The following is a 57,671-nucleotide window of genomic DNA, read 5'->3' as shown; positions in this document are numbered from 1 at the left end:
GACCTTGCCCGATCATTTCAAGAACATAGCTAAAGCTGCCTCTCTCTGCCCCCAGAGTCTTTTCCATTACATAGGTAAAGGCTAACGCTTTCTGCATCCATTCCTCGGGCGACCAATCGAAAATTCCTTCGTCAAATAAAAATTGGGAAGACACAAGCAGAAATTCTACCGTTTCCTTCGGATAAGGAGTCCGGAAGGCGCCTTCCGCTATTCCTTGTTCAATCACCTCCGTCAACACAGGGGTTAGCTGGAGGATCGTCTCCACCAAGCTTTTCTGATGCATTTCCGCATTGTTGACTTCATGCAGCTGCTCGATCATTTGTTCCTTGCGGCCGGCGTCAGGCTTCTGGGCCATCAGGATCTGAAAGATTTTCTCATGGGCCTGCAAATCAGGATTTGCGGCAATCTGCTTGGCTGCCTGCACCCCCAGGTCTATGAATCGCATAACAATGGCGTCCATCACTTCTTCCTTGGATTGAAAATAGTAATAGAACGTCCCTTTGGCGATCCCGACCTTGTTCAGAATGTCATTAACGGTCGTGTTGGAGTATCCTTGGGTCGTAAACAGCATCTCCGCAGCGTCCAATATTTCGTTTCTTCGTTCTTCAGGTTTTTTGGAAATTCTCATTGTTCATTCCTCCACCATTATCGACCGACCGTCGGTCTACAATGACTGTAACATTATTCCATACAGGAAGTCAATGGGTAAAAAAGAGCCCTTTAGGAAATGAGCCCCTAATGAGTTCCGGGTAAATTTTGTGCTAATACATTTCTTTCTTCATCTTCCTTCGCGTAATCATGCTTCCCAGCAGCCACAATCCAATAATCCAAGCCAGCAAATAGATAAACTGCCCCTTGTGCTCCAGCATGGCGCTCCCGTTTTCTATTCCCTGAATCAGTGTCATATAGGCCTTCTGGGAGTCCTACCAGTTCCAAGGCTTCCTTCACCTGATTTTCCAACTGTTTTCCTTTAAGATGGTACAGTCCCGCAAAGAAACGCACGTTTTGCCAGGCGGTCATTTCTTCATAGATGGCCAAATCCTGAGGGACGATTCCAATCCCCTGTTTGACCTGCTTGGCGTCCCGGGGTAGAGAATGGCCCAGAATCGTCACTTCCCCTTGATCAGCCGTTAATATAGTGGCCAATATATGGATCGTCGTACTCTTCCCCGCCCCGTTAGAACCAACAATTTCCCCTTGTCGGACTACGAAACTGATACCGTCCACGGCTTTTTTGGCAGCATAACTTTTCTCCAAGTTTCTAACGGTCACAATGTTATTCATTGGATCTCCTCTTCATTTCAGATTCCGTTCTCAGTCTTGCAAATTCTTTCATGGCTCTCGATTGAACTTCCGTCAGATTGTCCCGTTCGAATTCGATCTCCTCTTCAAAACCGCTCTGCTCCTCACCGTCAAAACGATACAGCTTCTTCAACAAGCTCCACAAGATTTCCATCTCTTCCGTAGTGAAATGTTTAAAAGCTTCGGCGAAAAAGTAAATCGACTTTTCACTGCACTCCATGAGCACTTGCTTGCCGGATTCTGTAATTCCAACATTGACTGCGCGCTTATCCTGCTTGCTGGGGACAACATTGACATAGCCCTTTTTCTCCAAAATGTCGATCAGCTGCTTGACGCTCTGTTTGGTGGTGCCCAGTTTCCTCGCAATATTATTGAGCGTCGCTCCGCCTTCCGGCAAATGGACGATGGCCACCATAGCCATACACTGTCTTGACGTCAAGCTCTGCAGGTACTGATCCCCTTGCACCTGAAGCTTGTTGGTCACCGAGAAAAGTGTAGAGTAAGTTTGCTGCATTAAAAATAAATCCTTGTAGAAGTCCATTGGTATCTCCCTCGTTTTAGACAATATAATGACTAAATTCATCATAACAGAACCATTTTGAATTTGTCAATATACTGTCTAATTTTCGAGTCAAAAAAACGGGGCTCTCTCATTCCATGGATATGAGTACAGAGAAAGCCCCGTTGCTTCTATAAGATATTCACTTTTCGGGCAGCAGATGAAATAGAAAAATCCCTTCAACAATAGAGAACAAGTCGTTGTAATAGTGATTAGGGAATCTTGTCTTGTTTGTAAGCTTCGCATATTCTGGCGGATGAACATGATATGGTTCCGTCACCGTTTGATACCTTCTATCCTCATGCGGCTCGCCATGATACTTTCCCCAGACAGTTTTCTCATCTGGTGCAATCCAGTCGTACCAGTATTCTACGATTATCTGTTGTTTATTCAGCTTTTCGGTCACATACAATTTAGAATTGTCAGAAAAAATTATGGTTGCTCGTTGGGCGTAAATCGAGCTTGACATGCCCGTACTGTCAGTGTCTCTTATGGAATGTATAGCATGTCCAAAAGCTTTTATTAACACATCCAAATTTGTAGCAGGTTTGCCAATCATAAGTCCTTTATCTCTTTAAGTAATGACTTCCATTCTTTCCCTTCCCTCGCCCAAATCCAATCCTCAGAATCATCAGGATTCCCTTTTTCTACAATTACTTCTGAATATGGCTTTCCATATCGTTTCTCGAAATAGTTAATGGTTTCAATAATGTATCGGATACGGTTAAGATTCCCTCCATCGTCAGAGATGGATGAATTCCCTCTTCTCTGTTTTTGTTCATAAATTTCTACAATATCACGAACAGGTATTCTTTCTTCGGTAGGCGAAATCCAGATTGTATTTTCCGAAATACGTGCTTGCTTATTGCGTTCCATTCGTTCGACCCCTATAAACCGTCTACCGGTTATCCAGTTATTGATCGTCGTAATACTAACCCCGAAAAACTTTGCCAACTGCCCTGTGGAATAAGTTCTTCCTACTTCTTCTTCCTGAGCAACGCACATCAAAATTTCTCCGAGTTTTTGCAAATCTTCCTGCACTAACGCATGATTCGCCTGGTATGGGTATTGATCAAGAAGCTTCTTCACTTCGCTTTGAAGATCAATAGTTATTGAAGTGGTTTTTTTTATTACATTAAATAGCACTTTTAGTGTGACTCCAGCTTTCTCCGGATCACTTCCCACCTCAGCAATTACCCGTTCAAATGTCTTTCTTTCGGCTTCACTTATGGCCATGTACTTCACCTCACTTACCCCCTATTCTAAGAAAACTGAAAGTTAACTGCAAGCGAAAACTAAAACAAAACTACAACTTCTAACTACATATATAGTCAAAAGTTAACCGAAATATCCCTGGATGAGTCTAAAGGATTTACCGAAAAAAGACTCAACGGATTTGACCATTGAGTCGGATCGTAAGGCTTATGGGCAAGGGGCAAGATACGCTGGATTCCATATGACCTATATCATATTTTTCATGCCTGCAAAGCACAACTGAAGCATAGGCGCGGTATAGGAATCAAATTTCTTATCATCGTCCAAGCGGACCCAGGCAATTTCAACAATATCCCGATTGGATTCATTCTCAGTGTCCAAATAAAGTTCACCGCCCACAAGCTCCGCCAGAAAAGTAAATTTCCCGTTCTTTTCGTGCAGTCGTTTCGTGATCCGGATATCGTATCCGGTCTCCTCCTTTACTTCGCGGATACAAGCTTGCTCCGGGGTTTCGTTCCCCTCTATTTTTCCGCCCGGAAAGTTCCATACGATATCCCCTCGTTGAACAAACTGCTTGACCATCAGCACTCGGTTATTTTGAATAACGATACCTTGTGAAATCATTGGCGGCCTCCTCTAATATCTGGTTTTAATTAAATCGATAAAATTTTGAGCGGCCTTGGACAAGTAATGATTCTTCAACCAGATTAAACCGACGGAGGCAGACAGGTTGGCCCCCGATATCTGGTGAGCCTGGATAGCATACCCCGGATGGCGTTTAAGCATCGTTTCCGGGACAATAGAAGCGCAAAAGCCGGATGAAATTAAATCCATCAGCAGAGTAATATCCGAGCACTCGCCTACGATGTTCGGTTGCAGATGGAACCGTGAGAACGCCTCCAAAATCAAATAATGGACCCCCAATCCCTCCGTACTTGGCAGTATGAGCGGATAATGCTGAAGCTCCTCCAGCGAGACTTCGCGATCGAGCGGTTCCTGTTGCGAGGCAACGAAATAAAAGTGCTCTGTATGAAGATGGAGCACGGAAAAGTCGTCCAGCTCCAGCGGCAAGCGGGTAATCGCCAGCTCTACGACCCGGTCTCTCACCAATTTGCAGAGATGGGCGGATTCATTTTGCTGGATTTTATAGGTCACCTTGGGGTATTGTTCTTTGAATTGACGGAGGATTTCCGGCAACTTCGCTTCCGAAAACGTATTGATGCCTATCGTCAGCCTTCCTTTTGCCCCATTCCCGACTTCCCGAACCTCCAACTTGGCTTCTTCCATTAGCTGAGTCATCTGTAAAGCATATTTATATAGGGCTTTGCCCGCCTCCGTTATCTCGAGAAATTTCCCGCTTCTTTCGACTAGTTTGGAGCCTAGCTCCTCCTCCATAGCCTTCAGTTGTTGGCTTAACGGCGGTTGGGAGATATGAAGTCTCTCCGCAGCGGCGGAAATTTTCCTCTCTTCTACTATCGCTATAAAATACCGCAGCTGTCTTATGTCCATCGAAGGAAGACACTCCTTTTAATATATGAAAAACTTAAGCAAAACTAATTTTAATAATATTTTTCATATAACCCTCCTCATGTTAGCATATTTGTAAATAAAGAAAAAGGAGCGATGATTATGTATCGTCTCTGCACGGTTTTATTGGTTGTTTGGCTTGCCGGATGTCAAGCTATTCCTGATACCTCACAAGATGTTATGAAAGAAACTCAACCAACCGAAAAGAAGGTGGAAATTATGAACCAGCAATTGATTCACTACGCAGAGCAAGGAGACACAGAAAATGTTCTGAAGCTGCTTGAAGACGGAGCAGATATCAACGCAACGGATGCTCACGGAAGAACGGCCGTACTGGCGGCAACCTACAACAATAAAACAGACACGGTCAGGGCACTGATCGATAAGGGTGCGGACATTAACCTACGGGATGAGCGCTTAAATAATGTCCTTCTATATGCGGGGGCCGAAGGGCTTCTCGACATCGTCAAGCTCGCCATCGAGGCCGGAGCCGATACGAAGCTGACGAACCGGTTTGGAGGGACGGCTCTAATCCCCGCTTCGGAGCGCGGACATGTCGATGTGGTTAAAGAGCTGCTTGCTCATTCGGATATTGATGTTAATCATATTAATAATTTACACTGGACAGCATTATTGGAAGCGGTCATTCTTGGCAACGGCGGAGAAAAGCATCAGCAAATCGTGCAGCTGTTAGTGGATCATGGAGCTGATGTCCACATCGGGGACGGAGACGGAATCACCCCTCTGGAGCATGCGCAGCAGCGCGGATTTGAGGAAATCGCAGCTATATTGATAAATGCCGGGGCATAAATAACGTTGAAATTATTGAAAGCCATCGGGCTGATTATGATGTGAGAGGAGACAACCGAAATGACGAATAAAGCCTATTGGTTAACGAACGTCCGCTTGGAAGCCGGTTACCTCCGCCAAGACGGTATCGTCGCGGGTACGGAAACGGAGCTATGTGATGTATGTATTGAAGATGGAAAAATGAAAGAAATCATTCCTGCCGGCCAGCCTTTGGAAACGGATTTGCCTGTGCGGGATGCGAAAAATTATTTAATGCTCCCCTCCTTCAGGGATATGCACATCCATTTGGATAAAACATACTACGGAGGCCCTTGGAAAGCGCCGACGATCCCTGCTAAAGGGATTTGGACAAGACTGGAGGAAGAGCAGGAGTTACTTCCCCGCTTGCTGCCTGTAGCAGAAGAAAGAGCAAAGAAATTGCTCGAATTGCTCCTAAATTCAGGCACGACTCATATTCGCACACATTGCAACGTGGATCTCGTCGTCGGGTTGAAAAATCTGGAGGCCACCTTGCGGGCCGTTGAAGCCTATCAAGGGAAAGCTTCCGTCGAAATTGTCGCTTTTCCGCAGCGAGGTTTATTACGCAGCCAGTCCGTTTCGCTGGTTCGGGAAGCACTGCGAAGCGGAGCTTCATTAGTGGGCGGGGTCGATCCTGCAACCATTGACGTCGATCCTGCAACCATTGACGGGGATATTGAGAAGTCCCTTCAGACGATCATGGAGCTTGCGGTGGAAGCCAATGCGAACATTGACCTTCATTTGCACGATCCGGGCCATCTGGGCCTGTTTACGATTCAGCGATTGGCTCATCTGACGGAGGAAGCCGGCTGGCAAGGAAGAGTGACCATAAGCCATGCCTTGGCCCTGGCCGATATTCCCCTTCAAGAAGCCTGCGAAGCCGCCAAGCTGCTGGCCCGCCATGGAATTTCGATTACCTCCTCGGTTCCTCTGACCAGGACGATTCCGATTCCTCTCCTAAGGGATCATGGAGTGGACGTATCCCTTGGCGATGACAGCATTACGGATCATTGGTCCCCCTTCGGGAAGGGAGATAGCTTGGAGAAGGCCGGGACGTTGGCGGAGCGCTTCAGCTTACGCGATGAACGTTCGCTTGGACAAGCCCTTGGATTTATTACAGGAGGGGTCACTCCTTTAAATAAAGAAGGGGAGCGCGTATGGCCCAAAGCCGGCGACAATGCCGATATCGTGCTGGTGGAAGCCTCCTGCTCGGCCGAAGCTGTGGCAAGAAGATCGAGACGGGTAGCTACCCTGTTCCGGGGAGAAGTCATCTCTGGTTCCATATGAAAACAACCGCCGATTGACGGTACCGGTGAAGCGTTTCCGACAGGGACGTTCTACTGGAGTTTCTGCAGCTAGTTCCACCTGTAGGGCGCGTCTTACTGGAGTTTCCGCAGCTAGTTTCCCTGGAGGGCGCGTCTTACTGGCGTTTCTGCGGCTAATTTCTCCTGGAGGGCGCGTCTTACTGGAGTTTCCGCAGGTAGTTCCCCTATAGGGTGCGTCTAACTGGCGTTTCTGCAGCTAGTTTCTCCTGTAGGGCGCGTCTAACTGGAGTTTCCGCAGGTAGTTCCCCTATAGGGCGCGTCTAACTGGAGTTTCCGCAGGTAGTTCCCCTATAGGGTGCGTCTAACTGGATTTCATACAGTTAGTTTGCCCCTCTGGAGCAAAAGACGGGGAACTACCTTGAAAATCCGTCTATTTTACCGTCTGCAGGCATCGTTGCAAGCGGAGCGGCACGTCTAACTGTATTTTGTACAGGTAGATTCAAGCGAATGGGCGAAAATGATCAAACTAACTGGATAAACTACAGTTAAAATGGGCAACTGTGGGCGAAACGGCTGTTTTGGCGCAAACTAACTGTAGGTTTTCCAGTTAGTTTCCATATTTCTTCCGAATATAGAAATCTAACTGTATGAAATCCATTTAGTTTTCAAATTTCACACTATTGAAGCAATTCAACTCTATTCTACCTTGAAAACCCATCCATTTTCATCATCTGATGGTGTCGCGGTCAGCGGCATGGGGCACGACATGAAATGTAAGTAATGTCCGTAACCCATACTTTGTTCGGGGCTGTTGTCTTGAAGTTTTGATTCAGCAGGTTCGGTGCAATGGGACTGGTGTGATTGGAGTCTGTTGTCGTGACTTTAAATTTCTTCGACACGCATGAGCGCATATTGTTCTTCCGCATGAGAATCCCCACCGTACGCTCGGACACCTTCCAACCTTCCGCCCGAAGGAGCATTGTGATTTTGGGGCTGCCATAGCAACACCTGTTGTCAAAAAAATGCCAAGAAATCCGGGACAGCAAAACCTGTCGGCGCTTCTGGTAACTGTTCTCGTTGTCTTTTCCCTGCACCATTTGTAATAACCGCTCCGTGAAACTTCGAGTACAGCGCACATCTTCTCCAATCTAAACTCGGAGCGATGATCTTCGATGAACTGGAACCTTAGTTCCTTTCTTTGCCGAAGATGTGCAGCGCCTTTTTTAGAATGGCGAGTTCTTCCTGGAGATCTTGATTCTGACGTTCTTTCTCCTGATTCTCCCGTTCTTTTTCAAGCAGTTGTTGCTCAAGCTGACGCAATCTTTCCAGCGTGACTAAAGACTCTAATTGAATCTCATCACGGTATTGAGCTTTCCAACTGTGCAGAACACCTGCAGATATCCCAACCTCCTCAGCGATCTGAGGCATCGACTTATTTTGCTCTAAAATGTACTTTACCATCTGTCTCTTGAAATCTTCACTGTAACTGTTTCTTTCCATTCGGACACCCTCTCCCTTATACGGCTATTATCTATTTTCACTTAAGGGATGTCCACTTTTTATTCTAGCTGCAATTTTCCATATACTTTAATCACTTTCCACCTTTCGCTTGAATTTACCTACATAAAACACAGTTAGACGCGCCATTCCGCTTGCACGGTACCGGCAGAAAATGAAATTAACTAATTTTCAAGGTAGATGTTGGTTATAATCGTGGCAAAACAGGGGGCGCCGGCTCCCTTTTCACTCTTTGGAATTAAACTCCATTTGATATAAACGCTGATACAGCCCCTGTTTGGCTAGCAGTTCATCGTGGGTCCCCGACTCCACCACACGTCCGTTATCCATGACCAGGATGCAATCCGCCCGCTGGATCGTAGACAACCGATGGGCGATGACGAAGGAAGTGCGCCCGGCCATCAATGTCACCATAGCATTTTGAATAAGCTGTTCCGTTTCATTGTCCAGAGCCGCAGTCGCTTCATCAAGCAATAAAATCGGGGAATCCCGGCCCTCCACAACAAATTGATTATACGAGGTCTGCCTCCTTCAGGTAGTCTTCTACGATCGAGCGCAGAATCTCTGATACCGAATAGTCTCCCCTTTCGCACTGCCGATCAATTTCGGCCCAGTACTTCTCCGGCAAGGTAAGAGAGATTTTCCGGGTCACGCCAATCGCTTTCCGGCCGGCTCCCGTACGCTGCCCTCCCCTGGTGTATGGCCTATTCGGGGCATTTTTCCCGTCAAGCTCCTTCTGGTTATTATCCATGGTATCACCTACCGCTTATTTTTACATGATCAGGTTTCGCAGTCAATTTTTGCTACCTTTTTCAAGATGGTGATTTCGTTTGTTTTGAACTTCCTCTGCCTTTTGTAACCATTTACAATATTTTAAGGCCAAGGGATTGACAAGAAAAGGGAGAAGACTTATGATGGAATTGTCTTTAATGTTCTTATGTCATTACATTTGATGCAGCAGGAGTGAGGAGCCCCATCATGTCCACTTTATTTGAAAAGACATTGAATAAAGAGATTCCAACTCCCCTTTACTATCAGTTAAAGGAAATTTTGCTGGAATATATTTCGAACAACCATGAGGACTTGGAGGCACCGATTCCGACGGAGCAAGAGCTTAGCGCTCATTTCAAGATCAGTCGGCCGACCGTCAGGCAGGCCATCAATGAACTGGTTTATGAAGGCTTTCTCTATCGGATTAAAGCCAAGGGCACGTTCGTGTCCCGCCCGAAGATTCAGCAGGAATTTCTTCAAGTCTTGGACAGTTTTAATAATGAAATTAAGAAGAAGGGCATGGTTCCGTCAACAAGGGTTCTGAACATCGAAACGGTCAGAAGCGATAAATCCATCAGTGAAGCGTTACATATGATGGAAGGCTCCAAAGTGATCAAGCTGCAAAGATTGCGTTTTGCCAACGAGGACCCTATTGTTATTGTGGATACCTTCTTGCCCTACAATGATTGCCGCTTCCTGCTGGACAGTAATTTAGAGCAAGAGTCGTTGTATGAACTGATTGAAGCCCGATTATCCTTAAAAATTACAAGGGCTGTCCGCAAATTGGAAGCTGTTCTGGCGGGCGACTACGAATCCCAAATGCTCAATGTTTCACAAGGGGCGCCTATCCAATTCATCAAGAGCACAACCTTCTTATCCAACGGAAAGCCCATTGAATATTCCCTAGCCAAATATAGAGGGGACCGCAATACCTTTACTTTTGAAATGAATCGTTAAATTTTTTTGCTCTTAAATGTAAAGACATAACGACATTGGTATGTAGACACTCAATTAAGCATGTTACTCTTAAACATTTGAGGAAGCCTATTTCGATCTAAGCAAACGATATTGCTGCATTACAGCGCCTTTCCGCAAATTTACTTAATATACAAAACTTTAAAATGGGGATGAGGATGCATGGCAGAAAAAATTTTAATCACGCCTAAATCATTCAAAAATTACAAAGAAAAGGCACACCGGCTGCTGCAGGAACGCGGCTACGAAATCATCGAGAATAACTTAGGCAGAACGATGACCGAGCAAGAAATCATCGATGCCGCTCAGGACAATGTGGTCGGAATTATTATCGGGATCGACCCGCTACCGGCTAACGTCCTTGAGCAATGCAAAAGCTTGCGGGCCATCTCCAAATATGGGGTCGGAATGGATAATATCGACCTCAAGAGAGCCGAGGAATTGGGAATTCTCGTCAAGAATGCCGTCGGAACCAACTCCATTTCGGTTGCCGAGCATGCGATTGCCCTCATGTTCGCTAGCGCCAGGAATCTCCCGGCCATTGCAGCCGGCGTCAAATCCTATGGCTGGGACCGCACCATCGGCTTCGAGTTAACGAACAAGAAGCTAGGCGTCATCGGCGGAGGACAAATTGGAAAAGAGGTAGCGAAGCGCGCGGTTGGTATTGGAATGAATGTCACTATCTATGATCCCTTCTTCAAGGATCTGGCATTCCTCGAACAATATAACGTCCAGAGACAAGAGCAGCTCGACGAAGTATTGAAGGAGTCGGATATTATTTCGCTCCACCTGCCGGCAACGGAGGATACCAAAGGGCTGATCAATGCGGAAGCTCTAAAACGGATGAAGCCGACGGCTATCTTGATTAACACGTCGCGCGGAGAGCTTGTGGACGAAGCAGCCTTATATGATGCCCTAGTCAATAACCAAATTGCGGCGGCCGCGCAGGATGTCTATTCGTCCGAGCCCCCACAGCAAGGAGATCCGTTAGTGGCGCTGCCAAATTTTATCTTGACCCCGCACATTGGCGCTTTCACTCATGAAGCGGTAGAGCGAATGGCGATGGTGTCCACCGAAAACCTCATCCATATGCTCGACCAGAAGGAAGATTCCAAATGAGCAAGGCGGACCAAAATTTGCGCTCCGACCAAGTCATCACTACCGTAACCGGAGCTATTTCGCCGGAGCAAATGGGCTTCTGTCACAGCCACGAGCACCTTTTCTTGAAAAAGGGCCAGTCCGCCAAAATCGATCCGGCCTTGCAAATCGATGACTATGACAAAACGATCCAGGAACTGAATTTGTTTAAAGAGGTTGGCGGGGCCACGATTGTCGAAGCACAGCCGGTAGGAAGCGGACGTCACGGCAGATGGCTGGAAGCCGCATCACAGCAGACCGGAGTGCAAATCGTCGCCTCCACCGGCTTCCACAAGCTTGTTTTTTATCCGGGGGACCATTGGATTCATACGGCCGACGCCGACAAGCTCACGGAATTATTTATCGATGAGCTGCAGAACGGGATGTATGCCGATGGCGAGGAAGCTTGGCCCGAGGAACAAATCTCGGCCAGAGCCGGTATCATCAAAACAGCCTCCGATTTCCAAGGGGTGGGCGGCCGATATTACAGGCTGTTCAAAGCGGCGGCCCAGGCCGCTCTCGCGACCAAGGCACCGATCATGAGTCACACGGAAATGGGACGCGCAGCTCTTGATCAGATCAAGCTCTATACCGATTTCGGCCTTAAGCCCGACCAACTGATCATCTGTCATCTGGACCGGGAAATGGAAAATGCCGATTATATGCTCCATGTGGCGAGCACGGGAGTTTATTTGGAGCTCGATACGATTGGCCGGTTTAAATATCATTCGGATGAAGAAGAGGTCGAGCTCATCATCAAGCTGATTGAGGCCGGCTATGAGAATCAAATCTTACTTTCGCTGGATACGACGCGCAAACGGTTAAAGAGCTATGGCGGCGAGCTCGGGTTGGACTATTTGGCCACAACCTTCCTGCCGAAGCTAGAAAGAGGCGGAGTGCCGAAAGCCTTGATTCACAAAATAATGCACGACAATCCGGCCAAAGCATTTAGTAAAGGCGTTTAGAACTATATTTATTAGTTGACAAGATCAGAAACAGAGAGGAGCCATTTCCCATGAAATTACCTGAAAAAGCAACCCAACCTACCATGTATTTCATCGGCGTCACCACCACGAAATCCTCCATCATGAAGCTGTTCCCTCTGTGGGCGGAAGCATTGGGACTGGAAAACGCGGTTCTGAAAGGGATTGATATCGACATTCATGCCGATCCCCAGGTTTATCGGGATGTCGTGGAATTTATTAAAAATGATGAATTATCGTTAGGGGCTCTTGTTACTACCCACAAGATCGATCTGTACCATGCGGCCAAGGATTTGTTTGATTACCTTGATCCTTATGCCACCATGTTCGGCGAACTCTCTTCGATTTCCAAGAAGGATGGCAAGCTTGAAGGATATGCGAAAGACCCTATTTCCAGCGGTCTGGCCATGGAAGCTTTCATTCCGGCAAACTATTGGAAGGATCATGGCGGAGAGCTGTTCGTCATCGGAGCCGGCGGCAGCGCCATTGCGATCTGCTCCTACCTGCTCGATCCCAAGAACGGTGAGAACATCCCTTCTAAAGTGGTCATCGCCAACCGCAGCCAGCCCCGTCTGGACGAGATCGAGCGGATTGTCAAAGAAATTAATCCCGATGTTAAAGCCGAATATCATTTGACACCGGAGCCGACCCAGAACGATGCCCTGCTTGCCCAGATCAAACCGCATTCCCTGATCATCAATGCAACCGGGTTAGGCAAAGACCGCCCAGGGTCACCTTTAACGGATAATGGCAGCTTCCCGGACAAGAGCCTTGTATGGGAATTGAATTACCGCGGAGAGCTGGATTTCATGCATCAGGCCCTTCGTCAGAAGGAATTAAAAGACCTTCACGTGGAAGACGGCTGGATTTACTTCATCCATGGTTGGACCCAGGTCGTTTCCGAAGTGTTCCATATCGATATTACCGGAGCCGTATTCGACCGAATTGAACAAATTTCCAATGAAACGAGATAAGGAGAGACTGCAGCATGAGTGAAAACACAGTAAAACCATTTGCCCTTGACTTCGATCTGATCACAGGTTTGTCCCAAACGAAGGAATCGACCAAGCGCCCGCTGTCCAAAATGAAGGGGATGTACGCGGATGACGCTGCCTTCGAGGCCGCCGTACAAAATAACGACCCGCTCGTTTATGAATATTATGAGCTTGATTTGCCAGAAACACCCGGCAATCTGTTATTCGGAACGAGCATTCTCTACCCCGGCAAAGTAGGAAACGAATATTACATGACCAAAGGCCATTTCCATACCATACTGGAAACCGGAGAAGTTTACTACTGCTTAAGCGGTAATGGCGCCATGCTTATGGAAAATCCGGAAGGAGATTGGGATATCCAATATTTCACCCCGGGACAGGCTGTTTATGTGCCGCCGCGCTATGCCCATCGCAGCATCAATCTTGGCAACGAGCCTCTGGTGACGTTCTATGCTTACCGGGCCGATGCCGGTCATGACTATGGAACGATTGAAACTAAAGGGTATCGGAAGCTTGTCGTAGAGAAGGACGGAAAACCCGAAATCATCGATAATCCGAAATGGAAAGAGTAGGAGAAGCGACGATGAGCAAAAAATGGGAAGTCATTAAAAAGATTACGGACTCCGGCCTAGTCGTCGTTGTCCGGGCGGAAAATGCGGATGAGGCGAAAAAAATTACCGAGGCTTGTTTAAAAGGCGGCGCCGCGGCGATTGAAATTACCTATACCGTTCCGGGCGCTACTCAAGTTATTGAAGAACTGGCTAAAGAATTTATGAATGAAATCATTATTGGCGCGGGTACCGTGTTAGACTCCGAGACGGCGCGGATTGCGCTGCTTTCCGGGGCGGAATACGTAGTAAGCCCTTATCTCAGCGAAGAAGTCCTTAGACTGTGCAATCGTTACCAGGTGCCCTGTATGCCTGGCGCTATGACCGTCGAAGGTGTGGTACGAGCTATGGAGTTGGGGGCGGACATTATCAAGCTGTTCCCTGGGGAAGCCTTCGGGCCGAAAATGATCAAAGCGATCAAAGGTCCGCTGCCGCAAGCCAACATTATGCCGACAGGCGGTGTGAGCCTGGATAATGTCAGTGACTGGATCCAAGCAGGAGCCGTTGCTGTCGGTTCGGGAGGCAGCCTCACGGCCAGCTCCAAGACAGGAGATTATCAGACGATCACCAGCTTAGCCCGTCAGTTCGTGGAAAAAATTAAAGAGGCCAGATCATCCTAAGCTTGGCATCTAACTTTCCATCGTGCCCGATCGTTCGCTACATGTGAATGATCGGGCACTTTCTGCTCTGACATGGCTGTCTCAACAACAAAGAGCGAGGTTAGTGGGGTTTGCCCCAACTTACCTCGCTCTTTCTCTGTCCGGATTCAGTCACGCTAACGAATCTGAGAAACGCTATTGCCGCTTAATCGACACCATTTCGAATATAACGAAACACAGAATCGTTATCTGGGCAAATTATTGCTCGATGCCCTACTATTTTCGTGAATAACGATTTCCCGTTTCGTTAGAAAAAGTTGGGAGCTTCTTTGGGCCGAATAACGTTCCTGTGTTTCGTAAGGTGGAGCGTTCCACTCCTTTTGAGACGGTTTATTCCATTTCAATCATGACTTTCATGGCCTTGTCTTTCTGCTGATCGATAATGTCGTATGCTTCGGAATAGTCTCTGAATTTCACCCGATGGGTAATCAGAGTATCAAATTCAATCAAGCCTTCATTGACAAGCTCAATCGCTTTGATAAAATCTTCTTCTCTATACATGGCGCTGCCAAGCAATGATAATTCATGGTCCTGCACATATCCCATATTGACCGTTGCCAAATCGCCAAATACGCCGACAACGACGATCGTGCTGCCCTTGCGTGCATATTCGATCGCTTGATTGATCGTAACATTAATGCCGATGCACTCGAAGATATAATCGGCCCGATCCTTGCCGAAATTCGCTATGATCGACTCCAATATATTCTCGTTCTTGGCATCGATCGTTTTAATTCCGCATTTCTGCGCTACCTCCAAGCGGTACGGGCTTAGCTCCGAGATAAGGACATCCGCCGCTCCCATAGCTTTGGCCGTCTGAGCGACCAGATTGCCGATCGGGCCTCCGCCCAGCACTACAATCTTTTTCCCGGCAATATCGCCTGCGCGTCTTACAGCATGCACAGCAACCGCAAGCGGTTCGATCAACGCTCCATGCTCCCAGCTCATATCGGCCGGCAGTGCCAGTGCTTTGTCGGCATCCACTACAAAATATTCGCTCGCCATTCCCGTTGTCTGAAAGCCCATCACTTTAAGTTCTTCGCAATCATTATACAGCCCGTGGGTGCATGGATAACATTCTCCGCATACGACCTGAGGCTGGATCGTAACCTTATCGCCGACTTTAACATTCGTTACTTCAGAGCCCACTTCGACTACCTCAGCCGACACCTCATGCCCTTGAACGACCGGGTAACTCGTATAGGGATGCTTCCCATGATTGACATGAATATCCGAACCGCAAACTCCGATGCTTTTCATTTTAATTTTAATTTGGTTCGGTTTAACCTCTGGAACGGGCACATTGTTAAACTCTATTTTACCGGGTTCGGTCATAATGGCTTGGATCATTTTCGTTTCTCCTCTCTCCACTCCGGAATTCGTCTTATGATCTTCCAATATTAATAAGTAATGATAGCTTTCTTGGGAATCTGATGGTTGTTATACTTCTCAAAAGCCTCCACAATGTTTTCAAACTTGAAGTAATCCGAAATAAAATCCTTCAGGTTAAGCTTGCCTGCTCTTATCCATTCTAAAATCTGATCGTAGGCTTCCGCCTCCTCAAGCTTGGACGGCATTTGCTGAAAATTAATTTTCCAGTTATAGGGAGCCTTACTCCAATCGAGCTGCATTTGATTGTTTCTCGGGACACCATAACACAGAATTTCTCCCCGATCCGCAATCAATTCCATCGCATGATTCATAATATCCGTAGACCCGACCGCATCCAAAACATATTTAACGCCATCCGGATATAGCTTTCGGATCTCTTGAGTAACGTCACATTCCTTGCTGTTCAATGCAATCGTTGCCCCATTTTCCAGAAGAAGATTTTTCTTGGCTTCGCTTCTGGCAATTCCGATAATCGACTTGATTCCCATCAAGCTCATCAGCTTGATGAAAGTGACCGCCACAGGACCACTGCCGAACACTACGATATTATCGTTCTCTCCCACTCCGAAATATTTAATGTTGCTGAATACTTCCCGCAGGGTGACAAGCATCGCCGCATCTACCGGATCAATATCCTCGGGGACAATCTGCTGGGCATAGGCGACTTCGGGAACTTCTCCCTCCGGATAGGCCGCCTTATCGTTAACTACGCCATATTCGCTGAAGGCGCCCCAAGCCGAGCCTAATGAGCCGTAAAGCTCTTCGTCCGGATCATTAAACGGCAGCAATACAACATCTCCAACTTTGAAGCTCGTTACTTCAGAACCTACTTCAACCACCCGGCCTACCCCCTCATGCCCGAGCATGAGAGGGTATTTTTCCTTCGGAAATCCTTTGAAGCCGAATTTTATAAGGGTAGAATCCGTGCCGCAAATTCCGCAGCTTATCATTTTAACCAGCGCTTGTTTGGAGTTGTATTTCGGGACCGGTATTTCTTTAACTTGCAGCTGACCAGTAGAATCCACCACTAAGGTTTTCATCAAATCCAACCTTTCAAAATTCAAGATTAGTTAACGATTAAACCGTTTTTTCCGATTTGTTGGTAAGAATTTGCAGGAACACGGCAGCAATAATAATGAAACCTTTAATAATATCCTGCGGATACGACGGAACGGCCATCAGATTCATAATGTTTCCGATGATTCCCAGAATCAGTCCGCCCGCAACGGCTTTAACGACAAAGCCCTTACCCCCTGCAAGGCTTGCTCCCCCGATAACACAGGCAGCAATGGCATCGAGCTCTTGTCCCATTCCAACGGTCGCGCTACCGGTTGAAGATCTTGCCGCGATAAATACGCCCGCTAATGCGGCCAACGCAGCAGATACGGCATAAGTGGACATGACATATCTTTTGGTTCGGATACCGGCAAGCTGCACTGCCGTTTGGTTACTTCCGATAGCAATAACAATCCGGCCCCAAGCCGTATATTTTTGGACCAAAGCGCAAACAATGATCAATACAATCGCAATGATAATTATTGGAAACATGTAAGTTTTGCTAACAATCGTATCCAACGTTCCCGGCGCCAATTTAACCGGTTTGCCCTCGGTTATGACGAAGGAAACCCCTCTTGCTATAGTCATCGTCGCCAATGACGCCACAAAGCCTTGTATACCCGCATAGGCCACTAATGCGCCCGTGAAAATTCCGAATACCATTCCGATAAGTACAGCCAGCACCATGGCAGGAGCATAGTTCATTCCAAAATCACTGATCAAAATAGCAGAGACGGTTGCTCCGACGGCCATGACCGAACCGACGGACAAATCAATTCCGCCCGTCAGGATGACGAAAAGCATCCCAACCGCAACCAGAATGGGTCCTGCCTGTTGAAGAAGGATGTTACGTATATTCATAGATGTGAAGAAAGTATCTGAAAGTAATGCACTGATAATAATTAAAATGGCTAATATAATATACGTATTATTATCTATGATAAATTGCTTTAAATTAAATCTCTTTGCAGCACTAGTCATGATGTCCTATACCCCCATTGCCAGTTTGATAAGATTGTTTTCCGTCAGTTCCGATTTACCGACTTCTCCAACGACAGAGCCTTGCCGCATCACAAGGGCCCGGTCGCACAAGCCAATGATTTCAGCCATTTCCGAAGAGATGACAATCACGCCGACACCTTCTTCTGCAAGCTTGTTTATGATCTTGTAAATTTCGGTCTTCGCACCTACGTCAACACCTCGCGTAGGCTCATCAAAAACAACACATTTGCAGTCCGCGGATAACCATTTGGCCAGGGCAATCTTCTGCTGATTCCCCCCGCTTAGGCTGTTGGCATTATCCTCCATCGACCCGTACTTTGTGGCAATGCTGGCCAATAAGTCCTTTACATATGCTTTCTCTTTTTTATGGTTGATAATACCGGCTTTTTGTATTTTGAACATGGACGCTAGTGTTGTGTTTATCCTGATAGATTGCTCCAACAACAAGCCCTGTTTTTTTCTATCCTCGGGGAGAAGTCCAAATCCGTTATTAATGGCTTCTTTCGGATCTTTAAAGTTAACTTCTTTTCCAAAAAAGATGACTTTTCCTGATTTCTTCTTATCCGCTCCAAAAATAGCACGCATTGCTTCGGTTCTTCCTGATCCTACTAATCCGCTAAATCCTACCACTTCACCGCTTCTAACCGTAAAGCTTACATCTTTCACCATATCCCCTGCGTTCAAGTTTTCAACCCTAAGTATCTCTTCGCCTATTTCCGCGTTCCGTTCCGGGAACAATTGGGTAATCTCCCGGCCTACCATCATTTCGACCAATTCTTCCTTGTTGATAGATGAAGTAGGAACCGTGCCTACATATCCTCCATCCTTCAGTACGGTGATATGATCACTTATTTCTAACAACTCTTCAAGACGGTGGGAAATATAAATGATACTGACACCGTTTTCTTTCAGATTACGAATAATCGAAAGTAATTTTCGGGTCTCGGAGAAGGTTAACACAGCCGTCGGCTCATCAAAAACCAAGACCTTGGAGTTTCTCGCCAAACATTTGGCAATCTCAACGATTTGTTGATAAGCAACACTCAAGCTGCCTACCTTGGCCTCCGGGTCAATATCCTCGAAGCCCAGCTTCACTAATTGCTCCTTGGCCCTCTTTTTCAGGTCCTTCCAATTAATAAACATTCCGGACTCGGCCAGTCTGTCGATAAAAATGTTCTCCGCCACGGTTAAATCGGGCGCCAGCATGAATTCCTGGTAAATAACGGAGACTCCAAGACTAATCATGCTTTTGGGCGATGCAATTTTGGCTTCTTCCCCATCGATCAAAATCTGGCCAGTATCTTTCTGATAGGCACCGGCCAGAATTTTCATCAACGTGGATTTTCCTGCACCGTTTTCCCCTATTAGAGCATGGATTTCCCCCTTCTTGACTTTAAGGGAAACATCCGTCAGTGCTTTAACGCCGCCAAAATGTTTCGATATGTTATTCATTTGAATGATGTATTCATCCTGCATATTCTGGTCTCCCCTTTCTTTCACCAGCTATGATGAGGAAAAGTCCTATCGGAGTATTTCGTTCGATGTGCGACCGTGTCCAAGAAGAAAAAATCCTCCTCTTTCGTCAAAAGGAGGATTCTTCATAAGCTGACTTTTTAGTTTTTCACAATAAATTTGGCTTAGAAACCAAACTCGTAGTATTCGTCAACGTTTTCTTTCGTAACGGCAGCCGGCTCGGTTAATGTAATGTCATCGTAGCTCCACATATCTTTGCCATCTACCAGGATTTCTTTCGCAATTTTCACACCCAGTTGTGCAACTTTATATGGGCTGTTCTCACCAGTGGCAAAGTATTTTCCTTCTTTGATCAAATCATACGCTGCTTTGGCTCCGTCGGCTGCGGCAACAATGTCGACACCTTGGATACCGGCATTCTCAAGTGCTGTCATCGCGCCGAACAGCATTTGGTCGTTCTCACCCAATACCGTTGTCAAATCGCGGTTCGCAGTGATCAGATCCTCTGCAGCCGTAAGACCTTGTTCCTCAGTCCAAGCGCCCCAGCCTTGTCCAGCAACGGTGAACTTGGCTTCAGCATTGGTTGCCTTACCTTTGGAGAGCAATTCGCTATCGAAGGCTTCTGCCAATTCCCAAGCTTTCTCTTCCGAAACGCCGGTTTTTCCTTCAATAATTCCTGCGAAGAGACCTGTTCTTCTTTCGGCACCGGCTACGTTCCCCTTCGCACCGCTCAGAATGATCGCTTTGATTTCTTGATCACCCATTTTTTTCGCATATGCCAAACCAACCAATCGGCCGTTTTGCTTGTTGTCGGAATAAACCGTTGTAATGTCTTTAGCCCCTTCACCAACACCGCTGTCCAGGTTAATGACTCCGATTCCGGCTTCTGCAGCTTTGTTAATGCTAGGAACAGCCGCATCCGGCTCAACGCTGTCGAGGAAAATCAAATCCATTCCTTGAGCAATGAAGGTTTCCATATTTTCAGCTTCTTTGGAAGTGTTTCCGTTGGCATCCAGAACAGTGATGTCCCAGCCTTCTGCTTTAGCGCTTTCTTGAACCGCTTTAACCAGCGATACAAAGTATGGAGAATCCTGAGTCTTGATTGCAAAGCCAACCTTGATTTTCTTCCCGCCGGAGTCATTCCCGGAAGTATCCTTGGAAGAACTGCATCCAACCACCATCATGGCCACTACTAGTGTTAGGATTAGTGCAAATAAACCTTTTTTCTTCATGAATCTTTCCCCCTAAATACTTATGGTGTTGTTCAATACAAAGTATTGTTATGACATTACAATATTACATAGTTAGTATACAATAAGCTGTTAGCGGTTTCAACCTAAATATTTTATTAAATTTTGATCGTCATGGATTCAAAAGCGATAATTTCGGCAGCTCGTCCAAAGAATCGATGGCTGCATCGAAATGTTCGGCACTTCCAAAGCCGTATCTTGCATACACAAAGGGAATCCCCGCTTCCTTGGAAGCCGAAGCGTCCCCTGACGTATCGCCTACATAGATAGCATTCTTAAGAGAATTACGATCTATGATCAGGCGGATATTTTCTGCTTTGGATAAGCCCGTTCGTCCCGGATATTCAAAATCTTCAAAGTAACCTTCCAATCGGTTTCCTGCTATAAAGCTTTGTATATACCCCTCCTGACAATTACTTACTATAAAAAGCCGATAGCTTTTCTTAAGTTCATCCAGCGTTTCAACCAGCTTTGGAAAAAGAATTCCGCCATCTTTCTCAAGATAGGGACATTGATTTGCGCAGCTTTCCGTCATAATGGCGAGAGCTACTTCTTCCGGAGCGGATGGAAACAGTGTTCTTGCAATGATTTCCGTAGGCAATCCATACAAGCCTTTAAGTTTTTCGGCGGTTACCGGTTCTACAACCTTATATTTAGCTGCAACCTCCGACCAAATCTTGGCCCCTATATGAGTGGTGTCCCATAGAGTCCCATCCAGATCAAATATAATACCATCAACCATTTGAAGCCCCCTCTCTGATTTGTCCTGCAGCGTTACGCTTCTTAATTAAACAATGGTAAAACCGCCGTCGATAATCAAATCGGTTCCGGTTGCGAAGGAAGCTGAATCCGAAAGAAGATAAATGACGGCTCCCGCCAGCTCTTCCGGTTTGCCCATACGTTTGATCGGGGTTAACTCCTTCCACAGATCCTGCCAATCCTGTCTGACGAAGGAGGTCAGCTCTGTAAAGATATAGCCCGGGCTGATGCTGTTCACTCTTATTCCTTTCTCCGCCCATTCGACGGCAAGGGATTTCGTTAATTGCACAACACCCGCTTTGGAAGTATTGTAAGATGCCTGCGCCTGCGGGTAGTTAACAATGGTGCCGGACATAGAAGCCGTGTTTACGATGGCTCCTTTCTTATTGCGGGCCATCAAATATCTTCCGAATGCCTGAGCTACGAAGAAAACACCGTTTAGATTTACATTAATGACTTTCAGCCATTCATCCGGAGTCAAATCAACGACCGGCTTCTGAATGACAATTCCTGCATTATTGAATAACAAATCGAGCTTACCCATCTCCGCATCTGCTTGTTCAATGGCAGCGGCAACCTCATCCGGTTTTGTTACATCCACTCCGATGGCGATCGCCCGGCAATTATAATCCCTTGCAATAGACTCAGCCGTAGCCTGCGCTTTCTCCGCCTGTTGGTCTAAGATGACAATGTCCGCGCCTACTCCCGCAATATGCTCGGCAACGGATTTCCCTATACCCTGCGCTCCTCCGGTAATAACAACTACCTTGCCTTCCAGCGAAAATAACTTTTTCAGAGTATCCATACTCCCAATCTCCTTAATCATAATATTGTATTGTAACGACATTAAAACCAATAATTTGGTTATCTGGCATGTCTTTCATCCAGTTTATCCAGTCTGCTTATAAAGATCAGATTTACTTTTCACTGTCGATTAAGATCTTCGCTTTTACAAGACCGGGGGTTTTGAACATTTTGAATGCATCGGCTATTTCACTTAAAGGAACTTTCTTGAAAATGAATGAATCATCCAGTTTAAACTCGCCGGTGTTAATATAATGGGCTGTCTGCTCCCACTCTTTGCCGGGGAATTCCGAGCTGTACGACATCCAGGAGCCCGTCAGGCTGAATTCCTTCCGGTTGAGATTTTCCCATTCCTCTACGCTAAAGGAAATTTCCTTGGTCGGGGTTCCGATTAAGCAGACTCCCCCTTTGTTAGCCACCAATTCGAAGGCCATTTTCATCGTAGCCGTATTTCCCGCCGTTTCGTAAACATAATCAAATCCTCGGCCGCCGGTGAACGATTTGGCCTGTTCAATAAAGCCTTCTTGCAGAGTATTAACGCACTCATCGGCCCCGAATTTTGTCGCAAGCGCCAATCGTTCATCGCTAATATCGAATACGACGACTTTGCTCGCTCCGAAGATCTTCGCCCATTGCATCGTGAATAAACCGATCGTACCCCCGCCTAGAATGGCTACCGTTCCCCCAGGCTTATAATCCAGGCGATTCAATCCATGTAATGCGACAGTAATCGGTTCGAAGAAGGCCCCATGCTCAAAGCTGATCGAATCGTCGAACTTCACGGCGTTTTTCTCCGGGACAACCACATACTCAGCAAAGCTGCCGAATTGTCTCGAACCTATAAAGCTGTAATGCTTGCAAAGGGAATAGTCGCCTTTCCGGCAATCTTCACATTCGAAGCATGGAATGAGCGGAACTCCGGCTACCTTATCTCCCACTTTCAAGCTTTGGACGCCTTCTCCGATTTCAGTAACGATACCTGAGAATTCATGTCCCAAAACATTGGGATAGTAATGGGACGCATCTCCATTTACCCTGGGGAGGTCGGAGCCGCATATTCCGGTATATTTTACTTTGATCAATACTTCTCCTGCCTTGGGAGAGGGAGTTGGAATCTCTTCATATCTCAAATCCTCTCTGGCGTGCAGCACTCCTGCTTTCATGGTGAATTCACTCCTCTTACTTTGCCAGAATCATCTGCTGAAAGTAGGCTTTACAGCTTCATAAAGCCCCAAATACCTTTCCATTGAACGTTGATAGACTTTATGGTTTTCCATGTCGGGTTCTTGAACTCTCGTTATTTTGACAGTTTCCCCGACTGCTTCTGCGAAATTGTCGTATAAGCCGACGCCTACCCCCGCCAACAGTGCAGCCCCAAGTGTAGTGGCGGTATCCGATGCAGGCACGCTTATTTTGCAGCCCGTAACGTCCGCGTAGATTTGTACCCACAATCGGCTATTTGCGGCTCCGCCCATCGCTCTGAAATCCAACTCGTGGATATTGACTCCGGCTTCCTCCGCTACCTTTAAATTATGCTGAACGGAGAAAACGACGCCTTCCATTGCGGCCCGCACCATATGTCCTTTGGTCTTATCGAAGCCGAGCCCATAGAATACCGCCTTGGCATCCGGGTTCCATATCGGGCAGCGTTCACCGGCCATATAAGGCAGGAAGGTAACCCCGTCCGAGCCCGGAGAAATTTCTTCTGCCAAAGCCGTTAACTCATCGAACGACTTGCCTTCTCCGAACTGTTGTTTAAACCATCGTAAAACTCCCCCGCCGCCAACGGTTCCGGCCTGAAGCAGCCATAAATCGGGAACGACATGGGGCCCGAAGATCAATTGGGGATGCGCGATCGGCTGATCCTCACAAATGCTGATTCCCCCTGCCTGTCCTCCTTGGATCTGGGTTTGCTTGGGCAGATACACACCGGCACCCAACGTTCCACAAGCTGCATCCAGTCCACCGGCGACAACCGGAGTACCCTCTGCCAGCGAAGTCAGTTCAGCCGCCTCTTTAGTGACTCTCCCAATAATATCGTGACATTGATAAATATCGGGCACTTTATCCAGGGATAACCCCATCGCGTTGGCCAGCTCTTCATCATAGGTACAGGTCTTCGTGTTATAGAAATGCAGCCCGTAGTTTTGACATTTATCCGATGACATGACACCGGTGAGCTTCATACCTATATAACTGTTGCTTTGCAGAAATTTATAGGTTTTATTATAAATTTCAGGCATTGTTTCCTTGAACCAGATTAATTTGGACGTGGTATAGGCAGGCAAGAATGCGTTGCCGGACACTTCAAAAATCTTGTCTGCGCCTATTTCATCTTCGACGCGGGCGGCAATTTCCTTCGAGCGTGTATCCATCCAAATCGGTGTATTGGACAAACAATTCCCGTCTTTATCTACGGGGATGGCCGACCAGCCTTGACCGGCAATGCCTATTCCGATGATTTGCGAGGATTGGATTTCGCCTTTAGCCAGGCAATCCTTGATTCCCAGGCAAACTCCCCTCCACCATTCCTCCGGATTCTGTTCAACCCAGCCTGCATCGGGATAGTAAATGTTGTATTCTTGATTGGACTGAGCCAGTACCTCGCCTTTTTTATTAAAGACAGCAATTTTGCATGCAGAGGTTCCTATATCAATTCCCAGTAGTAGGTTTTCCATCTCGATGGCCTCTTTCATCCTTCACTAATTAACTTTTCCGACACTGCCGCATATTTTCAGCTTATCCATTGCCATTTGCTTGACTTTGTCCCGACCCGCTGCAGTGAATTTTTTCGGATCGATAATATCCGGCGTTTCCGATAAAGCCTGTTTTACGCCTTCCGTAAAGGCAATTCTCAGCTCAGTGGCATAATTAACCTTGCGGATTCCCCTCTTAATACATTCCTGGATCGATTGTTCGGACAAACCGGACCCTCCATGCAGCACTAAGGGCAAATTTACCGCTTCGCGTATTTCGCTTAAACGTTCCAGATCCAGCTTGGGGACTCCCTTATATACCCCATGCGATGTCCCGATGGCCACAGCTAAGGATGTGACCTTGGTTCTTGCCACAAATTCCTTCGCTTCCGATGGTTCCGTCAATCCGCCATCTCCGCCGTCGATATCATCTTCCTTGCCGCCCACCTTGCCAAGCTCGGCTTCAACAGGGATTCTTGAGGGGGCACAGGCTTCCACAACTTTCCTCGACAGCTCGATATTATCCTCGAACGCTTCATGAGAGCCGTCGATCATAATCGATGTATACCCCGCTCTCAGTGCCTGCATTGCCAGTTCGAAGCTGTTTCCGTGATCCAAATGAAGGGCAATCGGAACGCCGGCACCATCCGCGGCCGCCTTCACCAGGGCGTGAAATATAGCAAAGTTCGCATATTGAACGGTTTTCGCAGAGGTTTGCAGGATAACAGGCGATTTTAATTCCTCCGCCGCTTCCACAACCGCTTGAACCATCTCCATATTTTCCACATTAAAGGCGGCTATCGCATAGCCTCCCTTATCGGCATCCTTAAACATTTGTTCCGTGGTAACTAATGGCATAATGTTTATCTTCCTCTCCTGTAAGCTGTTGCCATCCTGATGAATATTTTGTCCTATCTATCTTTCTTTATTTTGACATTTTGGCGAAGACATCTTTCAAGGCATAGTAGCAATCGTCAAAAAGCTCCTTGACCGGCTGATAAGCTGTAACCGCCTCCGGGTTGGGAGTATGCACATGATTTATTTCAAGGAAATTATGAATAACATTGAAATCTTTATACAAGCCTACCCCGACGCCGCCTGTTACGGCCGCCCCCATAGAGCCTGCTTCCTCCAGCACGTTAGGAACCATTACCTTCGCGTTGTAAATATCCGCCATCATTTGACGCCAGACCGCACCTTTGGCTCCGCCGCCAATGACAATCATCTCATCTATCTCCACTTGCTTGCGGAGAATTTCCAAAATAATAGAGAGATTCATCGTTACGCCCTCGAGAACGCTCCTCATCAGGTCTCCCCGTTCATTTTCCGACTTCAAGCCGATAAAAGCGCCTTTCGCCTCCGCATCCCATCTCGGAGCTCTTTCCCCGAGAAGATACGGCAGGAAAATGACCCCGTTCGAGCCGACAGGGGATTTTTCAATTTGCTCATTCATATAATCATAAGCGGATTTGCCATTCACTTCCGCTTCATGCATTTCAAACCGGCCGATTGTATTTTTCAACCAGTGATAAGCCCCTCCGGCTGTCTGCATGGTCCCGTTGGGTGCATACAATCCGGGAACGATATGCGCCCATGTAACCGTGCGCATTTCATCGTCGAAAATCGGTTTCTCCGAGGCGGTGGTAATCCAGGCCGATGTTCCTATGGAACAATAGGTTTTGCCCGGGCTTATGGAACCCGCACCAACGCTTGCCGTTACGCCATCCCCGCCGCCGATAACGACCGGTGTTCCTTCGGCCAAGCCGGTAGCTTCCGCAGCCCTCCTGGTTACCCCTCCGGCTACGAAGGTCGAAGGCTTTAATTCCGGCAGCTTGTCCGGATCTATCCCGGCATATTCGATAATTTCATCGGACCACTTCAAATTCACCAAATCAAAGCATCCGTTGCTATTGCCGTCGGAATAATCCGTATAGAAATTCCCCGTCAGCCTGGCCACAATGAAATCCTTTGCATTTAATGTTTTATAGGTTTGCTCGTAGATTTCCGGTTGATTATCCCGGATCCACATCAGTTTCTGAATCCCGTAGGATGCCGTATTGCGATGCCCTACAATGTGGTAGAAATCCTTCTGAGAAATGCGGCTTTCAATTTGTGCGACCTGTTTCTGAGCACGTTGGTCCGCCCAAATAATCGCCTTGCGCAAAGGGTCCCCATTCCTGTCTACACAAAGACAGCCCATCATCTGCCCGCTGAAACTGACAACGGCAATATCGGAAGGCTGGATACCCAATGAGCCAATTAATTTCTTGCTTGTCACACATACGGCATTCCACCAGTCCTCTGCATCCTGCTCCGCCCAGGTACCGTTAAAATAATCGGTATTATAGGAAGCGACATGGCTTCCTACCATTTTACCGTCTTCGGAAAATAAAGTGGCCTTGTTCCCCGACGTGCCTAAATCATGGGCTAATATATATTTTGTCATCCATTACACCTCAGATTCGATTCATAAGCCTCAGTCTGCAGCCATCCAGTGATCTGACTATTTCGCTTGATTGGTTTGATTTGCCGATATCGTTACCTCGAACCGGTTCCTGTCCCCGCGATATCTGGCCAAAGAATACTCTATCGGCACGTCGTACATATTGTAGCCAACCGAAATAAATTGCTGGATCGCCTGGCCTCTACTGATATTCAGATGCTTAATATCATAATCTTGAGCATCTACGGCTTCTATTAAACGGCGAATTTTATAGATTTGGGTATCATCGTGCGACGCCAAGACAGGGTACAGTGACTCCCTGGATAAATCATGATCCAGAACAAACCTGCATTTCTCATATGGCAGATAAGTCTTAACCATCACAATGGGCTCGTCATCCGCAAACCGTTGGCGGTGGATATAAATGACCTTGTCCTTAGGCTGCAGATTGAGCTCATGGGCCACATATTCAGGCGCTTCAAGCACTTCGAAGTCAAGCAGCTCCGTATGGGGAGTTCTGCCCAATTGAGCAATTTGATCATTAAAGGAACCTAGAGCTTGAATGAAGCTTTGTTCAATTTTCGGCTTCGCCACAAATGTGCCTTTGCTTTTTACACGATATAACCAGCCCTCTTGAACCAGTTCGGTTATCGCTTGCCTGACGGTGGTGCGGCTGATTTGAAAAATATGGCTCAGTTCATTTTCCGTTGGAATCATGCTTCCAATCTTGTAGCGGCCCTCTTTAATTTCTGATAGAATCAGCTCTTTCAATTGGAAATATAATGGTATTGGAACGGATTTATCCAATTGCAAATTTCTCAATCTCATCATTCCCTCGTTTCCCGATAATAATTTAAGCCCTTTCGTAAAAGCCCAAGCCTGTTAAATTACCTTTATCAATGAGCAGTTTTGGATATTCGTTAGCGAAGATAATGCTCTTTCACTTGACAGAGTCGTTTCGAACTTCTTATTATTTAATCATGCTATATCAATATTATATTGTTACTATATAGTAACATAGTTAAATTATCAATTCAATTTCGTAGTTGTCGTATTGAAAACCATTACATGATAGATGAATAAGTTCCCGATATAGCTATTATTGTGCATCAGCAGCTTTCATAAAGCAGTCGGCAATATGCAAGTTTCCGAAGGGACGTGATGCCGAATAAGAAGCCCGATTATTTATGGCCCTCCTTCCTCCAAGCTGTGTCAAGATTTGTAAGATACTTTAAATATACACTCAATTCCATTAATATTGGAGGCATTAATAATGAAATTTGGAACATATTTTGCTTATTGGGAGCAAAGCTGGGATACGGAATATCTTAAATACGTCAAGAAAGTGGCGGACCTCGGCTTTGATGTTCTGGAAGTGGGAGCTGCGGGGATCGTCAATATGTCCGACGACGATTTATATGCTCTCAAGGCAGAGGCGGAGAAATACAATATCACTTTAACGGCCGGTATCGGTCTTCCGAAGGAATATGATGTTTCTTCCCAGGATGAGAACGTTCGCCAGAACGGCATTGCCTTCATGAAAAAAATTTTGGATGCCCTTCATAAAGCCGGAATAAAGGCCATCGGCGGAACGATCTATTCCTACTGGCCGGTTGACTATTCCAAACCTATCGATAAACCTGCCGCTCGGGAACAAAGCATTAAGAGCATGCAGGAATTGGCGGACTATGCCGCTCAATATGACATCACCTTGTTAGTGGAAACTCTGAACCGATTCGAGCAATTTTTACTTAATGATGCGAAAGAAGCGGTTGAATATGTGAAGGCTGTTAATAAGAACAATGTTAAAGTCATGTTAGACAGCTTCCATATGAACATTGAAGAAGATTACATTGGCGACGCCATCCGATACACAGGCGACTATCTGGGGCATTTCCACATTGGCGAGTGCAATCGCAAAGTGCCCGGCAAGGGCCATATGCCTTGGGCGGAAATGGGTCAGGCCCTGCGGGACATCAACTATGACGGCTGTGTAGTCATGGAGCCTTTTGTCCGTCCGGGAGGAATTGTCGGGTCCGATATCAAGGTTTGGAGAGATCTCTCGGACAATGCCGATGAAGCGAAACTGGATGCCGATATTAAAGAAGCACTTGAATTTGTTAAAAAGGAATTTTTGAGATAATCACCATATGGGAGTAACCTAGGGGACTGACCGCCGGCTCCGGTGAGGAAGGTCCCCTTGTGATTGAAATCCCTGTTGGACTATAGAAATTTAATCCAGTCATGGCCTTCCGGAAATTGAAGGCTTAGGGACGATTTCAGCCACTCCTTTTCTTGCGGAAGCAGCGAGGGGAGGATCGTTCGAAAATCCCGATAATCTTTATCCCGTACCTGCGATGACCCTGCTTTATAGAGAAGCTGTATCTCCGGCCTGATATAAGGGATGCCTTCGTCCGATTTCAGGAATAGATCATCGAACGGTCTCTTTATCGATTTATTTCTTCCGTATACCCATGAATCCCCCTCCGTATCAACCAGCATCATTTGAAAAACAAACGGAGTATCACTGCTCTTGCTGACCCAAATATCCATGGTGGTGTATAAAAACTCCCGGTCCTCCCACAGCGAAAGCTTGCCTTTCTCAGCCTTATACAGCATCCAATCCTGATTCAGATAATCGTATGCTGTCAGATGTTCCTCGCGAGTGATCACTACATCAATATCACTGTGCTCTCTTGTTTGTTTGCGGAGATGCAAATCCAGTGCCCAGCCTCCGGCAATGCCCCACTGAATCCCCATTTTAGAATAGAGAGAATAGATTTCCGCTACAGATAAAGGCATCCAATTATTGAAATCGTTTCTCAATTCGCTTCCTCCTCCCCATAACTTTTAAATCTAACATCGCCAATAACTGAAAAATCCTATTCTCACTACTTGTACCCTTCTCCTTCTGAAAATGATTATTCCCAAAATATGGAATTCACTTTACGAATAATCATTTTCTTACTCTGGCTACCATCCCCTGATTGGCTTGCATTAACTCGCTCACTTTTATTTTTACCAATGAATGGATAGAGCCTCCGCCTGTGTATACATACTCTAGCTCGGTTACTTTCGGGTCAATCAAGAAGATCGCGTCATAGCCAAAAGATGGAATTCCTCCGGCTGGATAACCCGTACCTTTGAAAACTTCGTCTTCTTCCGCCAATCTAGGCCGGGCTATGTTTAAAGCTTTGCCTACCCTGGACGTACTTGCTCTATCCTCACCTTTGACAATCGCTACAATTAAGCGGCCGTCGTCATCCATCATACAAATATTTTTAACAAACTCGTCTACTGCGCCGTTGACAGCCTTAGCAGCTTCCTCTACGGTGTGGCAAGACTCATTCAATTCAAGATGTTCTGCATTGATCTTTTTATGTTGCATATATTCCTTGATCTTTCTATTATAGTCCAATTGGAATCCCTCTCTTATTCATAATTTCGTCAGAAATGATTAATTCCTGTGCTTTCAGGGGAGACAGCCAGATGATGTTTGGCTACGCTAAAGCCGATAATAAATATGCCGTGATCGGTAAACATAGCTGATTCCACCTAACGATCGGCATTAAATTTGGAGTGTTGAATAGTTTTAATTTTTGCCGTTGACTTTACCCTTAGGGTAAGGTGTACGGTTGATTTGATCAAATATTGATGCTTAAACCATGCAGACCCTATAAAATATGAAGAATGGAGGTGACGTTTTGCTTTCGATTGGAGAATTCTCAAAGATATGCGGTGTGTCTGCAAAAACGCTGAGGTATTATGATGAAATTGGATTGATCCACCCCGATGAGATTAACCCGGAGAATGGTTATCGGTATTATTCCATCAAGCAGCTTAAAAAGATGATCTTTATCAACCGTTTAAAATCTTATCATTTCTCCCTGGAAGAAATCAAAGTCATTCTGGAATGGGAAGAGGATCAATCCGAAGAGAAGCTGTGTTCCGTCCTTAATCGCAAGACAAGAGAGATACAGGAAAAGCTGAATGCTTTGGAATACACCCTTAAACAAATGAACGAAGATATTTTAAATTTGCAGAAGGGCATTCCGATGATGTCGCACCTTGACCATATAGAAGTAGAACTTGTCGAAACCCGGCCAATGAATATTCTGTATAGACGTCAGATGATGAGCAGTGATGACTATGCCGCAGGTTATGAAACGTTTTTTAGCAGGCTCTATGAAAAGATCGCTACCGAAAAACTTACCTTGCTCGGTAAACCTATGACGATTTACCACAGTCCTGAATACAATCCTGCCGGCAACGATACCGAATTCGCCATCCCGATAGCGGAACCGGTCAAGGGAACGAGAGATATGCCCGGAGGTCTTTGTGCGAAGTCCGTTCTAAAGGGCTCCTATTCCGAACTGACATCGGTATATGCCAAGCTGATGGAATGGATCCATAGTAAGGGATATGAATTGGTGGGATCACCCTACGAAGTATATGTCACCGACCCCAATCAAGCCGCCGTTCCTGAGGATATGGTTACAGAGGTATATTTTCCTGTTAAGAAAAAATAGCGATGGAATTCACATTCCATTCAGGGGAGGAATTTAGAATGCACACAAATTACTGGCCAACTGCGCAATGGCATACCGAAGATCCCGCCGTCTTGGGAATGGATCCCAACAAGCTCTCGGAGCTCGAGTCTGTAATCCAGTCCGATTACAGCAATATAAACGGCATGGTGGTTGTGAGGAACGGATCTATCGCTTTCGAGCGGTATTATAATGGCTGTGGCCCGGATGATGCGCATCATGTGGCATCTGTAACGAAAAGTATTATATCGGCTCTTATTGGCATTGCCATAGATAATGGTGATATCACAAGCGTTGACCAGAAGGTGCTCGATTTCTTCCCCGAATATGCTCCCAAAGCTGCTGATCCGCTTAAAGGGGAAGTGACCCTGCGCCATCTTCTCACGATGACGGCTCCCTATCCGTTTCAGGACTGGCAGGAACCACTGGACAAGATGTGCATGCAGCCTGATTGGGTAAAGTATACCCTTGATATGCTGGGCCAACAAGGAAAGCTTGGCGATTTCAAGTATTCTACTGCAGGGGCACATTTACTTTCGGCCATCCTCACTCGCAGCACCGGCCGGAGCGCCCGCGAGTTTGCCAACGAGCATTTATTTAAACCCATCGGCATGAAAGAAATCCCGGAGCATGAAATGAAAGCATTCGGGTTCGATGATTTGTTCGGGAGCAATGTGAAAGGCTGGGTTCATGACCCTCAGGGCCACTCCACTGGCGGATGGGGACTTACACTGACTCCCCGTGATATGGCGCGTTTCGGTTTTCTATATTTGAACAGAGGTTTCTGGGAACATCGTCAGATTATTTCCGAGGCATGGATTAACGAATCGACTTCGATGAATCCCAATAACTACGGTTATCTATGGTGGTTACGCGAAGAGGACGGTGTTTCTGCATATTCGGCGATAGGCGATGGCGGCAATGTGATCTGCTGTCTTCCGGAACAAGAGCTTGTCATAGCCATAGCATCGGAATTCACCATGAATCCTCGGGACAGGTGGACATTGATCAAGGAATGGATTCTTCCGGCTTTATAACAGTTCTTTCTCATAAACGGGGGCAGCACACCTCTCATTATGGGCTTTCAAAATTCTGGTTTAAAACTTATGGGGGCGGGGAAATACTAAGGGGGTGTTTAAGGAGGATTCCCGCCAATGGATCGAAAAAAAGAAAAGAACAAACGAAAAAAATATAAATTTCATAAAGATGATATTACGGTTGTAGACACAGATATTGCGAAAAAGGCCGTGGTGGCTACCGCATTAGGCAATGCCATGGAATGGTTTGATTTTGGGATTTATTCTTATTTGGTTGTAATCATCGGGAAAGTGTTTTACTCGGGTATAAGTGAATCCACTCAGTTGGTATTTAGCTTTGGTACGTTTGCGGTTGCCTTTCTTATACGGCCTATTGGCGGAATGTTCTTTGGAATGCTGGGTGACCGGCTAGGACGTAAGAAAATTTTGGCTGTCACATTAATTATGATGGCCATCTCAACATTCAGTATCGGACTGATCCCAAGTTATGCGTCCATTGGAATTGCTGCGCCGATTCTATTGCTGTGCGCAAGATTGGTACAAGGGTTTTCTACAGGCGGGGAATATGCCGGGGCTATGACCTTTATTGCGGAATCTGCACCGGATAAAAAACGCGGGTTTATGGCAAGCGGGTTGGAAGTGGGGACTCTGGTCGGATACATTGGTGGTGCGGGGTTGGTTACGGCACTTACCTATGCTTTGGGATCCGAAACGATGCTTGATTGGGGCTGGAGAGTGCCGTTCCTGATTGCCGGACCAATCGGAATCATAGGCCTGTATTTTCGAAACCATCTCGAGGAATCTCCCGCCTTTACAGCGATGGAAGAGAAGAAAGAGGAAACGGGAAAAGAAAAGCATGTCTCCATGAAAGAACTGTTTCAGTTTCATCGACGATCGCTGCTGATGTGTTTGGTCCTGGTTTTCTTCTATAATGTAACGGATTATACGGTCTTAACCTATATGCCTTCCCACTTAACGGCGGTATTAGGCTATGAAGAAACAAAAGGACTCCTGTTAATAATAATTGTTATGTTTATTATGATCCCTATTGTATTATTTATAGGATATTTGGGTGACCGAGTCGGAAATAAACGGATCATTCAGGCCAGTTTGACCGGTATTATTTTGTTGTCTATTCCATCATTCATATTAATTGGAAGCGGCAATAATTGGTCAATTTTCTTTGGACTGTTGATTCTTGGTGTGCTCCTGGCCGGCATTAAAGGGACCATGACTTCACAATTACCATCGCTGTTTTTTACAGAAGTCAGGTACGGCGGCTTGGCGGTGGCCTACAATATTTCCGCTTCGTTATTTGGAGGCACGGCGCCTTTACTGATTTCCTGGCTGATTAATACGACCGCCAATGAATTTATACCGGCATATTATTTATTATTCGCTTCTCTAATTGGTATTGTCGTTGTTACCCTATTTCTAAAAAATACATCGGGTAAACCTCTCCGTGGTTCCCCACCCGCCGTTGCGGAAAAGCATGAAATCAAAGAAGTCATTGAAGATACGGAGCATGTGCTTTGGTGGGGAGAAGAAAAACACAAGATTGAAGAGAAGATTGAAGAGGCAGGCAAGGAAAAATAATTTAAAAACTAAAGCTTGAAATTACTCCAAATGATTATTAATTTCTTTGACAACTTTAGCCGGCACTCCTGCAACAACCGTATTTTCCGGAGCATCCTTGGTGACAACGGCCCCTGCTGCAACTACAGAGTTGTCGCCAATAGTCACACCAGGTAATATTGTTGCGTGACCCAATCCATACATTTTTGCCGATTACGACTGGAGAGGGAAACGTTGTGTTTCTTGTTTCCAAGGATAACCCATGATTAAGTGTGGCAATAGTGACATTCATACCGATCAATACATTATCATCATTCTCCTGTGGATTTCCACGACGCCCATTCAACTAAAAGAGATTAAGCCCCATAAACAAGTCCAAATTTTACCCCTAGCCCCCGTAGTCCCTCTTTGACTTCTCGCTCAACTGATTCTTGACAGATGATTCATTGCTTCATATTCTTTGCTTGATAACTCCAAAAGAATATCAGAAGCCTGATTTAAGTATAGTAATTCATGAGTTTCTCCAGCCTTTCTAATAAGCTTGGATACTTTCTCCCACATAAGCGCAATTTCGGTAAAGAGATTATATGCATTTTGTAAAGGAGCATTATCTAATATAATCAAACATTCTTTTAAGAAATCCCTGTATATGTTTCTAAAGAGAGATCCTCCGGTTCCTCCACGCTCCATTAGAGTAGCTGTTAATACTAAGTCACCTTCAATATTTTTACTTCTCTCAAACCATTTTTTAATCTCTACACTTGTTTTCTTAATACCTTTATAGCCCAAATTTTTTATAGGAGGATTAATATAATCAATAGCGTTATTCTTGATTGCTTTTGTAATCACATCCTTTAAATTGGGTTCAGCCCCTTTTTTCTTAATGGTATAAGATAGATTTCTTGAAGACATCGGGCCTTTTGCGTTTCTTGCCATTGCCAAATGTTCAAGACTTGTTTTTACCATACTACCCTGTTGTCCTGTATCAACTAGGTAGGCAAAACTATCGTCATATCCATACATAGCCACATAATGACCGGCAAAATGTACCTTATTAGTGAAATAATCTAAGTAATAACTGTCAAGCTTCAATCCTACAATTATTCCTTTATCTATGTTCTGTTTAACATTTTCCCACGCTTTTTTGGAGGAAGAAGTTTCTTGTACATCCATTTGGAGATTTAAATTATTTACAATGTTATGGGTAAGAAGATCCGGTTTAATCCTTCCTCCAAGAAACGGAAAATCCATATTTTTCATGTCCCAATATATATAACCAAATCCTTCACCAATACCAAACAGCATCGCTTCAGACATTTCAATTCCTAATCTTTTTATCAAATTTCCGGTAGCAGTCGTTTCACAGTGTTGGCCTGAAAAAGGCGAGAAATTTTGTATAAACATTTATCCTTCCTCCTTATCGTCATTTTTTTTCAAAAAATCCGTTTGTTGCTGAACTGTTGCTTTCCTGACGGTGAGCTCTCCACTCTGCCCAATGCGGTATTTTTTACCCAAAGCTTATTGCCTTCCTTACATGCCTTAATTTACAATCACTTATAAAAACAAAAATTTATATTTAAACATAGTCATTATATACTCAGGTATATGGGTGGGAGATACGTATGGAGCTGCTGCAGTTGAGGTATTTTCGAACGGCGGCCCGGATGGCGCACATGACGTTGGGAATTGCGGCGGCCCGGACTCCTCGATGAGGTTGCTGCATATGGAGTTCCCCGTTTGTCAGCGCAACTTTCAAATCGTATGGCATAAGAAGCGATATCTATCTCCCGCTACGCGCAAATTTCGCGATTCGCTGGATTAGCGGACTGTTCAAATAATTTCAGGAAGGCGGTTGATCATGAACTCGATATCTTATCGGAAACCCGTGGCATGGGGCAAAGCACTTGGCAGTTTACTGTTTGTGCTGACCTGCCTGTTTCTGCTGTACGCAGCTTTTTTTATGGACACTTCCTTTATTCGTAAGTTTTTTTGTATCACATCAGCCATAATAGGGATTTCGTTTTTTGGAGGATATTTGGTTGTCAGCTTGCCAAAGGCGTTGAAATCAGACACGCGGTTGCTGACCTACGATCAAAATTCCATTTCAGATGGTACGCGGACCGTAGCCTGGGCGGAGATTACAAGCATCAGCTACAGCGGCCCTTCCATTCGGAAGTGGCTGCTTCCGAAATTACCAGTGCTGATATTTCATTTGAAAAACAGAGAGACCTGGACTGTAAATACGTATTATTTGTTGACCGATACCGAAATTCAGTCTGTCATGAAGCGCCTGCGGGGGCTGATCAGCCGTAACGGAAAGGAAACGAAATAGATCTGTACTGGAGATCTGCTTACATGAGTGAGCATAGTATATTTTCATCATGATTCCAATATTTCCACATAGCCTTTAGTACCGTCCACTCGAATCCTCTGTCCATCTTTTATAAGTTTTGTGGCATTTTCTACCCCAAGTAGCCGACACGAAAGCGATCGCCCTCTATACAAAATTTATCGAGCTGGGAAAAAGGAAGGTGCCGGACATGCGGAGCACCCTCTGTTTCGCCATAAAAAGAGGAGAACTGAACTTGCGCTCCCCGTGAGTGTTTAGAAGTTGAAGGCAAATTTGCTCAGTGAAAACAAAGTATTAGACTGGAGTTTCAGATCTGGCGCGAGTTTGTGACTTGGAGAATCGCCCAGCTTTTAAAAAATAAGTTTGTGTATTATCTTCTCACACGTAAAGAGGATTACAAAGATTTAGGCAGCCATTACTTTGAGCAACGACAGCAAGAAGCGATTGTGGGACAAGCCGTACGAAGACTCGAGAATCTTGGTTTTCAGGTTGCGTTATCTGCCCCACAAGCCTCTTAACGTTCTAATTCCTATACGACCAAGCAAGCACAGTTTTTAAAAACCATTAAAGCTGGGCTTAGTTTCGTGCTGCCATTTTCAGGTCTCTGCTAAGAGTGATTTTCGGGGTAGCGTAAAGCATCAGTGCTTTCAAGTATTGCTTTTATCCTCCTAACGCTGGACGACGAGCTCTCTTCCTTAACAATTTTAAAAGTACCGAGGTCTGCCGTATTCGCTGCATGAGGACCGCCACATATCTCTTTAGAGAATTTCCCCATCGAATACACCTTTACCTTTTGACCATACTTACTCTCGAATAACCCAATAGCCCCTGTGTTCTGCGCTTCTTCCAGTGTCATCTCTTCGGAGATAATTTCAACGCCCTCGGCAATCGCTTCGTTGACAAGCCTCTCGGTTGCCGCGATTTCCTCTACCGTCATTTTGCGATGGAAAGAAAAATCAAAACGCAGCCTCCCAGCCGTTATATTGCTGCCCTTTTGTGCTACCTCTTCGCCGAGCACCTTTCGCAATGCAGCATGTAGAAGATGAGTTGCCGTATGCAAATTAGCTGTATGCGTAGAATGATCCGCTAAGCCGCCTTTAAACTTTTGGGCTGCTCCAGCTTGGGATAATTCTCTATGCTTCTGAAAATTTTCTTTAAATCCTTCCAGATCGATGACGATAGAACGCTCTTTTGCCAGTTCCATCGTCAGTTCGATGGGGAACCCGTACGTATCGTAAAGTTTGAATGCTGCTCTGCCATCTAGTTGATCATTCTCCAACGAAATCGTAAGCTTGTCGAACTCACGAAGTCCCTGCGAGAGTGTTTTCTGAAAACGTGCTTCTTCCGCTTGGAACTCCCTAATAATCTTATCGCGGTTCCTTTGCAATTCCGGATATATGAGCTCGTATTTCTCAATTACTGCGTTAGCGACATTTGCCAAATTGCCTTCCTGAATACCCAATTCCATTGCGAATCGAAGAGCCCGACGAATTAATCTGCGCAGTACGTATCCTTGGTCGACATTAGACGGGGTAACGCCATACGTATCACCCAGGATAAATACGGCCGTCCGGGTATGATCCGCAACGATTCGATACGCTTTGGGCTGATCTACATATGTCGCCTCCGACAATGCTGCAATTTGAGCGAATATCGAAGTAAATAGATCACTATCGTAGACAGTTCCGCCATTCAATGCAATTAATACTCTCTCTAAGCCCATTCCCGTATCGATGTTTCTTTGATCAAGCGGCTCAAACTGGCCATCTGCCCTTTTGTTGTATTGCAAGAAGACATTTGTTCCAGAATTCGATATAACGCCCACAACCGCAGGCTGGTGAACAGGAAGGACCACAACGTTCTTTATCCGAAATGATGAAAATTTCTGTATCAGGACCGCAAGGACCTGTTTGACCTGCTGGGCCCCACCAATTATCGGCTTTGGGTAGGAAGAAAATTTCTTTCTCATCTTGACCTAATTCACGCCAAATGTCATACGACTCCTGATCACGAGGAGCATCAGCATCCCCTTCGAACACGGTAACCGCAATTTTTTGCTTGGGAATTGCGAGCCATTCGGGGGATGTGACGAACTCCCAACTCCACGCAATCGATTCTTGCTTGAAATAATCTCCCAGTGACCAGTTGCCCATCATTTCAAAAAAGGTGCAATGGGTATCATCACCGACTTCGTCGATGTCAACAGTACGTATGCATTTCTGAATATTAGTTAGCCTCGTTCCAGAAGGATGCTTTTCTCCAAGCAAATACGGTATCAGGGGGTGCATCCCAGCTGTCGTAAACAGAACTGTTGGATCGTTATCGGGTATAACAGAAGCACTTGAAATGACTTCATGACCCTTGGCTTGGAAAAACCGAATAAACTTCGTTCTAATTTCATCGGATGTATACAATTTCATCAATATTACCCCGTTCCATTCCGATTTTTTACAACAAAAAAACCGCCCCAAATATTGGGACGATTTTAATCGCGGTACCACCCAAGTTATTGTCCTCGCGCATAGCGAAACAATCAGCTCTTGTTGACTATAACGAGTCAAACCGGCGGGCATTAACCGCACTCCTGAACCGGCAACATACTAAGTTTCGTAGGATTTCACACCAAAACTTCCCTCTCTGAACGAAACGTAGCATATTTTGTTCATTCATTGATTTCATTTGTATCATTTCCTAATTATTGTTATTGTAGCCAGTTAGAATTCAGATGTCAATCGTGTATATTAGCAACCTGCATAATACTCGAAAAACCCACTCGTAATTAACGTAAACTGCCCGTTAGTTCAATAAAAAGAACGCTCCCGCGCCTTCGCTTTGGCTACGTCCTCCTCATTATATTCCATTTCCAATCACCAATTAAAGAACGTACGCGGGTAGCATGTAGTGCTTAAACAGGGGACTTATCTTAACCTAAGCACTAAGAAAATACTTTATTTTCACCGGACAGAATTTTCCTTCGATCAACTCTATCTCACTCCACTGTCACACTCTTGGCGAGATTGCGGGGCTTATCTACATCGTTTCCTTTGGCCAAGGATGCGTAGTAGGCCAGCAGTTGAAGCGGAATAACCGAGAGGGCAGGCGTCAACAGGGATAGGGTTCTTGGCAGGTAGATGGCGGCATCCACGAATTCAGACAGCTCTTCATTTCCCTCCAGCCCAATTCCGATGACATAAGCCCCTCTGGCTTTAACTTCCTTGATATTGCTTAATGTCTTCTCCAGCAGTTCCTCCTGCGCAGCCAGAGCGATTACCGGGACTCCTTCCTCGATCAAGGCCAGCGTTCCATGCTTAAGCTCGCCGGCAGCGTAGGCTTCTGAATGAATGTAAGAAATTTCCTTCAATTTCAAGGACCCTTCCTGGGCAATAGCAAAATCGAGACCTCGGCCAATGAAGAATAAGCTATTATGAGCCGCAATTTGCTTCGCAAATGACTCCATCTTAGCGGATTGTTGAAGAATATTCTCAACCTGCTCCGGCAGCTCTTGTAATGCCGCTATCGTCTTGCGAAGATCTGCCGCCTCAATTGTACCCAACACCTCGGCTAAGTATAATCCGAACAGATAGAAAGCAATTAATTGGGAAGTATAAGCTTTCGTTGAAGCAACGGCGATTTCCGGTCCCGCCCATGTGATGATCACGTCATCTGCTTCTCTGGCAACGGAGCTGCCGACCACATTGGTAATGGCCAGTACCCGGGCTCCTTGTCTTTTGGCCTCCCGTAGGGCGGCCAGCGTATCGGCTGTTTCCCCCGATTGGCTCACCACTACAACCAGCGTATCCTTCGTAATAATGGGAGAGCGATAACGATATTCCGATGCTACATCAGCCTCTACCGGAACTCGAGCCAGCCGTTCAATCACGGATTTTCCAACCAAACCGGCATGATAGGCCGTTCCGCATGCGACTACATGAATATTACGAATGCTTCGGATTTGATCCTCAGTCATCCGGATTTCATCAAGCACAATCTTACTTCCATCAGCATTAATCCGGCTTCCCATCGTGTCCCGATAAGCTTTGGGCTGCTCGTGGATTTCCTTCAGCATGAAGTGATCGTATCCGCCTTTTTCCGCAGTGGCGATGTCCCAATCGACATAAAATAATTCCCGGGAAATAATATCTCCCTCTAAAGTCATTAATTCGACATCATCTCTCGTCAAAACGGCCATTTCCCCATCGTTCAAAATGTAAATATCCCGAGTGTATGCCAAGACAGCGGGGATATCCGAGCCAATAAAATTCTCTCCTTGGCCGACGCCAATAATCAATGGGCTCGCTTGCCGGACTGCCACCAGCTTATCCGGTTCGTATTCCGTAATTACTCCAAGAGCATACGCTCCGCGAAGACGTTGGACCGCCTTCTGCACCGTCCGGACAATATCGCCATCATATAACTCAGCAATCAGATGGGAAATAACTTCCGTATCCGTCTCGGAGACAAAACGATGTCCTTTACCGATCAGTTCTTCTTTCAAAGAGAGATAATTTTCAATAATACCGTTATGAACGACGGAAAATTTCATCGCATTGTCGGTATGGGGGTGAGAATTAACATCTGAGGGCTTCCCATGAGTGGCCCATCGGGTGTGTCCGATTCCCACGCTCCCATTCAGAGGATCTTCCTGCAGCCGGGATTCCAATACGGCCAGACGCCCCTTCGCCTTCTTCACCTCCAGTCCGTTCGAGGTAAAGACAGCTACGCCTGCAGAATCGTACCCCCGGTACTCCAGCTTCTTAAGGCCGTCCAGCAAAATGGTTTGCGAATTCCGATCTCCAATGTATCCTACAATTCCGCACATAAATAAGATCCCCTCTCGATATGTTCGTCTTCTGACGATTGTCAAAGAATGCATAGCTTAAGCTAGAGGGTGCGATTCTCGCATCCTCGCCTTGCCTTCACTATGGAATCAAGATGGACTCTTGTTCACCCGGTCACCCGGATGGTTTGCCGTCCAACTTACGGCAGTTGATGGCTGCCGGAAGGTCCCCGCCGAAAACTTCGAACACCTTCACCTCGTCAACTTGCCGGCTTTATCCCCTGAATCATTAAGATGATCCCGGGAATCTCCGCAGCCTGCACAAGTTCTGGCGCTATTGAAATTGCTGCTTCTGCCCACCTTTCTACATATGAGTAAAAAATCTAATATACATAATATTGATTTTTGTGTCCCAAAGCAACTCTCTTAACAAAATTATTGAAAAAACGGTAGATTAGTCGCAGCTAATTATCCGCCTTTTCCACCAAAATTATTAAATAGATTAACCGCCTATTCCCCATGTTTCCGAAGCTTTGTCCATGTCTCACAGCATCTAATTTTTCTCGTCCCATACTCTACTTTGGATTCATTTCTTACTTCTATTGTCCTATAGTCTCATTTAGACAAAAATATCGGGTCACTCGTATTCAGCTCAAGTAGGACTTTGGGGATGCAGAGATCACACTGTGGTAGAAAGCATCTACGTTACTCGTATCCATCCCTTGCGTAGTCATAGCTCTATTTAGGTCGTGATGATGGATTAACGGTTTTTTATGCTTAGTAGGAATCCACAGTCAAAAAAAGCCCTGCGCGGCCCGGGAATAGGTCCCTTAGACTCGCAGCAAGGCTGATCTTGTCTTTATAAGTATATTGGATTAGACCTGGATCTTAATAAAATCAATTAAAACTAACATAACTCCTTACGGATGACCTCCGCAATTTGGTTGCCGTAGTCCTCAATCAGAGCTTTATCCGGACCTTCTACCATGACCCGCACCAGCGCCTCGGTACCGGAGGGACGAACCAGAACCCGGCCGTCTTCTCCGAGCTTCGCCTCCACCTCTTGAATGGCTTGTGCAATAGACTCATTCCCAGCCAGCTTGCTCTTGTCCGTTACCTTCACATTGATCAGCACCTGAGGGAATTTCTGCATCTTAAGCTTTAACTCGCTTAATTTTTTGCCTGATTGAATAACGGTATCCACAAGCTGCAGAGCGGACAGCATTCCATCTCCGGTCGTATTGTAGTCCAACAGAATGATATGGCCGGACTGCTCGCCGCCGATGTTGTAACCGCCCTTGCGCATTTCCTCCATCACATAGCGGTCCCCGACAGCCGTCTGTGCTGTATTGAATCCAAGCTCTCTGGCCGCTTTGAAGAAGCCCAGATTGCTCATCACGGTAGTTACCACCGTATTTTGCTTCAATCGGCCATCCAGCTTCATCGCTTCGCCGATTATCGTCAGTATATAATCTCCATCCACCTCTTCGCCCTTATCATCAATGGCAATAAGGCGATCGGCGTCCCCGTCGAAGGACAAGCCTAGATCGGCACCGTGACGCAGAACTTCCGCAGCCAGCGCTTCAGGGTGGGTGGAGCCGCACCGGTCGTTGATATTCACTCCGTTAGGCGCATCTCCGATGCTGATTACCTCTGCCCCCAGCTCCCGGAAAATCTTGGGCGCCAGCTCATAAGCTGCGCCATGGGCGCAATCCAATACGATCTTCAAACTGGAGAAGGACGATTTGACAGTTGTCTTAATATAGTTGGAATACTCATATTTAGCTTCCTCATCATCCGTAACGGTGCCCACATTCGCCCCCGTCGGCCGGGGGAGCTGGTCTTCCCCGGCTTCCAGCAGCTTCTCAATTTCGAGCTCCGTCTCATCGGACAGCTTGAAGCCATCACCGCCGAAGAACTTAATCCCGTTGTCCTCAACCGGATTATGAGATGCCGAGATCATGACCCCGGCGTCCGCCTTAAGCTTGCGGGTCAAATACGCGACCCCCGGTGTTGTAATCACACCAAGCCTAATTACATCCGCTCCGATAGAGAGCAAACCGGCAACCAATGCAGCCTCCAGCATAGGGCCGGAAATGCGTGTATCCCGGCCGATCAGTACTTTAGGACGGTTCACCTGCCCCGCGAGTACGAAACCTCCGCAGCGGCCAATCTTGTAGGCTAGCTCCGGGGTAAGCTCTTCATTCGCAATCCCCCGGACTCCGTCCGTGCCAAAATATTTCCCCATATATAATTTCTCCTCTTATTAGCTTAATTAATGTTTCTTCCTTCACTTGCTACTTTTCTTTAACTTCAACCGTTGCCTTGATTTCCTGCTGTTCTGCAGCTTTCTTAATGAAAGGCGGCAAATTCAAGTTAATCGGCAATTCGTATTGACCCGGCGGAAGATTGCTGACATCGACAACAGCTTGCAGGTCCGCTGCTTTCATCTGATTGAGCAGCTCGGGCGCTCCTTCCAGCGTGACATCCAGCTTTCCGGTTTCCGGAGTCACCAGATTAGCGACCAGGTTGTCCCCGACTCCAACTATCTCTATCTTGTGATTGGTAAAGGTCCGTGTCGCCGAAGGGGCGATTTCCACCGCAACCTCCACTTTCGTCGGATTGAGATTAATGATCTGGGCTTTCGGAACAAGATCGAGCGTTATCGTTTTGGACTCGTGCATGCCCGTCAAATCGATCTGCGGTCCTTCGTAAAATTCCATCTGGTCCAGGACCTCTTGAGGAGCGAATACCGTAACCTGCTCTACGCTCTGCTTCACCGACAACACGCTATATCCCGGATCCGGCTGGCCGACAAGCTTGATCTGCAGAGGCATCAGCTTGAACGGACTGGTCACCGGAACCTCCACATCCACTACTCGCGGGCTTACCTCGAGATCGTCCATCGGATTCCCGTCCTTGTCGTATACCGTTAATGTAACCTGCTTGCTCACTGATGAGTTGGCTCCGTCCACGTTGACTTCGGCCCGCGCCGAATCGACATCGTCCAGACGACTTTCAGGCACGGTTACATATACACGGCTCGGGGAGACAATGGGATTCCCCACTTTAAACCCTTCTGCAGGTATCCCTACAGGAGTTATTATAACATCCACTTCTTTCATTTGCTTCTCTTCGATGACCACTCTGACCGCTTGGGGAATAATCTCCGCGGTTACGTTATCCGGCAGGCCCGAAGAATGAAGGAAGACGGTGTACGTTCCGGACGAATATTTGGTCAAATCCGCCTTGACCTTGAAGGATTTGATAGAGGCCTTCTTCAAATCCGAGGGCTTCCCTCTGAGGATAACGGCGACTTCCGAAGGATCTATCAAGGAAACCTTATATTGGCTTTCATCATATTCCGCTTCAATTTTCACATTGTTGTATCTTAAATCACCGGTCAGATTGCTTACCGATCCACCGGGGCTCTGCACATCGATGCTGCGTACAACAGCCCATAACAGTACTCCGAGCAGAAGGGCGATGATTTTAACGACGGTATTATTTCTCAGCCATTTATCCATTCTGCTTCCGCCCCCATTTCCAGAAGGAGCCCCTCTTGGCTTTAGCCGGTGTCTTTAACTCCTCGTACAGTTTGGAGATCAGCGACTCCTCCTTGATATCTCTCACGACCAGACCGTTAAGGGCAAGCGAGATCTGGCCCGTCTCCTCCGACACGACAACACTGATCGCATCCGAGACTTCACTCATTCCTATCGCCGCCCGGTGCCGGGTACCCAATTCCTTGCTTATAAACGGATTTTCAGAAAGCGGCAGATAGCATCCCGCCGCCATAAGCCGGCTTCCGCGAATAATTACTGCGCCATCATGCAGGGGGGTATTCGGAATGAAAATGTTAATCAGCAGCTCGGCACTGATTTCCGATTCGACCCGTGTCCCGGACTCGATATATTCGTTCAATCCCGTCTGTCTTTCGAACACGATTAAAGCGCCGATCCGCCTGCGGGATAAATTCATGATGGTCTTCATGATCTCGCTGATGATTCGGTTAATCTCCTGATTCTCCTCGTTCGATGAACGGCTGAACAGCTTCCCGCGGCCCAACTGCTCCAAGGCGCGTCGAAGCTCAGGCTGGAAAATGATCAGAACGCCCATCACCCCGAACGTAAACATCTGATTCATCATCCACTGCAGAGTGTTCAACTGAAACCAGAGACTAATGCCCCAGGCAATGAACACCACGATAATCCCTTTCAACAGTTGAATCGCACGCGTGCCCCGAAGAAGGAGAATTAATTTATAAATTACGTAGCTTACAATCGTTATATCGACTATATCTTTAATGGAATCTTTGAGCGTTAGGTCGGTAAAGTAATCCATTAGCGTTCCCCCATTGGAACCGAGTAAAATCAGCGGATTCCTTTGTCTCTTTATATTAAATCATATCATATTTTCAACAAAAAACCTCCCCTTTATGAAAATAAGTGGGAGGTTGGAAAGCCACACCGGCAATCACTTGGAAAACAAGGAGAACGCTTCATTCAATTTAAACCACAGCCAGCCAAGCGCTTGGTCAATTTCTTTGATTTGGCCGGATATGGTAGCCGTTGAAGCCAACTGATAGCTTCCGTCAACGACCACTACGCTTCCCTCGACATCCCCTTCAATCTGGATATTGCCGTTCTTCACCATTAAGTCGCCCACTATGGTATGTCCGGCCGGCACATACACGGTGTTTCCTTTAATCACCACTTGGTCGAGGTTCTTTCCCTTGACGACGAAATCCGTATCCTGGTTCCAAAGGGTTAGAAAGCTGCTCAGCATGACAAGCAAAAAAACGGAGGCTACAGATATGGCTGGATGGCGTTTAATCCAATCGATCCAACGATTTGTCTTTCTTGATTCCGGGAGGCTGGCCATAATTCGGCTGGTCAAGCCGTCAGGTGCAGAGATGCGAGGCATCGACCGGATCATCGCTTCGGCGCGCTCCATCTGCTTAAACCTTTGCTTGCAGTCAGGGCATGCTATAAGATGCTCTTTCAACTCAAGCGACTCAGCCCTGTCTAGATTCCCATCCAAATAGTCGTGAATCCATCGGAGGGCTCCCTTGCAATCCATATTGAACTGCCCCTTTCCTCCATTGTTTATTACCATACGAAACAAACTACAGAATGTTTCATTTTTTAATCGCCAAATTCCGGTGACAATCTTTTACGTAAATATTCACGTCCCCGATGTACCCTTGTCTTTACGGTCGTTACAGGCATATCCAACACTTCCCCGATTTCCTGCAGCGACAGATCGTGCAAATAACGGAGGATTACAACCGATTTATATTTTTCCGGCAGCATGTCGATGGCTGAACGAATTTGCTGCTGAGTTTCGGACAGAAGAATCTGCCCTTCCGGTGAAACATCATCACTAGGCAGCATTGAATACCAATCAGCGCCTTCCCCGTCCGGCATTTCCGCATCTAAAGAGTAATTTGCTTTGCGCTTGCGCAGTTGGTCAATACATAAGTTGGTGGCAATCCGGTAAATCCAGGTGGAAAACTTCTGTTTTTCATCATACCGGTGCAAATTTTTATATACGCGCAGAAAAGTCTCCTGAACAATATCCTCAGCGGCATGGGCTTGGCTAAGCATGCGATAGGCCAGATGATAAATTCTATCTTTATATAGGTCCACTAACTCCGCGAATGCTTTGCGGTCTCCATTGCGGGACAGCTCAGCTAGTCGCGTTTCCACATAATTCACTGCCATTCCCCCAGCAAGCGGCGCCTCAATATGAACGCAGCTTAATTGCATAACAGCATCTTTGCCCGACCCGCTCCATTCCCAAGGATGACAAGAATGGTCTTCATCATGTGACTCTATCCTATTGGCAAGGCAAGGATCCTTATAAACACTTCAACTAGTATCGTAATCGAATTTATCCAAAAAAGCAAAATAAAAAGTCGGGCACCCGAAGGCTCCCGACTCCACTGTAAAAAAGGGTTTCTAGATGAGACCAGTGCCCGGTCTTAACCCGTATTGCGCATTCCTGCGGCAATTCCGTTAATGGTCAGAAGCACTTCACGCAGCAGCGTTGGGTCGTCTTCCTGTTTCTCCCGAATTGCCCTTAACTCTGTAAGCAGTTCTACCTGCATATAGCTTAGAGGATCGACATAAGGATTCCTCAGGCGAATAGACTCTTGGAGGTTAGGGTCATTATCCATAATTTCTTGCTGCCCGGTTATAAGCAGAAGAATCTTCGATGTTAATTCATATTCTTCCCGAATTAGTTCATAAATACGCTCGGCGATGGACGGATCCTTCACCATTCTTCCATATTCCTTAGCAATATTCAAATCGGCTTTGGCTAGTGCCATCTGCAAATTATCGATGGTCGTGCGGAAGAACGGCCATTTCTGATACATCTCCCGAAGCGTGGCCAGATTCTCGGGTTTGTCGTTATAGAAGCTCTGCAAGCCGGTTCCCGAAGCATACCACGCAGGGAATAAATAACGGCATTGTGTCCATGCGAATACCCATGGAATTGCCCGCAAATCTTCGAACCGGTCACTGTTGCTTCTCTTCGATGGGCGCGAACCGATGTTCAATTCCCCAATCTCCTTAAGCGGGGTAGACTCTCTGAAGAAGGTCAGGAAGTCCTTGTCCCTGAAGACCAGGTCCTGATACTTGTTCAGGGAAGCTTGCGAAATCTGCTCCATAATCTCTTCCCACTCGGAGGCGCAAGCCTCATTCTGTGAAAGCTTGGCGTACATTCCTACTTTAATTAAAGCAGAGGTTGCCTGCTCCAGACTCCGGTAGGCAATGCCTTTAACGGAATATCTCTGGGAGAGAACTTCTCCCTGCTCCGTAATCTTGACACCGGCGCCCAGCGTCTGAGGCGGCTGAGCCATAACACTCCGGTACAGCGGCATTCCGCCCCGGCCCAGAGCTCCACCCCGGCCATGGAAGAACTTCAATTTGATATCAAATTGGTTAGCCATCTCGGTGATGTTCTCCAGAGCAGAACGAAGCTCCCAATTAGCGGTTAATACTCCGCCATCTTTATTGCTGTCGGAATATCCTAGCATGATTTCCTGGAGCGGGTTCAAGTCGTCCAAGCTGGCCCGGTAAGCCGGAATTTCGAACAGTGTTCGCATGATTTCCGGAGCCGCGTGCAAATCGTCCACCGTTTCAAACAACGGAACCGGCTGCAGTGTGCACAGAACCTTGCCGTCCTTCTCACGACGATATAATCCGACTTCCTTGCTGAATACCATAACTTCCAACAAATCACTGGCCGATTCCGTCATACTGATCAGGTAGCTGGAGATGCAATCCTGGCCGAAGAGAAGCTGTGCTTCTTTGACCGTCTTAAACACGTCCAAACATTCCTGGGTAGACTCGGAATAATCCATGTAAGGAGAAGTAATCAGCCTGGGATCATTCAACACTCCGGTGAGAAGCTCAACCTTCGCGGCTTCATCTAATTCTGAGTAGTTGGAGACTATACCCATGCGTGCAAGAACCTCGGTCATCGCGGATTCGTGTTCTCTGCTGTGCTGTCGAATATCCAGCTTCGCCATATGGAAACCGAATAGCTCCACTTGTCTGATCAGCTTCAGCAAGTAATGATCCGCTACAAAGTCCGCATAATGATTCCTCAGGCTCCGCTCAATGATCTCCAGATCCTGGATAAACTGCTTCGGTGACGAATATTTACCTTCCTCTTCCGAATTACGGCTGCCCGTATTGTGGATCTTCTCCAGCATATAGGTCAGTTTAACCCGATAAGGCTCTTTCTCATTGCGCCAAGGTTCTTCCTTCTTTAATTGTACGAGGGAACGGTCCTCCTCGATCGATTGCAGCAATTCATCCGTAACGCTGACGATATTTTTGCTGAAGGTCATATGACTGGCCATCGTACGCAGCGCCTCTTCATATTTGGCCAGGGCTACTTCACGGTGCATAAGTAAAGTTTGCCACGTTACGTTCGCCTTAACCGATGGGTTACCATCTCGGTCGCCACCTATCCAGGAGCCAAATCTTAGAAAATTAGGGACATGCCAATTTTCACCCGGGTAGTATTTCTCCAGGCAGCGCTCCACTTCTGCATACACATTCGGAAGCACATCGAACAAAGTTTCGTCGAAATAATATAATCCATTGCTCACTTCATCCAGAACCGTCGGCTTCCGGTCGCGAAGCTCATCGGTTTGCCATAAAGTCAACACTTCGGCCAACAATCTGTCGCGAAGCTGCTCCCGCTCCCGTACGGTAAGCATGGGATTATCCAGTTCCATTACATCGTCGGAAATCCGGCGGTGAATATCCAATACGGCTCTTCGTGTAGCCTCCGTAGGATGGGCAGTGATCACCAGCTCCAAAGAGATACGGCCCATAATTTCCAGTACGTCGTCTACGGCCAGATTCCTTTCTTTAAGCTCTTTAACCGCGCTTTCGATCGATCCCGGCTGGATAGACTCTCCCGCAGAACGCTCATAATCCTTCTTGCGGCGAATCCGGTGATTTTGCTCGGCAATATTGACTAATTGGAAATAAATGGCGAACGCCCGGATGACCTGGTGGCGAATATCCGGATCGAACGATTTGATCGTTTCTTTAATTTCGTTGTAAACCTCCCGATCAAATTGCGTTCGCAATGTCTTGCTCATCTCTCTGATCTTCTCAACGATTTCAAGCAGCTCATTCCCGCCCTGATGCACTAATACATCGCCTAGTATATTTCCTAGAAAGCGGACATCTCTGCGAAGTAAACTGCTAGGTTGGTTCTTGGCTAGTGCATTCGTACTTTCCGACATCCAATTCACCTCATTTTTGTCATAACCTTAAGGAGCTTTCTCAACCGCGAACATTTCTTCACATTCATTTATTTTATCATAAAAATCCAGAATGAATATACATCTTTATAGATTTAGTGAAAAGTTCCAAGGATCCTTCTGTTTCGCACATATGAAAGAGACACCCCCGGGTGTCTCTTTCCAACGTCAATATGTTTTGCTTATTCGTGTTCGCTTTTCGCTTTTTGAATGATTTCGGCGTATTTGTCCAAAGTTTCTTTAACATCCTTCTTATCAATAACGACTTCACTCAGCGATTCGTTGATCGCCTTGTTCACATCCGCCCAATAAGGAACGTTAGGCAGCGGCTTGGCCACTTTCAAGCCCTCTTGAACCGCTTCGAAATACGGCTTCTGCCAATCCTCTACCTCGCCGTAAACATCGCTTCTAAAGGAAGGCCAACCCAACTTCGTAATCAATTGCTCTTGAACTTCTTTGGACATTAAATATTCCATAAATTCCAGCGCCAGCTCTTTGTTAGACGATCCGACCGGAATCCCCATTACTTCTCCGCCCAACGTTTTAACTGCGCCTTCGGGGCCGCTGAAGCCGGCATTCGCTTTAATCTCGGTCTTGCCGCCGTCTTTAACGATAATATTCACGCCAAACGGCCAGTTAGGCGCATAGTATACGGATTCGCTTGCCAGGAAGCTGTTTGTCGAGCTGAAGCTTGCTTTTAACGTATCTTCGGATAGATAAGGCCACAGCTCCTGCAGGTAAGTATAGGCCTTAATCGTTCCTTCGTCATTTAATACAAGCGGATCTCCACCGGCTTGACGAATAAATTCGACGATTTCTATCACATCGCCGGTCAGTTTGATTTTCAGGGCGACTCTTCCGAGCTGCTCCTTCTCTTTCAACGTCTTTGCAACATGAAGAAGCTCGTCCCAGGTTTTAGGCGCCTCTAGCCCATACTGCTGGAATTTGTTTTCGTTATAATAATTGATTTCAACGTTTGGTCTATAGGGCAGGAAGTAAGTTTTACCATCAAATTCTCCCGCTGTCACCAATCCTTCGATCGCTTCACCGGGAATTTTGTCCTTATAAGCGGACAAGTCTTCCACGAGCCCTTTGGAAACAAGAAGCGATGTATTATTCACGTCTTGGGCAATTAAGTCGATTTCCATCTTGTTAGCCTGCTTCATGGCCTCCAGCTTTTTCACAACATCCTGGGCCTCTACCTGCAGCGCTTCGATTTTCGCATTATGCTTCTTTTCGAAAGCGGGAATAATGTCCTGCTTCATAACCGCCCATTCTTCTTCACTTAATGCCATCGTCACCGTGAGCTTTTTAGGCTGCTCTCCCGATGCTCCGGATCCTTCGGACGAAGGTGTCGAGTTCTTGGCGCAACCTGCGACGACCCCGGATACCATAACTGTTGTGAGACCTACAGCCAGTAGCTTGCTCATATTGCTTTTCATTCAGTAACCCCTCCGATGATGTATAATGTATTTTTTCCCGCTAAGAGCTGATATATCACCCTTTGACGGCGCCCCCTAAATAATCGGACTTCAAATATCTTTGGAAAATAAAAGTGATTATGAATACCGGAATAGCAAGTATCGTCGCATAAGCGGCTTGCTGGAAGAACCCTCCTCTCTCAACGTAATAGTAAATTTGAAGCGGCATTGTTTTCGTAGAGAGCGACAGATACAGCGCATAAGTAAAGTCGTTCCATGAGTTAAGCCAAACATACAAGGCGGCTACCGCTATTCCTTGCATGGCAACCGGAAGAATTATCCTGATCAGTGCCTGCATTCTGGTGGCTCCATCGACATAAGCCGCTTCTTCAAGTTCTATCGGAATGGAAGAGAAATTGGCGACCAGAATCCATGCCATGAACGGCAGCTGTCCGATTAGATGCGCCAACACCAATCCAATATCCGTGTCAAGCAGATTCCATTTCAGGAAAGTGACCGAAATAGGAAGGGCAATCCCTACAATAGGGAACATCTTCGTAAAGAAAAGTGTAAGGATATAGCCGTACTTCGCTTTGGTGCCCATTCGGGAAATGGCATACGATGCCGGCGCCACGATTAGAATCGCTATAATCATCGTAAGAGACGCTACCGTAAAGCTTTTTCTTAACGGCGGCCATAGGTTGCCCGATTCGAAAATTTGCTTCCAATGTTTAAAAGTCACCTCATGGATCAGAAAGGTCGGATGCTGCGTCAGTACTTCTCCGGGCTGGCTAAACGATATTTTCACCAGGATATATACGGGCGCGATCATAAGGAAACTTATAAAGATGACCGCCGCATAAAGCCCTGCTCTGGAAACCCAGCTTTTACTTGCCAACGTTCAGCCCCTCCCCTCTATCAACAAATTTGAGGTACAACAAGACGAATATGACGATAAGGAGAAGCAGTATGGTCGAAGCTGCTCCAGATGCGCTCAGATTGTTATAAGCGTACTCTTCGTAAGCGTATGTCGATAGGAACGGCACCGCTTTACCCACCAGTATTTGCGGCAATTCAAAAATCCGGAAGGAATCGACGGCCCGCAAAATGATCGTCATCGTAATCGTCGGCTTGAGCAGCGGCAGAGTCACGTTTCTGAAGGTCTGCCATTTCGATGCCCCATCGATGCTGCTTGCCTCATAGATCTCTTTGGAAATCGACTCCAGTCCCGCCAGAAGCAGCAGCACTACAATAGGGAGCACCTTCCACGTATCGGCGAAAGCTACAACAAACAGACTCTTCCAATCCCCGCTTGTCCAGTTGATGGGGACTTGAATCATACCAAGACGATACAGCAATTCATTCAAATAACCTTGGGTTCCGAATACGTAAAGCAGAGTAACCCCGGATACAAGGGTAGGGATACCCATCGGCATTAGCACCAAAGAGCGGATAATGCCCTTGCCCTTGAAGGTTTGCTTCAGAATTATGGCAATGCCAAGTCCCGCCGTAATCTGAATCGTCAAACCGATGACTGTGATCCCGATCGTGTTCCAGATTGCTCTGGAGAAGTTAGGCTTATTAAATAAGTACTGATAAACGGATAGTGTCCACTCTCCGGTCGACGGATCCTGGAAGCCCATCGAAATCGTCTTCAAGATCGGAATTATCGTAAATCCGAGAATGTATATGGAAAGCGGAAGGACAAATAATATTTCCAAATAATATTTTTTCATGAACCTCAACATGCATCACCTCGTCGGCTCGTCTACTTCTAATAATTCCTTCTGGCGAAATCTACAAATTTGAATTTATCCGGCGTATGCCTCGATTCCGTATATTGGAACAGAGTCGTATCATTTAAATAAACATAGTTCTGTACTACGACCACCATGTTGTAGTGATGCAAGTCCAAATATTGTTTATCTTCTTCCGTAGCTTCCTGAACGGATATCACCTTTTTTGCATATCCGATTTCCAGGCAGAGCGTTTTCTCAATATATTCGTATATCGATTCTTCACAGATCTTGATAGTCAGATCCGGCACACATTTCTTCTTGAAGTAATCTTTGTCCAGAATGATTCTTTCGTCGCCGATATGCCTTACCCGGACAACCTCCCATACTTCATCCTCTTCGTCTGTTTCTAACTGGGTGGCAAGGAACAGGTCCGGCTTAATGATTTTTAACTTCTCCACGACGGTTTTGGATGACCTTCCGAGCTGCTTGGACAATTCCTTAAAGCTGACCAAGCCTGAGATAGGGAAGTTAAATCGTTTGATCTCCAGTACGATGGAGCCCTTGCCGCGGATCTTCTGAATGTAGCCGTTTTGGGATAAAAGATTGAGCGCCTTACGTACCGTCTCCCGCGATGTATCATATTGAAGGACAAGCTCATTCTCCGAAGGAAGAAAGGTATTCGCTTCGTATTCTCCCTTCTCGATTTTTCCGATGACATCGCGATATATCATCATATACTTTTTGTTCATGGCGCCTCCTCGAACTTGTCATAGGTTTTCAAATGATAAACAATTGATTCATAGGGGCGTAAATTTAACCTTCGATAATCCATTGAAGAATCCTCATAGTTCGAAATTAATATTTCGCTTCTATAACCATCTAAATCAAGATCTGCCGGCAGCTCGAAGCTCGAACGTTTATTGGCAAAATTATTGATCACAAGCAATTTCTCTCCAGGGGCCGACCGAATATAGGCAAAAATATGCGGATCTTCCTTCAGAATGAGCCGGTAGTCGCCATCAATGATAATGTCATACTTCTTGCGGAGGTCGATCAGCTTCCGATAATGGTAGAAGACCGAGTCCTCATCCTCCAGTGCAGCTTCTACATTAATTCTTTTGTAGCTTGAAGCTGTCTTGATCCATGGAGTGCCTGTTGTAAACCCCGAATTTACGGATGCATTCCACTGCATAGGAGTTCGTGAATTATCGCGCGACCTTTTCTTGATGATCTCCATGATTTGCGGCTCGTCCTTGCCGGCGCTCTTCATTAATTCATACATGTTTAGGGTTTCCACATCGCGATAATCGTTTATATCGTCAAATTTCGGATCAATCATCCCGATTTCCTCTCCCTGATAGATAAAAGGAGTTCCTTGCATCATATGGATCGTCGTCGCGAGCATTTTGGCCGATTGTTTATGATACTCGCCGTCATCGGCATACCGTCCTACAATTCTGGGCTGATCATGGTTGCACCAGAACAACGCATTCCAGCCGCCGCCCTTATGCATCTCCACCTGCCAGTCCGACAGAACCTGCTTTAGGGCTACGAGATCGAAGTCTCCAAGCTCCCACTTCTCTCCATTCGGATAATCGACTTTCAAATGATGAAAATTGAATACCATATTCAGCTCTTGACGCTCGGGGTTCGTATATTTAATACAGTGGTCTATGGTAGTCGATGACATTTCTCCAACCGTGATCATCTTGTACTTGGAGAATACTTCCCGATTCATCTCATGCATCCATTCATGCACTCTGGGGCCGTCCGTATAATACTTCCTTCCGTCCCCGGAATCATCGTCCGGAAACCTTCGATCCTTCGAGATAAGATTAATGACGTCGAGTCTGAACCCTTCTACCCCTTTTTGAAGCCAAAAGTGCATGATATCGTAGACCTTCTGTCTGACCTCATCATTCTCCCAGTTTAAGTCCGCTTGTGTCTCATCAAACAGATGCAAATAATAGGCGCCCGTTTGTGGATCGAATTTCCAAGCAGATCCTCCAAATTTAGACTGCCAGTTGTTCGGTTTTTTACCATCCTCTGTCTTCTTCCATATATAGTAATTTCTATACGGATTGTTTTCCGATTGACGAGACTGCTTAAACCATTCATGCTCTGTTGAAGTATGATTGACTACAATATCCATAATGATTTTAATGTTTCTCCGGCGAGCCTCTTGAACTAAATGTTCGAAGTCCTCCATCGTCCCATATTTCTCGTCAATACGGTGATAATTGCTTATATCATACCCATTATCCCTTTGGGGGGATTCATAGATCGGAGTTAACCAAATGACGTCGATTCCCAATTTGACGAAGTAATCCAACTTCTGAATAATACCGTTGATGTCGCCAATTCCGTCTCCGTTGGAGTCCATAAAGCTTTTCGGATAAATTTGATAAATCGTACTTTTCTTCCACCAGGCGCTCTCCGGCCTCTTGTTTAAATGCAATGCAATCCATCCTTTAGTTAATCGTGCTAAGTATTCATCGAAATGAAATCATGTATATACATGATTTTCCTTAAAAATATAATAAAATGACAATATAATGATCGAATTAAATCAAACATGTATATACAGGTTCGATTATATTATAAGGAGCGACATTTGACAATAAAATAATTCAGGAAAAAAATAACGATCTGTCGCAACAGGTCAATTAAAAATAAAAAACTCCTTATCGGATAAGGAGTTTTAAACATTGCGGAATCTGAACTTCGCTTTGTCTCGGTATGGAACAAGCAGCTTCCAATTAAATAAAAAAACCTTGCTATCTAAGCAAGGTTCACTTCGTTATCTTTGGAAGCGGGTGATGGGAATCGAACCCACGCTACCAGCTTGGAAGGCTGGAGTTCTACCATTGAACTACACCCGCATGATAACCCACAATGATGAGTCTTGTTGTGGGAGTCATGACATAAATATCGGGACGACACGATTTGAACATGCGACCCCCTGGTCCCAAACCAGGTGCTCTACCAAGCTGAGCTACGTCCCGAAGATGTTATATCGCCGCATGAAGAAAGTGGCGTGCCCTGAGAGATTCGAACTCCCGACCTTTTGATTCGTAGTCAAACGCTCTATCCAGCTGAGCTAAGGGCACTTATTGGAGCGGACGACGGGATTCGAACCCGCGACCCTCGCCTTGGCAAGGCGATGCTCTACCACTGAGCCACGTCCGCATTTTCAATCACGCATTCTAATATAACAAGTTTTCTTAGAAAAGTCAAGTGTTTATTTGAATGCGCGTGGAGGGACTTGAACCCCCACGGTCTCCCGCTAGATCCTAAGTCTAGTGCGTCTGCCAATTCCGCCACACGCGCATATCAAATGGTGAGCCATGGAGGACTCGAACCTCCGACACCCTGATTAAAAGTCAGGTGCTCTACCGACTGAGCTAATGGCTCGCATTCTTCCGACAATAATCGGAATACTCGGCTAAGCTTATCTGCTTAAGAGTAAAATGGCTGGGGATCCAGGATTCGAACCTGGGCATGACGGAGTCAAAGTCCGTTGCCTTACCGCTTGGCTAATCCCCATTATAAAAGAACTGGTGCCGTCGAGAGGACTTGAACCCCCAACCTACTGATTACAAGTCAGTTGCTCTACCAATTGAGCTACAACGGCTAATAGTATGTCCATACCACCGAAAATTATACAGTGGTGGACGCTGACGGGATCGAACCGCCGACCCTCTGCTTGTAAGGCAGATGCTCTCCCAGCTGAGCTAAGCGTCCAAAATAATGACCCGTACGGGATTCGAACCCGTGTTACCGCCGTGAAAGGGCGGTGTCTTAACCGCTTGACCAACGGGCCAGACTGAAGCTTCCAACCGGGCTCGAACCGGTGACCTCATCCTTACCATGGATGCACTCTACCTACTGAGCTATGGAAGCATGGCTCCCCGAACAGGACTCGAACCTGTGACAACTCGGTTAACAGCCGAGCGCTCTACCAACTGAGCTATCAGGGAACGTTCGCTTGGCAACGTCCTTCCGCATCGGTTGTGCCGCTTCTCGAAACTCTTCAAGGTCGGCATCGGAATCCACTGCTTGGGCCGGGCCAGCTTCTTGGCTTTCTTCGTTCAAAGATTCCGCACACTCTCCTTCGGGAGAGATGAAGTCTTCTTTGAAGTAACCGCTTGGCAACGTCCTACTCTCCCAGGACCCTTCGGTCCAAGTACCATCGGCGCTGGAGGGCTTAACGG

At 46.3% G+C, this 57,671-nt stretch carries 51 protein-coding genes, 12 tRNA genes and 5 pseudogenes (1 of these 68 running past the window's edge); 13 read left to right on the top strand and 55 right to left on the bottom strand.

What is annotated here, in order from left to right:
* The 7 genes from ACFQ03_RS17015 to ACFQ03_RS16985 form a co-directional block, all read right to left on the bottom strand.
* Positions 1-628: the 5' portion of a TetR/AcrR family transcriptional regulator gene (locus tag ACFQ03_RS17015; RefSeq protein WP_144938151.1), read on the bottom strand. The gene continues 41 nt to the left of window position 1, outside the view; 628 of the gene's 669 nt are visible here — the first part of the coding sequence; it begins with the start codon at positions 626-628; its stop codon lies beyond the left edge, outside the window.
* 107 nt (positions 629-735) lie between these two features.
* A complete protein-coding gene (locus ACFQ03_RS17010) occupies positions 736-1,284 on the bottom strand; it encodes an ATP-binding cassette domain-containing protein (protein ID WP_379289604.1) in 549 nt (182 codons plus the stop codon).
* Positions 1,277-1,843 (bottom strand): MarR family winged helix-turn-helix transcriptional regulator, encoded by a 567-nt coding sequence (locus tag ACFQ03_RS17005; protein ID WP_379289602.1) that lies wholly within the window; start codon positions 1,841-1,843, stop codon positions 1,277-1,279. Before ACFQ03_RS17005 ends, ACFQ03_RS17010 begins: the two co-directional genes overlap by 8 nt.
* A 160-nt stretch (positions 1,844-2,003) precedes the next feature.
* Positions 2,004-2,420: a toxin-antitoxin system TumE family protein gene (locus ACFQ03_RS17000; protein ID WP_150959897.1), complete on the bottom strand. Its 417-nt coding sequence runs from the start codon at positions 2,418-2,420 to the stop codon at positions 2,004-2,006.
* A complete protein-coding gene (locus ACFQ03_RS16995) occupies positions 2,417-3,106 on the bottom strand; it encodes a hypothetical protein (protein WP_144938162.1) in 690 nt (229 codons plus the stop codon). The genes ACFQ03_RS17000 and ACFQ03_RS16995 overlap by 4 nt, the downstream gene beginning before the upstream one ends.
* 216 nt (positions 3,107-3,322) lie before the next feature.
* On the bottom strand, positions 3,323-3,700 hold the full coding sequence (locus ACFQ03_RS16990; RefSeq protein WP_144938165.1) for an NUDIX hydrolase: 378 nt from the start codon (positions 3,698-3,700) through the stop codon (positions 3,323-3,325).
* 12 nt (positions 3,701-3,712) lie between these two features.
* A complete protein-coding gene (locus ACFQ03_RS16985) occupies positions 3,713-4,585 on the bottom strand; it encodes a LysR family transcriptional regulator (protein ID WP_379289599.1) in 873 nt (290 codons plus the stop codon).
* Positions 4,586-4,822: 237 nt separating this feature from the next.
* Between ACFQ03_RS16985 and ACFQ03_RS16980 the strand changes: the two genes are divergently transcribed.
* Positions 4,823-5,413 carry an ankyrin repeat domain-containing protein gene (locus ACFQ03_RS16980; RefSeq protein ID WP_144938172.1) on the top strand — a complete coding sequence of 197 codons (591 nt, stop codon included), beginning with the start codon at positions 4,823-4,825 and terminating at the stop codon, positions 5,411-5,413.
* A 60-nt stretch (positions 5,414-5,473) separates the two neighbouring features.
* Positions 5,474-6,718, top strand: coding sequence for an amidohydrolase family protein (locus ACFQ03_RS16975; RefSeq protein ID WP_379289597.1), 1,245 nt, complete (start codon positions 5,474-5,476; stop codon positions 6,716-6,718).
* Positions 6,719-7,442: 724 nt separating this feature from the next.
* On the opposite strand, the gene ACFQ03_RS16970 is transcribed toward ACFQ03_RS16975, so the two are convergent.
* The 5 genes and pseudogenes from ACFQ03_RS16970 to ACFQ03_RS16955 all read right to left on the bottom strand — a co-directional run bounded on the left by ACFQ03_RS16970 (position 7,443) and on the right by ACFQ03_RS16955 (position 8,965).
* Positions 7,443-7,793: an IS3 family transposase gene (locus ACFQ03_RS16970; RefSeq protein ID WP_379289595.1), complete on the bottom strand. Its 351-nt coding sequence runs from the start codon at positions 7,791-7,793 to the stop codon at positions 7,443-7,445.
* Positions 7,783-7,947, bottom strand: a pseudogene (locus tag ACFQ03_RS25905) (IS3 family transposase); the annotation flags it as partial. The gene ACFQ03_RS16970 and the pseudogene ACFQ03_RS25905, both read right to left, overlap by 11 nt.
* A 36-nt stretch (positions 7,948-7,983) precedes the next feature.
* A pseudogene (locus ACFQ03_RS16965) lies at positions 7,984-8,196 on the bottom strand (transposase); the annotation flags it as partial.
* A gap of 243 nt (positions 8,197-8,439) precedes the next feature.
* Positions 8,440-8,703, bottom strand: a pseudogene (locus tag ACFQ03_RS16960) (hypothetical protein); the annotation flags it as partial.
* A gap of 22 nt (positions 8,704-8,725) precedes the next feature.
* Positions 8,726-8,965, bottom strand: coding sequence for a ribbon-helix-helix domain-containing protein (locus ACFQ03_RS16955; RefSeq protein WP_144938328.1), 240 nt, complete (start codon positions 8,963-8,965; stop codon positions 8,726-8,728).
* A 227-nt stretch (positions 8,966-9,192) separates the two neighbouring features.
* Between ACFQ03_RS16955 and ACFQ03_RS16950 the strand changes: the two genes are divergently transcribed.
* From ACFQ03_RS16950 to ACFQ03_RS16925, 6 genes are all read left to right on the top strand, one after another.
* Positions 9,193-9,942 carry a GntR family transcriptional regulator gene (locus ACFQ03_RS16950; protein ID WP_144938325.1) on the top strand — a complete coding sequence of 250 codons (750 nt, stop codon included), beginning with the start codon at positions 9,193-9,195 and terminating at the stop codon, positions 9,940-9,942.
* 180 nt (positions 9,943-10,122) lie between these two features.
* On the top strand, positions 10,123-11,079 hold the full coding sequence (locus tag ACFQ03_RS16945; protein WP_150959904.1) for a phosphoglycerate dehydrogenase: 957 nt from the start codon (positions 10,123-10,125) through the stop codon (positions 11,077-11,079).
* Entirely contained in the window at positions 11,076-12,062 is a 987-nt protein-coding gene (locus ACFQ03_RS16940) for a phosphotriesterase family protein (RefSeq protein ID WP_379289591.1), read from the top strand. The genes ACFQ03_RS16945 and ACFQ03_RS16940 overlap by 4 nt, the downstream gene beginning before the upstream one ends.
* 50 nt (positions 12,063-12,112) lie before the next feature.
* The gene (locus tag ACFQ03_RS16935; protein ID WP_379289589.1) at positions 12,113-13,054 is read left to right on the top strand and encodes a shikimate dehydrogenase family protein; all 942 of its coding nucleotides are present in this window, start codon (positions 12,113-12,115) and stop codon (positions 13,052-13,054) included.
* A gap of 14 nt (positions 13,055-13,068) precedes the next feature.
* Positions 13,069-13,647, top strand: a complete 579-nt coding sequence (locus tag ACFQ03_RS16930) for a glucose-6-phosphate isomerase (protein WP_379289587.1) — start codon at positions 13,069-13,071, stop codon at positions 13,645-13,647.
* Positions 13,648-13,658: 11 nt separating this feature from the next.
* Positions 13,659-14,303 carry a bifunctional 2-keto-4-hydroxyglutarate aldolase/2-keto-3-deoxy-6-phosphogluconate aldolase gene (locus tag ACFQ03_RS16925; protein ID WP_150959907.1) on the top strand — a complete coding sequence of 215 codons (645 nt, stop codon included), beginning with the start codon at positions 13,659-13,661 and terminating at the stop codon, positions 14,301-14,303.
* A gap of 369 nt (positions 14,304-14,672) precedes the next feature.
* Here the strand turns inward: ACFQ03_RS16925 and ACFQ03_RS16920 are convergent, their stop codons facing one another.
* The 12 genes from ACFQ03_RS16920 to ACFQ03_RS16865 all read right to left on the bottom strand — a co-directional run bounded on the left by ACFQ03_RS16920 (position 14,673) and on the right by ACFQ03_RS16865 (position 28,048).
* Positions 14,673-15,692, bottom strand: coding sequence for a zinc-dependent alcohol dehydrogenase (locus ACFQ03_RS16920; protein ID WP_144938309.1), 1,020 nt, complete (start codon positions 15,690-15,692; stop codon positions 14,673-14,675).
* A gap of 50 nt (positions 15,693-15,742) precedes the next feature.
* Positions 15,743-16,774 carry a zinc-dependent alcohol dehydrogenase gene (locus ACFQ03_RS16915; protein WP_144938306.1) on the bottom strand — a complete coding sequence of 344 codons (1,032 nt, stop codon included), beginning with the start codon at positions 16,772-16,774 and terminating at the stop codon, positions 15,743-15,745.
* Between the two features lie 37 nt (positions 16,775-16,811).
* The gene (locus tag ACFQ03_RS16910) at positions 16,812-17,771 is read right to left on the bottom strand and encodes an ABC transporter permease (RefSeq protein ID WP_144938304.1); all 960 of its coding nucleotides are present in this window, start codon (positions 17,769-17,771) and stop codon (positions 16,812-16,814) included.
* Positions 17,772-17,777: 6 nt separating this feature from the next.
* Entirely contained in the window at positions 17,778-19,244 is a 1,467-nt protein-coding gene (locus ACFQ03_RS16905) for a sugar ABC transporter ATP-binding protein (RefSeq protein WP_260982110.1), read from the bottom strand.
* A 185-nt stretch (positions 19,245-19,429) separates the two neighbouring features.
* Positions 19,430-20,497 carry a substrate-binding domain-containing protein gene (locus tag ACFQ03_RS16900; protein WP_379289583.1) on the bottom strand — a complete coding sequence of 356 codons (1,068 nt, stop codon included), beginning with the start codon at positions 20,495-20,497 and terminating at the stop codon, positions 19,430-19,432.
* Between the two features lie 130 nt (positions 20,498-20,627).
* Positions 20,628-21,257 (bottom strand): HAD family hydrolase, encoded by a 630-nt coding sequence (locus ACFQ03_RS16895; protein WP_144938295.1) that lies wholly within the window; start codon positions 21,255-21,257, stop codon positions 20,628-20,630.
* Between the two features lie 45 nt (positions 21,258-21,302).
* On the bottom strand, positions 21,303-22,079 hold the full coding sequence (locus ACFQ03_RS16890; protein WP_144938292.1) for an SDR family oxidoreductase: 777 nt from the start codon (positions 22,077-22,079) through the stop codon (positions 21,303-21,305).
* Positions 22,080-22,191: 112 nt separating this feature from the next.
* Positions 22,192-23,241: a galactitol-1-phosphate 5-dehydrogenase gene (locus ACFQ03_RS16885; protein WP_144938289.1), complete on the bottom strand. Its 1,050-nt coding sequence runs from the start codon at positions 23,239-23,241 to the stop codon at positions 22,192-22,194.
* 30 nt (positions 23,242-23,271) lie between these two features.
* Positions 23,272-24,756, bottom strand: coding sequence for a xylulokinase (locus ACFQ03_RS16880; protein WP_144938286.1), 1,485 nt, complete (start codon positions 24,754-24,756; stop codon positions 23,272-23,274).
* A 24-nt stretch (positions 24,757-24,780) separates the two neighbouring features.
* The gene (gene fba / locus ACFQ03_RS16875) at positions 24,781-25,632 is read right to left on the bottom strand and encodes a class II fructose-1,6-bisphosphate aldolase (RefSeq protein WP_144938283.1); all 852 of its coding nucleotides are present in this window, start codon (positions 25,630-25,632) and stop codon (positions 24,781-24,783) included.
* A gap of 67 nt (positions 25,633-25,699) precedes the next feature.
* Complete coding sequence (gene xylB, locus ACFQ03_RS16870) at positions 25,700-27,220, bottom strand: xylulokinase (RefSeq protein ID WP_150959911.1); 1,521 nt, start codon at positions 27,218-27,220, stop codon at positions 25,700-25,702.
* A 57-nt stretch (positions 27,221-27,277) separates the two neighbouring features.
* Complete coding sequence (locus tag ACFQ03_RS16865) at positions 27,278-28,048, bottom strand: GntR family transcriptional regulator (RefSeq protein WP_150959912.1); 771 nt, start codon at positions 28,046-28,048, stop codon at positions 27,278-27,280.
* 442 nt (positions 28,049-28,490) lie between these two features.
* Between ACFQ03_RS16865 and ACFQ03_RS16860 the strand changes: the two genes are divergently transcribed.
* On the top strand, positions 28,491-29,360 hold the full coding sequence (locus ACFQ03_RS16860; protein ID WP_144938274.1) for a D-psicose 3-epimerase: 870 nt from the start codon (positions 28,491-28,493) through the stop codon (positions 29,358-29,360).
* An 80-nt stretch (positions 29,361-29,440) separates the two neighbouring features.
* Here the strand turns inward: ACFQ03_RS16860 and ACFQ03_RS16855 are convergent, their stop codons facing one another.
* The 3 genes and pseudogenes from ACFQ03_RS16855 to ACFQ03_RS16845 form a co-directional block, all read right to left on the bottom strand.
* Positions 29,441-30,043 carry a nucleotidyltransferase domain-containing protein gene (locus ACFQ03_RS16855; RefSeq protein WP_379289578.1) on the bottom strand — a complete coding sequence of 201 codons (603 nt, stop codon included), beginning with the start codon at positions 30,041-30,043 and terminating at the stop codon, positions 29,441-29,443.
* 130 nt (positions 30,044-30,173) lie between these two features.
* Positions 30,174-30,605 (bottom strand): aminoacyl-tRNA deacylase, encoded by a 432-nt coding sequence (locus ACFQ03_RS16850; RefSeq protein WP_379289616.1) that lies wholly within the window; start codon positions 30,603-30,605, stop codon positions 30,174-30,176.
* Positions 30,606-30,667: 62 nt separating this feature from the next.
* Positions 30,668-30,795 (bottom strand): annotated as a pseudogene (locus ACFQ03_RS16845) (iron chaperone); the annotation flags it as partial.
* A 126-nt stretch (positions 30,796-30,921) separates the two neighbouring features.
* On the opposite strand from ACFQ03_RS16845, the gene ACFQ03_RS16840 reads away from it, so the two are divergent.
* The 3 genes from ACFQ03_RS16840 to ACFQ03_RS16830 all read left to right on the top strand — a co-directional run bounded on the left by ACFQ03_RS16840 (position 30,922) and on the right by ACFQ03_RS16830 (position 34,397).
* Complete coding sequence (locus ACFQ03_RS16840) at positions 30,922-31,746, top strand: MerR family transcriptional regulator (protein ID WP_144941931.1); 825 nt, start codon at positions 30,922-30,924, stop codon at positions 31,744-31,746.
* Positions 31,747-31,784: 38 nt separating this feature from the next.
* Positions 31,785-32,801 (top strand): serine hydrolase domain-containing protein, encoded by a 1,017-nt coding sequence (locus ACFQ03_RS16835; protein ID WP_379289576.1) that lies wholly within the window; start codon positions 31,785-31,787, stop codon positions 32,799-32,801.
* A 117-nt stretch (positions 32,802-32,918) separates the two neighbouring features.
* A complete protein-coding gene (locus tag ACFQ03_RS16830) occupies positions 32,919-34,397 on the top strand; it encodes an MFS transporter (protein WP_150959913.1) in 1,479 nt (492 codons plus the stop codon).
* 21 nt (positions 34,398-34,418) lie between these two features.
* Here ACFQ03_RS16830 and ACFQ03_RS16825 read toward each other — a convergent pair.
* Positions 34,419-34,686, bottom strand: a pseudogene (locus ACFQ03_RS16825) (DapH/DapD/GlmU-related protein); the annotation flags it as partial.
* A gap of 110 nt (positions 34,687-34,796) precedes the next feature.
* Positions 34,797-35,780 (bottom strand): BtrH N-terminal domain-containing protein, encoded by a 984-nt coding sequence (locus tag ACFQ03_RS16820; RefSeq protein ID WP_379289574.1) that lies wholly within the window; start codon positions 35,778-35,780, stop codon positions 34,797-34,799.
* A 454-nt stretch (positions 35,781-36,234) separates the two neighbouring features.
* On the opposite strand from ACFQ03_RS16820, the gene ACFQ03_RS16815 reads away from it, so the two are divergent.
* A complete protein-coding gene (locus tag ACFQ03_RS16815; RefSeq protein ID WP_379289572.1) occupies positions 36,235-36,708 on the top strand; it encodes a DUF5381 family protein in 474 nt (157 codons plus the stop codon).
* 625 nt (positions 36,709-37,333) lie between these two features.
* Here the strand turns inward: ACFQ03_RS16815 and ACFQ03_RS16810 are convergent.
* The 26 genes from ACFQ03_RS16810 to ACFQ03_RS16685 all read right to left on the bottom strand — a co-directional run bounded on the left by ACFQ03_RS16810 (position 37,334) and on the right by ACFQ03_RS16685 (position 57,437).
* Positions 37,334-38,515, bottom strand: a complete 1,182-nt coding sequence (locus ACFQ03_RS16810) for an alanine--tRNA ligase-related protein (protein WP_379289570.1) — start codon at positions 38,513-38,515, stop codon at positions 37,334-37,336.
* Positions 38,481-39,146: an alanine--tRNA ligase-related protein gene (locus tag ACFQ03_RS16805; RefSeq protein ID WP_379289568.1), complete on the bottom strand. Its 666-nt coding sequence runs from the start codon at positions 39,144-39,146 to the stop codon at positions 38,481-38,483. Before ACFQ03_RS16805 ends, ACFQ03_RS16810 begins: the two co-directional genes overlap by 35 nt.
* 569 nt (positions 39,147-39,715) lie before the next feature.
* Positions 39,716-41,545 (bottom strand): glutamine--fructose-6-phosphate transaminase (isomerizing), encoded by a 1,830-nt coding sequence (glmS, locus tag ACFQ03_RS16800; protein WP_379289566.1) that lies wholly within the window; start codon positions 41,543-41,545, stop codon positions 39,716-39,718.
* Between the two features lie 865 nt (positions 41,546-42,410).
* The gene (gene glmM, locus ACFQ03_RS16795; RefSeq protein WP_144941909.1) at positions 42,411-43,751 is read right to left on the bottom strand and encodes a phosphoglucosamine mutase; all 1,341 of its coding nucleotides are present in this window, start codon (positions 43,749-43,751) and stop codon (positions 42,411-42,413) included.
* Positions 43,752-43,800: 49 nt separating this feature from the next.
* Complete coding sequence (locus tag ACFQ03_RS16790) at positions 43,801-45,030, bottom strand: CdaR family protein (protein WP_144941911.1); 1,230 nt, start codon at positions 45,028-45,030, stop codon at positions 43,801-43,803.
* Positions 45,023-45,847, bottom strand: coding sequence for a diadenylate cyclase CdaA (cdaA, locus tag ACFQ03_RS16785; RefSeq protein WP_144941914.1), 825 nt, complete (start codon positions 45,845-45,847; stop codon positions 45,023-45,025). The genes ACFQ03_RS16790 and cdaA overlap by 8 nt, the downstream gene beginning before the upstream one ends.
* Positions 45,848-45,979: 132 nt before the next feature.
* On the bottom strand, positions 45,980-46,585 hold the full coding sequence (locus ACFQ03_RS16780) for a zf-HC2 domain-containing protein (RefSeq protein ID WP_379289563.1): 606 nt from the start codon (positions 46,583-46,585) through the stop codon (positions 45,980-45,982).
* Positions 46,586-46,650: 65 nt separating this feature from the next.
* The gene (gene sigW / locus ACFQ03_RS16775; RefSeq protein WP_150960619.1) at positions 46,651-47,223 is read right to left on the bottom strand and encodes an RNA polymerase sigma factor SigW; all 573 of its coding nucleotides are present in this window, start codon (positions 47,221-47,223) and stop codon (positions 46,651-46,653) included.
* 266 nt (positions 47,224-47,489) lie between these two features.
* Positions 47,490-50,279 carry a phosphoenolpyruvate carboxylase gene (gene ppc / locus ACFQ03_RS16770; protein WP_379289561.1) on the bottom strand — a complete coding sequence of 930 codons (2,790 nt, stop codon included), beginning with the start codon at positions 50,277-50,279 and terminating at the stop codon, positions 47,490-47,492.
* Between the two features lie 200 nt (positions 50,280-50,479).
* Positions 50,480-51,739, bottom strand: coding sequence for a sugar ABC transporter substrate-binding protein (locus ACFQ03_RS16765; RefSeq protein WP_144941754.1), 1,260 nt, complete (start codon positions 51,737-51,739; stop codon positions 50,480-50,482).
* A 55-nt stretch (positions 51,740-51,794) separates the two neighbouring features.
* Positions 51,795-52,616, bottom strand: a complete 822-nt coding sequence (locus ACFQ03_RS16760; protein ID WP_225312826.1) for a carbohydrate ABC transporter permease — start codon at positions 52,614-52,616, stop codon at positions 51,795-51,797.
* Entirely contained in the window at positions 52,606-53,466 is an 861-nt protein-coding gene (locus tag ACFQ03_RS16755) for a carbohydrate ABC transporter permease (protein WP_379289559.1), read from the bottom strand. The genes ACFQ03_RS16760 and ACFQ03_RS16755 overlap by 11 nt, the downstream gene beginning before the upstream one ends.
* A 26-nt stretch (positions 53,467-53,492) precedes the next feature.
* Positions 53,493-54,206 (bottom strand): trehalose operon repressor, encoded by a 714-nt coding sequence (treR, locus tag ACFQ03_RS16750; RefSeq protein WP_379289557.1) that lies wholly within the window; start codon positions 54,204-54,206, stop codon positions 53,493-53,495.
* Positions 54,203-55,915 (bottom strand): alpha,alpha-phosphotrehalase, encoded by a 1,713-nt coding sequence (gene treC, locus ACFQ03_RS16745; RefSeq protein ID WP_379289555.1) that lies wholly within the window; start codon positions 55,913-55,915, stop codon positions 54,203-54,205. Before treC ends, treR begins: the two co-directional genes overlap by 4 nt.
* 353 nt (positions 55,916-56,268) lie before the next feature.
* Positions 56,269-56,339: transfer RNA gene (locus ACFQ03_RS16740), tRNA-Gly, on the bottom strand.
* 49 nt (positions 56,340-56,388) lie between these two features.
* Positions 56,389-56,462, bottom strand: a tRNA-Pro gene (locus tag ACFQ03_RS16735).
* Between the two features lie 28 nt (positions 56,463-56,490).
* A tRNA-Arg gene (locus tag ACFQ03_RS16730) sits at positions 56,491-56,567 on the bottom strand.
* A gap of 4 nt (positions 56,568-56,571) precedes the next feature.
* Positions 56,572-56,646 (bottom strand) — tRNA-Gly (locus ACFQ03_RS16725).
* A 61-nt stretch (positions 56,647-56,707) separates the two neighbouring features.
* Positions 56,708-56,787: transfer RNA gene (locus tag ACFQ03_RS16720), tRNA-Leu, on the bottom strand.
* 8 nt (positions 56,788-56,795) lie between these two features.
* Positions 56,796-56,871, bottom strand: a tRNA-Lys gene (locus ACFQ03_RS16715).
* A 57-nt stretch (positions 56,872-56,928) separates the two neighbouring features.
* A tRNA-Gln gene (locus ACFQ03_RS16710) sits at positions 56,929-57,003 on the bottom strand.
* A 12-nt stretch (positions 57,004-57,015) separates the two neighbouring features.
* Positions 57,016-57,091 (bottom strand) — tRNA-Thr (locus ACFQ03_RS16705).
* Between the two features lie 34 nt (positions 57,092-57,125).
* Positions 57,126-57,201 (bottom strand) — tRNA-Val (locus tag ACFQ03_RS16700).
* Positions 57,202-57,208: 7 nt separating this feature from the next.
* A tRNA-Glu gene (locus tag ACFQ03_RS16695) sits at positions 57,209-57,280 on the bottom strand.
* Positions 57,281-57,287: 7 nt separating this feature from the next.
* Positions 57,288-57,360 (bottom strand) — tRNA-Thr (locus ACFQ03_RS16690).
* Position 57,361: 1 nt separating this feature from the next.
* Positions 57,362-57,437 (bottom strand) — tRNA-Asn (locus ACFQ03_RS16685).
* Positions 57,438-57,671 lie beyond the last annotated feature (234 nt).

The organism is Paenibacillus residui, from assembly GCF_042677205.1.
GTDB classification, from domain to species: domain Bacteria; phylum Bacillota; class Bacilli; order Paenibacillales; family NBRC-103111; genus Paenibacillus_L; species Paenibacillus_L residui.
The sequence above is the reverse complement of the archived record's forward strand: the minus strand, read 5'-3'. Positions and strand labels throughout refer to the sequence as shown.

Coding starts and splice junctions, on each gene's coding strand:
- ACFQ03_RS16955 (WP_144938328.1), bottom strand. CDS start 8,965: ATGGATAATAACCAGAAGGAGCTTGACGGGAAAAATGCCCCGAATAGG.
- ACFQ03_RS16900 (WP_379289583.1), bottom strand. CDS start 20,497: ATGAAGAAAAAAGGTTTATTTGCACTAATCCTAACACTAGTAGTGGCC.
- glmS (WP_379289566.1), bottom strand. CDS start 41,545: ATGTGCGGAATTGTAGGATACATTGGAGATCGGAATTCGCAAACCATT.
- ACFQ03_RS16940 (WP_379289591.1), top strand. CDS start 11,076: ATGAGCAAGGCGGACCAAAATTTGCGCTCCGACCAAGTCATCACTACC.
- ACFQ03_RS16950 (WP_144938325.1), top strand. CDS start 9,193: ATGTCCACTTTATTTGAAAAGACATTGAATAAAGAGATTCCAACTCCC.
- ACFQ03_RS16885 (WP_144938289.1), bottom strand. CDS start 23,241: ATGAAAGCAGGAGTGCTGCACGCCAGAGAGGATTTGAGATATGAAGAG.
- treR (WP_379289557.1), bottom strand. CDS start 54,206: ATGAACAAAAAGTATATGATGATATATCGCGATGTCATCGGAAAAATC.
- ACFQ03_RS16975 (WP_379289597.1), top strand. CDS start 5,474: ATGACGAATAAAGCCTATTGGTTAACGAACGTCCGCTTGGAAGCCGGT.
- ACFQ03_RS16990 (WP_144938165.1), bottom strand. CDS start 3,700: ATGATTTCACAAGGTATCGTTATTCAAAATAACCGAGTGCTGATGGTC.
- glmM (WP_144941909.1), bottom strand. CDS start 43,751: ATGGGGAAATATTTTGGCACGGACGGAGTCCGGGGGATTGCGAATGAA.
- ACFQ03_RS16805 (WP_379289568.1), bottom strand. CDS start 39,146: ATGAAATTGTATACATCCGATGAAATTAGAACGAAGTTTATTCGGTTT.
- ACFQ03_RS16835 (WP_379289576.1), top strand. CDS start 31,785: ATGCACACAAATTACTGGCCAACTGCGCAATGGCATACCGAAGATCCC.
- ACFQ03_RS16780 (WP_379289563.1), bottom strand. CDS start 46,585: ATGGATTGCAAGGGAGCCCTCCGATGGATTCACGACTATTTGGATGGG.
- ACFQ03_RS16920 (WP_144938309.1), bottom strand. CDS start 15,692: ATGATCCAAGCCATTATGACCGAACCCGGTAAAATAGAGTTTAACAAT.
- ACFQ03_RS16970 (WP_379289595.1), bottom strand. CDS start 7,793: ATGGTGCAGGGAAAAGACAACGAGAACAGTTACCAGAAGCGCCGACAG.
- ppc (WP_379289561.1), bottom strand. CDS start 50,279: ATGTCGGAAAGTACGAATGCACTAGCCAAGAACCAACCTAGCAGTTTA.
- ACFQ03_RS16880 (WP_144938286.1), bottom strand. CDS start 24,756: ATGGAAAACCTACTACTGGGAATTGATATAGGAACCTCTGCATGCAAA.
- ACFQ03_RS16945 (WP_150959904.1), top strand. CDS start 10,123: ATGGCAGAAAAAATTTTAATCACGCCTAAATCATTCAAAAATTACAAA.
- ACFQ03_RS16850 (WP_379289616.1), bottom strand. CDS start 30,605: ATGCAACATAAAAAGATCAATGCAGAACATCTTGAATTGAATGAGTCT.
- ACFQ03_RS17000 (WP_150959897.1), bottom strand. CDS start 2,420: ATGATTGGCAAACCTGCTACAAATTTGGATGTGTTAATAAAAGCTTTT.
- ACFQ03_RS16935 (WP_379289589.1), top strand. CDS start 12,113: ATGAAATTACCTGAAAAAGCAACCCAACCTACCATGTATTTCATCGGC.
- ACFQ03_RS16815 (WP_379289572.1), top strand. CDS start 36,235: ATGAACTCGATATCTTATCGGAAACCCGTGGCATGGGGCAAAGCACTT.
- ACFQ03_RS17005 (WP_379289602.1), bottom strand. CDS start 1,843: ATGGACTTCTACAAGGATTTATTTTTAATGCAGCAAACTTACTCTACA.
- ACFQ03_RS16985 (WP_379289599.1), bottom strand. CDS start 4,585: ATGGACATAAGACAGCTGCGGTATTTTATAGCGATAGTAGAAGAGAGG.
- cdaA (WP_144941914.1), bottom strand. CDS start 45,847: ATGGATTACTTTACCGACCTAACGCTCAAAGATTCCATTAAAGATATA.
- ACFQ03_RS16895 (WP_144938295.1), bottom strand. CDS start 21,257: ATGGTTGATGGTATTATATTTGATCTGGATGGGACTCTATGGGACACC.
- ACFQ03_RS16755 (WP_379289559.1), bottom strand. CDS start 53,466: ATGTTGAGGTTCATGAAAAAATATTATTTGGAAATATTATTTGTCCTT.
- ACFQ03_RS16925 (WP_150959907.1), top strand. CDS start 13,659: ATGAGCAAAAAATGGGAAGTCATTAAAAAGATTACGGACTCCGGCCTA.
- ACFQ03_RS16915 (WP_144938306.1), bottom strand. CDS start 16,774: ATGAAAACCTTAGTGGTGGATTCTACTGGTCAGCTGCAAGTTAAAGAA.
- ACFQ03_RS16905 (WP_260982110.1), bottom strand. CDS start 19,244: ATGAATAACATATCGAAACATTTTGGCGGCGTTAAAGCACTGACGGAT.
- fba (WP_144938283.1), bottom strand. CDS start 25,632: ATGCCATTAGTTACCACGGAACAAATGTTTAAGGATGCCGATAAGGGA.
- ACFQ03_RS16865 (WP_150959912.1), bottom strand. CDS start 28,048: ATGATGAGATTGAGAAATTTGCAATTGGATAAATCCGTTCCAATACCA.
- ACFQ03_RS16820 (WP_379289574.1), bottom strand. CDS start 35,780: ATGTTTATACAAAATTTCTCGCCTTTTTCAGGCCAACACTGTGAAACG.
- ACFQ03_RS16860 (WP_144938274.1), top strand. CDS start 28,491: ATGAAATTTGGAACATATTTTGCTTATTGGGAGCAAAGCTGGGATACG.
- ACFQ03_RS17010 (WP_379289604.1), bottom strand. CDS start 1,284: ATGAATAACATTGTGACCGTTAGAAACTTGGAGAAAAGTTATGCTGCC.
- xylB (WP_150959911.1), bottom strand. CDS start 27,220: ATGACAAAATATATATTAGCCCATGATTTAGGCACGTCGGGGAACAAG.
- ACFQ03_RS16930 (WP_379289587.1), top strand. CDS start 13,069: ATGAGTGAAAACACAGTAAAACCATTTGCCCTTGACTTCGATCTGATC.
- ACFQ03_RS16830 (WP_150959913.1), top strand. CDS start 32,919: ATGGATCGAAAAAAAGAAAAGAACAAACGAAAAAAATATAAATTTCAT.
- ACFQ03_RS16910 (WP_144938304.1), bottom strand. CDS start 17,771: ATGACTAGTGCTGCAAAGAGATTTAATTTAAAGCAATTTATCATAGAT.
- ACFQ03_RS16765 (WP_144941754.1), bottom strand. CDS start 51,739: ATGAAAAGCAATATGAGCAAGCTACTGGCTGTAGGTCTCACAACAGTT.
- ACFQ03_RS16980 (WP_144938172.1), top strand. CDS start 4,823: ATGAACCAGCAATTGATTCACTACGCAGAGCAAGGAGACACAGAAAAT.
- ACFQ03_RS16790 (WP_144941911.1), bottom strand. CDS start 45,030: ATGGATAAATGGCTGAGAAATAATACCGTCGTTAAAATCATCGCCCTT.
- ACFQ03_RS16890 (WP_144938292.1), bottom strand. CDS start 22,079: ATGGATACTCTGAAAAAGTTATTTTCGCTGGAAGGCAAGGTAGTTGTT.